Origin of the sequence: Burkholderia sp. AU4i, assembly GCF_000466765.1 — a bacterium.
In the GTDB taxonomy this organism is placed as follows: Bacteria; Pseudomonadota; Gammaproteobacteria; order Burkholderiales; family Burkholderiaceae; genus Burkholderia; species Burkholderia cepacia.
Genome location: NZ_ASSI01000109.1, coordinates 1 through 47,737, shown reverse-complemented (window position 1 = coordinate 47,737; position 47,737 = coordinate 1). Strand labels below are relative to the sequence as shown.

The 47,737-nt window shown below is 68.6% G+C and carries 48 protein-coding genes and 1 pseudogene; 26 read left to right on the top strand and 23 right to left on the bottom strand.

Going from position 1 to position 47,737, the window contains the following annotated elements:
- Positions 1–146 precede the first annotated feature (146 nt).
- The 8 genes from L810_RS25175 (at position 147) to L810_RS25140 (ending at position 7,884) form a co-directional block, all read left to right on the top strand.
- A complete protein-coding gene (locus L810_RS25175) occupies positions 147–653 on the top strand; it encodes an RDD family protein (RefSeq protein ID WP_021161121.1) in 507 nt (168 codons plus the stop codon).
- 246 nt (positions 654–899) lie between these two features.
- A complete protein-coding gene (locus tag L810_RS25170; RefSeq protein ID WP_021161120.1) occupies positions 900–1,838 on the top strand; it encodes a UDP-2,3-diacylglucosamine diphosphatase in 939 nt (312 codons plus the stop codon).
- Positions 1,839–1,867: 29 nt separating this feature from the next.
- Positions 1,868–2,902 (top strand): glycosyltransferase family 4 protein, encoded by a 1,035-nt coding sequence (locus L810_RS25165; protein ID WP_027786855.1) that lies wholly within the window; start codon positions 1,868–1,870, stop codon positions 2,900–2,902.
- Positions 2,899–3,435, top strand: coding sequence for a diacylglycerol kinase (locus tag L810_RS25160; RefSeq protein WP_042976105.1), 537 nt, complete (start codon positions 2,899–2,901; stop codon positions 3,433–3,435). Before L810_RS25165 ends, L810_RS25160 begins: the two co-directional genes overlap by 4 nt.
- A gap of 206 nt (positions 3,436–3,641) precedes the next feature.
- Positions 3,642–4,400, top strand: coding sequence for a TetR/AcrR family transcriptional regulator (locus L810_RS25155; protein ID WP_021161119.1), 759 nt, complete (start codon positions 3,642–3,644; stop codon positions 4,398–4,400).
- Positions 4,397–4,978 (top strand): TIGR00730 family Rossman fold protein, encoded by a 582-nt coding sequence (locus L810_RS25150; RefSeq protein ID WP_021161118.1) that lies wholly within the window; start codon positions 4,397–4,399, stop codon positions 4,976–4,978. The genes L810_RS25155 and L810_RS25150 overlap by 4 nt, the downstream gene beginning before the upstream one ends.
- Positions 4,979–5,000: 22 nt before the next feature.
- Entirely contained in the window at positions 5,001–5,762 is a 762-nt protein-coding gene (locus tag L810_RS25145; protein ID WP_021161117.1) for an SDR family oxidoreductase, read from the top strand.
- 229 nt (positions 5,763–5,991) lie between these two features.
- Positions 5,992–7,884, top strand: a complete 1,893-nt coding sequence (locus L810_RS25140) for an ArnT family glycosyltransferase (protein ID WP_042976104.1) — start codon at positions 5,992–5,994, stop codon at positions 7,882–7,884.
- Positions 7,885–8,069: 185 nt separating this feature from the next.
- Here the strand turns inward: L810_RS25140 and L810_RS25135 are convergent, their stop codons facing one another.
- The 15 genes from L810_RS25135 to L810_RS25065 form a co-directional block, all read right to left on the bottom strand.
- On the bottom strand, positions 8,070–8,687 hold the full coding sequence (locus L810_RS25135; protein ID WP_021161114.1) for a DUF924 family protein: 618 nt from the start codon (positions 8,685–8,687) through the stop codon (positions 8,070–8,072).
- Positions 8,684–9,415 (bottom strand): alanyl-tRNA editing protein, encoded by a 732-nt coding sequence (locus L810_RS25130; RefSeq protein WP_042976103.1) that lies wholly within the window; start codon positions 9,413–9,415, stop codon positions 8,684–8,686. The genes L810_RS25135 and L810_RS25130 overlap by 4 nt, the downstream gene beginning before the upstream one ends.
- A gap of 104 nt (positions 9,416–9,519) precedes the next feature.
- Positions 9,520–9,930 carry a group II truncated hemoglobin gene (locus tag L810_RS25125; protein WP_006398765.1) on the bottom strand — a complete coding sequence of 137 codons (411 nt, stop codon included), beginning with the start codon at positions 9,928–9,930 and terminating at the stop codon, positions 9,520–9,522.
- Positions 9,931–9,973: 43 nt separating this feature from the next.
- Positions 9,974–12,535 carry an ABC transporter permease gene (locus L810_RS25120; RefSeq protein WP_051392317.1) on the bottom strand — a complete coding sequence of 854 codons (2,562 nt, stop codon included), beginning with the start codon at positions 12,533–12,535 and terminating at the stop codon, positions 9,974–9,976.
- A gap of 50 nt (positions 12,536–12,585) precedes the next feature.
- On the bottom strand, positions 12,586–13,203 hold the full coding sequence (locus L810_RS25115) for a DUF4126 domain-containing protein (protein ID WP_021161113.1): 618 nt from the start codon (positions 13,201–13,203) through the stop codon (positions 12,586–12,588).
- Between the two features lie 211 nt (positions 13,204–13,414).
- Positions 13,415–13,735 (bottom strand): quaternary ammonium compound efflux SMR transporter SugE, encoded by a 321-nt coding sequence (gene sugE, locus L810_RS25110; RefSeq protein WP_021161112.1) that lies wholly within the window; start codon positions 13,733–13,735, stop codon positions 13,415–13,417.
- Positions 13,736–13,872: 137 nt separating this feature from the next.
- Positions 13,873–14,157 carry a putative hemolysin gene (locus L810_RS25105; protein WP_021161111.1) on the bottom strand — a complete coding sequence of 95 codons (285 nt, stop codon included), beginning with the start codon at positions 14,155–14,157 and terminating at the stop codon, positions 13,873–13,875.
- Positions 14,158–14,315: 158 nt separating this feature from the next.
- The gene (kdpE, locus tag L810_RS25100) at positions 14,316–15,014 is read right to left on the bottom strand and encodes a two-component system response regulator KdpE (protein ID WP_027786844.1); all 699 of its coding nucleotides are present in this window, start codon (positions 15,012–15,014) and stop codon (positions 14,316–14,318) included.
- Positions 15,007–17,850, bottom strand: coding sequence for a DUF4118 domain-containing protein (locus tag L810_RS25095; protein ID WP_021161109.1), 2,844 nt, complete (start codon positions 17,848–17,850; stop codon positions 15,007–15,009). The genes kdpE and L810_RS25095 overlap by 8 nt, the downstream gene beginning before the upstream one ends.
- Before the next feature lie 149 nt (positions 17,851–17,999).
- A complete protein-coding gene (gene kdpC / locus L810_RS25090; RefSeq protein ID WP_021161108.1) occupies positions 18,000–18,581 on the bottom strand; it encodes a potassium-transporting ATPase subunit KdpC in 582 nt (193 codons plus the stop codon).
- Positions 18,582–18,606: 25 nt separating this feature from the next.
- Positions 18,607–20,691 (bottom strand): potassium-transporting ATPase subunit KdpB, encoded by a 2,085-nt coding sequence (gene kdpB / locus L810_RS25085; RefSeq protein ID WP_042976095.1) that lies wholly within the window; start codon positions 20,689–20,691, stop codon positions 18,607–18,609.
- A gap of 46 nt (positions 20,692–20,737) precedes the next feature.
- The gene (gene kdpA / locus L810_RS25080; protein ID WP_021161106.1) at positions 20,738–22,543 is read right to left on the bottom strand and encodes a potassium-transporting ATPase subunit KdpA; all 1,806 of its coding nucleotides are present in this window, start codon (positions 22,541–22,543) and stop codon (positions 20,738–20,740) included.
- Positions 22,540–22,632, bottom strand: coding sequence for a K(+)-transporting ATPase subunit F (gene kdpF, locus L810_RS25075; RefSeq protein WP_006752209.1), 93 nt, complete (start codon positions 22,630–22,632; stop codon positions 22,540–22,542). The genes kdpA and kdpF overlap by 4 nt, the downstream gene beginning before the upstream one ends.
- The gene (locus L810_RS49225; RefSeq protein ID WP_021161104.1) at positions 22,629–22,751 is read right to left on the bottom strand and encodes a hypothetical protein; all 123 of its coding nucleotides are present in this window, start codon (positions 22,749–22,751) and stop codon (positions 22,629–22,631) included. Before L810_RS49225 ends, kdpF begins: the two co-directional genes overlap by 4 nt.
- Positions 22,752–22,955: 204 nt before the next feature.
- A complete protein-coding gene (locus tag L810_RS25065) occupies positions 22,956–23,930 on the bottom strand; it encodes a quinone oxidoreductase family protein (protein ID WP_021161103.1) in 975 nt (324 codons plus the stop codon).
- Positions 23,931–24,381: 451 nt separating this feature from the next.
- On the opposite strand from L810_RS25065, the gene L810_RS25060 reads away from it, so the two are divergent.
- Entirely contained in the window at positions 24,382–24,735 is a 354-nt protein-coding gene (locus L810_RS25060) for a Rap1a/Tai family immunity protein (protein WP_051392316.1), read from the top strand.
- Positions 24,736–24,995: 260 nt separating this feature from the next.
- Positions 24,996–25,217: a hypothetical protein gene (locus L810_RS45595; RefSeq protein WP_021161101.1), complete on the top strand. Its 222-nt coding sequence runs from the start codon at positions 24,996–24,998 to the stop codon at positions 25,215–25,217.
- 117 nt (positions 25,218–25,334) lie between these two features.
- On the opposite strand, the gene L810_RS25050 is transcribed toward L810_RS45595, so the two are convergent.
- A complete protein-coding gene (locus L810_RS25050) occupies positions 25,335–25,727 on the bottom strand; it encodes a methylglyoxal synthase (RefSeq protein WP_042976092.1) in 393 nt (130 codons plus the stop codon).
- Positions 25,728–25,782: 55 nt separating this feature from the next.
- Positions 25,783–26,562 carry an SDR family oxidoreductase gene (locus tag L810_RS25045; RefSeq protein ID WP_042976090.1) on the bottom strand — a complete coding sequence of 260 codons (780 nt, stop codon included), beginning with the start codon at positions 26,560–26,562 and terminating at the stop codon, positions 25,783–25,785.
- A gap of 232 nt (positions 26,563–26,794) precedes the next feature.
- Here L810_RS25045 and upp point away from each other — a divergent pair, with 232 nt between their 5' ends.
- The 9 genes from upp (at position 26,795) to rng (ending at position 34,665) form a co-directional block, all read left to right on the top strand.
- A complete protein-coding gene (upp, locus tag L810_RS25040; protein ID WP_011352740.1) occupies positions 26,795–27,445 on the top strand; it encodes a uracil phosphoribosyltransferase in 651 nt (216 codons plus the stop codon).
- Positions 27,446–27,663: 218 nt separating this feature from the next.
- Positions 27,664–28,392, top strand: a complete 729-nt coding sequence (locus tag L810_RS25035; RefSeq protein ID WP_006478227.1) for a YebC/PmpR family DNA-binding transcriptional regulator — start codon at positions 27,664–27,666, stop codon at positions 28,390–28,392.
- A 104-nt stretch (positions 28,393–28,496) separates the two neighbouring features.
- Entirely contained in the window at positions 28,497–29,774 is a 1,278-nt protein-coding gene (gene purD, locus L810_RS25030; RefSeq protein WP_021161100.1) for a phosphoribosylamine--glycine ligase, read from the top strand.
- 118 nt (positions 29,775–29,892) lie between these two features.
- Complete coding sequence (gene hemF / locus L810_RS25025) at positions 29,893–30,813, top strand: oxygen-dependent coproporphyrinogen oxidase (protein WP_021161098.1); 921 nt, start codon at positions 29,893–29,895, stop codon at positions 30,811–30,813.
- Between the two features lie 41 nt (positions 30,814–30,854).
- Positions 30,855–31,556, top strand: a complete 702-nt coding sequence (locus L810_RS25020) for a nicotinate-nucleotide adenylyltransferase (protein WP_230945770.1) — start codon at positions 30,855–30,857, stop codon at positions 31,554–31,556.
- A 4-nt stretch (positions 31,557–31,560) separates the two neighbouring features.
- Complete coding sequence (gene rsfS, locus L810_RS25015) at positions 31,561–32,007, top strand: ribosome silencing factor (RefSeq protein WP_021161096.1); 447 nt, start codon at positions 31,561–31,563, stop codon at positions 32,005–32,007.
- Between the two features lie 25 nt (positions 32,008–32,032).
- A complete protein-coding gene (gene rlmH / locus L810_RS25010; protein WP_006484265.1) occupies positions 32,033–32,503 on the top strand; it encodes a 23S rRNA (pseudouridine(1915)-N(3))-methyltransferase RlmH in 471 nt (156 codons plus the stop codon).
- Positions 32,504–32,554: 51 nt separating this feature from the next.
- On the top strand, positions 32,555–33,187 hold the full coding sequence (locus L810_RS25005; RefSeq protein WP_021161095.1) for a Maf family protein: 633 nt from the start codon (positions 32,555–32,557) through the stop codon (positions 33,185–33,187).
- 8 nt (positions 33,188–33,195) lie between these two features.
- Complete coding sequence (rng, locus tag L810_RS25000; protein ID WP_021161094.1) at positions 33,196–34,665, top strand: ribonuclease G; 1,470 nt, start codon at positions 33,196–33,198, stop codon at positions 34,663–34,665.
- A 17-nt stretch (positions 34,666–34,682) separates the two neighbouring features.
- On the opposite strand, the pseudogene L810_RS24995 reads toward rng, so the two are convergent.
- A pseudogene (locus L810_RS24995) lies at positions 34,683–35,065 on the bottom strand (DUF1493 family protein).
- 335 nt (positions 35,066–35,400) lie between these two features.
- Between L810_RS24995 and L810_RS24990 the strand changes: the two are divergent.
- The 4 genes from L810_RS24990 (at position 35,401) to L810_RS24975 (ending at position 38,869) form a co-directional block, all read left to right on the top strand.
- A complete protein-coding gene (locus L810_RS24990; protein ID WP_027786829.1) occupies positions 35,401–35,736 on the top strand; it encodes a YggL family protein in 336 nt (111 codons plus the stop codon).
- Positions 35,737–36,033: 297 nt separating this feature from the next.
- The gene (locus tag L810_RS24985) at positions 36,034–36,996 is read left to right on the top strand and encodes a PRC-barrel domain-containing protein (RefSeq protein ID WP_021161090.1); all 963 of its coding nucleotides are present in this window, start codon (positions 36,034–36,036) and stop codon (positions 36,994–36,996) included.
- Positions 36,993–38,261, top strand: a complete 1,269-nt coding sequence (locus L810_RS24980; RefSeq protein WP_021161089.1) for an MFS transporter — start codon at positions 36,993–36,995, stop codon at positions 38,259–38,261. Before L810_RS24985 ends, L810_RS24980 begins: the two co-directional genes overlap by 4 nt.
- A gap of 41 nt (positions 38,262–38,302) precedes the next feature.
- Positions 38,303–38,869, top strand: a complete 567-nt coding sequence (locus L810_RS24975; RefSeq protein WP_021161088.1) for an FUSC family protein — start codon at positions 38,303–38,305, stop codon at positions 38,867–38,869.
- A gap of 64 nt (positions 38,870–38,933) precedes the next feature.
- Here the strand turns inward: L810_RS24975 and L810_RS24970 are convergent, their stop codons facing one another.
- Together L810_RS24970 and msbA are read right to left on the bottom strand one after the other, a co-directional pair.
- On the bottom strand, positions 38,934–39,314 hold the full coding sequence (locus tag L810_RS24970) for an RcnB family protein (protein ID WP_021161087.1): 381 nt from the start codon (positions 39,312–39,314) through the stop codon (positions 38,934–38,936).
- A 94-nt stretch (positions 39,315–39,408) separates the two neighbouring features.
- Positions 39,409–41,160 carry a lipid A export permease/ATP-binding protein MsbA gene (gene msbA / locus L810_RS24965; RefSeq protein WP_034195746.1) on the bottom strand — a complete coding sequence of 584 codons (1,752 nt, stop codon included), beginning with the start codon at positions 41,158–41,160 and terminating at the stop codon, positions 39,409–39,411.
- A 245-nt stretch (positions 41,161–41,405) separates the two neighbouring features.
- Here msbA and L810_RS24960 point away from each other — a divergent pair, with 245 nt between their 5' ends.
- The 3 genes from L810_RS24960 (at position 41,406) to L810_RS24950 (ending at position 44,541) form a co-directional block, all read left to right on the top strand.
- Positions 41,406–42,158, top strand: a complete 753-nt coding sequence (locus L810_RS24960) for a glycosyltransferase family 2 protein (protein ID WP_042976086.1) — start codon at positions 41,406–41,408, stop codon at positions 42,156–42,158.
- 124 nt (positions 42,159–42,282) lie between these two features.
- A complete protein-coding gene (locus L810_RS24955) occupies positions 42,283–43,125 on the top strand; it encodes a glycosyltransferase family 2 protein (RefSeq protein ID WP_021161084.1) in 843 nt (280 codons plus the stop codon).
- A 135-nt stretch (positions 43,126–43,260) separates the two neighbouring features.
- Positions 43,261–44,541: an O-antigen ligase family protein gene (locus L810_RS24950; RefSeq protein WP_021161082.1), complete on the top strand. Its 1,281-nt coding sequence runs from the start codon at positions 43,261–43,263 to the stop codon at positions 44,539–44,541.
- A 154-nt stretch (positions 44,542–44,695) separates the two neighbouring features.
- Here the strand turns inward: L810_RS24950 and L810_RS24945 are convergent, their stop codons facing one another.
- The 3 genes from L810_RS24945 to L810_RS24935 form a co-directional block, all read right to left on the bottom strand.
- The gene (locus tag L810_RS24945; RefSeq protein WP_042976107.1) at positions 44,696–45,874 is read right to left on the bottom strand and encodes a glycosyltransferase family 9 protein; all 1,179 of its coding nucleotides are present in this window, start codon (positions 45,872–45,874) and stop codon (positions 44,696–44,698) included.
- Between the two features lie 272 nt (positions 45,875–46,146).
- The gene (locus L810_RS24940) at positions 46,147–47,235 is read right to left on the bottom strand and encodes a glycosyltransferase family 9 protein (RefSeq protein ID WP_042976084.1); all 1,089 of its coding nucleotides are present in this window, start codon (positions 47,233–47,235) and stop codon (positions 46,147–46,149) included.
- Between the two features lie 305 nt (positions 47,236–47,540).
- Positions 47,541–47,737 (bottom strand): hypothetical protein (locus L810_RS24935; protein WP_042976082.1); only part of this gene is annotated, 197 nt, incomplete at its 5' end.

Sequence of the window (47,737 nt, the reverse complement as noted above, 5' to 3'; positions counted from 1 at the left end):
CAGCCACCGCGCCGGCGCCCGTCCCGGCCGCGGTCACGCCGCCGGTGCCCGCGTCGTCGACGGCCGGCACCGCATCCGCGCCGGCCGCCGTGGCACCGGTGTCGCCCGCCGACGCCCCCTCGCTGTTCAAGGGCTCCTGAGCGGCCGTGGCGAACGCCCGCGCCTCCGAAACCCCGGCCGCCGCGCCGTCCGTGCGGCGGCGTCTCGCCGCGCTGCTCTACGAAGGCGTGCTGCTGTTCGGCGTGGTGTTCTTCGCCGGGCTCGCGTTCAGCCTCGCGACGCAGCAGCGCAACGGCCTCGTCCATCACAACCTGCTCGCCGCCTGGATCGCGCTCGTGGTCGGCGCGTACTTCGTCTGGTTCTGGACCCACGGCGGCCAGACGCTGCCGATGAAAACGTGGCGGCTGCGGCTCGAATCGTCGAGCGGCCGGCCGCTGAGCGCGGGCCACGCGCTCGTCCGCTATGCGCTCGGCTGGCTGTGGTTCCTGCCGCCGCTCGCACTGCATCCGCTCCTCGGCCTGTCGGTACCCGTCACGCTCGCGCTCACCGCCGCGTGGATCGTCGTGTGGGCCGGCGCGGCCCGGCTGCATGCCGGCCGGCAGTTTCCGCACGACCGGATCGCACGCACGCGCATCGTCGCCATTCCGCGCTGACGCGCAGACGCGTTGAAGCGCTGACGCACCGCATTCACCAGACGAAAGCACGTCGCCGAGGCGCCCCCCCGGCCCGGCAACCTTGCCGGACAAGCGCCGGACGTTCGGTACGGCAGGCCACACAACGTCCCGGCATTCATTGCTAAACACCTTGCAGCGGCCGTAATAAGAACGTCTCGTGACTGTCACGGCACAGTCACGCCCGCATGGCGGAATGCCGGTAATGTCAACCGGCGCGAGTCATGCATGGGCCAGAAAACGTCTGCGACCTCCCTGTTCCGTCAACCTCTCGGCGCCCGCGCCGCCACCGCCTTCCTGTCCGGTTCCGCCGCAACCGACGGGCTGGTGTCGCAAGAACCGCCTGCCGGTCATGCCACGCAGCATGACGACCCCGACTCGTCCGCGCATCGCTACCGCACGATCTGGCTGTCCGACATCCACCTCGGTTCGAGCGGCTGCCAGGCGCCGTACCTGCTCGACTTCCTGCGCCACAACGATTCGGAGTACCTGTACCTCGTCGGCGACATCATCGACGGCTGGCAACTGAAAAAGGGCTGGTACTGGCCGCAGGCGCACAACGACGTCGTGCAGAAGATCCTGCGCAAGGCACGCAAGGGGACGCAGGTCGTCTACATCCCGGGCAACCACGACGAAGGCGCGCGGCAGTTCTGCGACCTCGCGTTCGGCGACATCCAGGTGCGCGGCGAGGCGTTCCACACGACGCTCGCAGGCAAACGTTTGTGGATCGTGCACGGCGACCTGTTCGACGGCGTGATCCAGCACGCGAAATGGCTCGCGTACCTCGGCGACACGCTCTACACGCTGATCCTCGTGCTGAACCGCTGGTTCAACCGGATCCGCAGCCGGCTCGGCTTCCAGTACTGGTCGCTGTCGCAGTACCTGAAGCACCAGGTCAAGAACGCCGTCAACTTCATCTCGCAGTTCGAGACCGTGATGACCGACGAGGCGCGTCGCCGCGGCTGCGACGGCGTCGTGTGCGGGCACATCCACAAGGCGGAGATCCGCGACATCGACGGCGTGCTGTACTGCAACGACGGCGACTGGGTCGAGAGCCTGTCCGCACTCGTCGAAACGATGGAAGGCGAACTGAAGATCGTCTACTGGACGGTGATGCGCACCGCACCGTCGGACACCACGTCGCGCAAGGCCAAGGCCACTGCCTGACGCAACCGCACCTACAGGACATTGCCGCGATGAAGATCATGATCGTCACCGACGCGTGGGAACCGCAGGTCAACGGCGTCGTGCGCACGCTGAAGAGCACGTCGCGCGAGCTCACCGCGCTCGGCCACCGCGTCGAACTGCTGACGCCGCTGGAATTCCGCACGGTGCCCTGCCCGACCTACCCCGAGATCCGCCTGTCGATCCTGCCGTACCGCAAGCTGCGCGCGCGGATCGACGCGTTCGCCCCCGACGCGCTGCACATCGCGACCGAAGGCCCGCTCGGCCTCGCCGCGCGGCGCTATGCACGTTCGCGCAAGCTGCCGTACACGACCGCGTATCACACGCGCTTTCCGGAGTACGTGCAGGCGCGCTTCGGCATCCCGCTCGCGGCGACCTACCGCTTCCTGCACTGGTTCCACGGCCCGTCGCTCGCGGTGATGGCGCCGACGCCGGTCGTCAAGCAGGACCTCGAGAAATTCGGCTTCACGAACGTGGTGCTGTGGACCCGCGGCGTCGACCTCGACGTGTTCCGGCCGATGGAATCGAAGGTGCTCAATACCGCGCGGCCGATCTTCCTCTATGTCGGCCGCGTCGCGATCGAGAAGAACGTCGAGGCGTTCCTGCGCCTCGACCTGCCCGGCTCGAAATGGGTCGCCGGCGAAGGTCCCGCGCTCGCGGAGCTGAAGTCGCGTTATCCGGAGGCAAACTATCTCGGCGTGCTGTCACAGGCCGAGCTCGCGAAGGTGTATGCTGCGGCCGACGTGTTCGTGTTCCCGAGTCGCACCGACACGTTCGGCCTCGTGCTGCTCGAGGCGCTCGCCTGCGGCACGCCGGTTGCCGCGTATCCCGTGACGGGCCCGATCGACGTGCTCGGCGAAGGCGACGCCGGCGCGATGCACGAGGACCTGCAGGAAGCCTGCCTCGAAGCGCTGAAGATCGAACGCGCGACTGCGCGCGCATGGGCCGAACGCTTTTCGTGGCGCGCGGCGTCCGAGCAGTTCGCGTCGCATCTGAAGCCGCTGCCGAAGACCGCGTACTCGCCAGCAGAAGGTGCCGCCGTTTGAAACGAGACCTGAACGACAAGTCCCCGCCCCCCGACGCCAAGCCGCAACGGCACCGTCCGTTCGACGAGGATGAGCCGCATGCCGATGCGGACGTGCACGCGCACGAGCCGCTCGGCCCCGACGATCGGCTGACGCCGTTGCCGCCGAACCCGTACAAGCGCCACCGCGGCATCACGCGCGCCTGGTACGCGCTCAAGCATTCGCTGAACGGCTTTCGCGTCGCGATCCGCGAGGAGAGCGCGTTTCGCCAGGAACTCACGCTCGCCGCGCTGATGCTCCCGATCGGCGCGTTTGCGCCGGTGCCGGCCGCCTCGCGCGCACTGCTGATCGCGTCGGTGCTGCTCGTGCTGATCGTCGAGCTGCTGAACTCGAGCGTCGAGGCCGCGATCGACCGCATCTCGCTCGAACGCCACGAACTCTCCAAGCGTGCGAAGGACCTCGGCAGCGCGGCCGTGACGGTCGCGCTGTTCGCGTGCGTGACGACGTGGGCCTTCGTGCTCGGCCCGGTCGTCGCACACTGGCTGGGCTTCTAGACGCGCATCGGGCGCACGCGCCGCGCACCGCCCGCGTGCGGCGCTGCACCATGCGCCGTACGGGGCCGCGCACACGAAATGCGCCCGATGTGGCGAAACCCCGGTTTATAATCGTCCGCTAGACATAGAACAGCAACCCGCGCCGGACGAATCACGCAGCATCGATTGCAGCGCCCGCCAGTCCGGCACACACAGGGCCGGACGACATGGAAGCGAAACCTCCCCGCCGCACCCGCGAACGGATTCTCGAGTTGTCGTTGAAACTCTTCAACGAGATCGGCGAGCCGAACGTCACGACCACGACGATCGCCGAGGAAATGGAAATCAGTCCAGGCAACCTGTACTACCATTTCCGCAACAAGGACGACATCATCAACAGCATCTTCGCGCAGTTCGAGCAGCAGATCGAACGGCGGCTGCGCTTTCCCGAAGATCACCGTCCGACGATCGACGAAACCTGGTCGTACCTGCAGTACATGGCCGATTTCATGTGGACCTACCGGTTCCTGTATCGCGACCTCAACGACCTGCTCGCGCGCAATCGCACGCTCGAGACGCACTTCAAGCAGATCATCAGCCACAAGGTGCGCTTCGCGCGCGACATGTGCGAGCTGCTCGTGTCCGACGCCGAGATGGTCGCGACACCCGCCGAGATCGAGGTCATCGCCACCAACATGGCCGTCATTTCGACGTACTGGCTGTCGTATCAGTACGTGATGCATCCGCGCAAGTACAACGACCAGGACGCGATCCGCGAGGAACTGCACCAGGTCAGCATGCACGTGATCTCCGTGATGGCACCGTACCTGCGCGGCCGTTCGCGCCAGCTGTTCGACGACCTGGTCTCCGGCAAGCTGCCGAAGCGCCAGTTCACCGACTACCTGCCGCCGCGCGACGGTTCGCCGCGCCCGGCAGACAGCCCCGTCGTCACCGGGCAGGCCCCCGCCAAGGATTCCAAGCAATGAAGGCAGTCTGTGTTTACTGCGGCTCGTCGTCCGGCGTCCGGCCCATCTATGCCGACGCCGCGCGCGCATTCGGCCGCGCGCTCGTCGATGCGGGCCTCACGCTCGTCTACGGCGGCGGCCGCGTCGGCCTGATGGGCGTGATCGCCGACGAAGTGATGGCGGCCGGCGGCCGTGCGGTCGGCGTGATCCCCGAATTGCTCGTCGACAAGGAAGTCGGCCATACGGGGCTGTCGGAACTGCACGTCGTGCCCGACATGCACCACCGCAAGAAAATGATGGCCGACCTCTCCGACGCGTTCGTCGCGATGCCCGGCGGCGCCGGCACGCTCGAAGAGCTCTTCGAGGTCTACACGTGGGCGCAGCTCGGTTATCACCGCAAGCCCGTCGCGGTCTACAACATCGATTCGTTCTACGATCCGTTGATCGCGCTGCTGCGCCATACGGTCGACGAAGGCTTCATGCGTCCGGCCTATTTCGACGCGCTGTGCGTCGAATCCGAACCCGTCGAACTGATCGAGCGACTGCGTCGCTACCAGCCGCCCGCCCGCGACAAGTGGGCGCCCGACGCGGCCAAGTAACCGTCACCGGAACCCGCACGCGATGACCGCACCGTCCGACCGCAAGGCCGTCCTCATCACCGGCGCGAGCCGTGGCATCGGCCGCGCGACCGCCGTGCTCGCGGCCGGGCGCGGCTGGGATGTCGGCATCAACTACGCGCGCGACGCGGCGGCGGCCGAACTCACCGCGCAGGCCGTCCGCGACGCGGGCGGCCGTGCCTGCGTCGTCGCGGGCGACGTCGCGAACGAAGCCGACGTCGTCGCGATGTTCGACACCGTCACGGCCGCATTCGGTCGCTTCGACGCGCTCGTCAACAACGCGGGCATCGTCGCGCCGTCGATGCCGCTCGCCGACATGCCGGCCGACCGGCTGCGGCGGATGTTCGACACCAACGTGCTCGGCGCGTACCTGTGCGCGCGCGAAGCGGCGCGCCGGCTGTCCACCGACCGTGGCGGCCGCGGCGGCGCGATCGTCAACGTGTCGTCGATCGCCTCCCGGCTCGGCTCGCCGAACGAATACGTCGACTACGCGGGCTCGAAGGGCGCGGTCGATTCGCTGACGATCGGTCTTGCGAAGGAACTCGGCCCGCACGGCGTGCGCGTCAACGCGGTACGCCCCGGCCTGATCGAGACCGAAATTCACGCGAGCGGCGGCCAGCCGGGCCGTGCGGCCCGCCTCGGCGCAACGACGCCGCTCGGCCGCGCGGGCGAAGCGAGGGAGATCGCCGAAGCGATCGTCTGGCTGCTTGGCGACGCGGCGTCCTACACGACGGGTGCCCTGCTCGACGTCGGCGGCGGCCGGTAAAACCATACTGCGGCGCAGCAAAAACCGCCGCCCGAGACGATCAGTCGTCACGACACCACAAATCTCCACAATTCCGTGACGCTACGAGTAAACTCTCGTAATAATTCCGTGGTCTACTAGCGGGCATTCAGACAGACCTCATCAACACCTGTCCGTTATCCCCTGATGTGGCCCTAATCGGTCCTGCCCATGTCGCCGGACCGGCTCGACTCGACCCGAGATCTTTTCCATGCCCGGAACCGCAGCGCCCAGCCGGCGACGCACGTCTGTGCCCGCCCCGGCTCAGCACACCCGCTCGATCGCCGACACCGACCTCACCGCAACGCTCGACGTCGCCGGCACGCCCGACGCCGCCTCGACCGTCGCAACCAGCGCCACGCACGAGCGCTCGCTCCTGCTCGGCTGGCGCGCATGGCTGTTCGTCGCCGCGCTGATCTGCGCGTATGTGCTGCCGGGCGTACTCGGTCACGATCCCTGGAAACAGGACGAAACCTACACGTTCGGGATCATCCAGCACATGCTCGAGACGGGCGACTTCGTCGTGCCGACCAATGCCGGCCTGCCGTTCATGGAAAAGCCGCCGCTTTACGCGTGGGTCGCGACCAGCCTCGCATGGCTGCTGCAGCGCGTGATGCCGCTGCACGATGCGGCACGACTCGCGAGCGCGCTGTTCGCCGCGCTCGCGTTCGGCTTCATCGCACGCACGGCGCGCGTCGCCAGCCGCGCGGACACCTGGTTCGACCTGCGCGTGATCGGCCCCGTCGTGTTGAGCGCGGGCACGCTCGTCGTCATCAAGCACGTGCACGACATGATGACCGACGTCGCGCTGTTCGCCGGCACGGCAATCGGCTTCAGCGGGCTGCTCGAACTCGTGATGCAGCACGTCGCGCGCGCGCAGCAGATGCGCCACGGCCTGCCGGTCCGACCGTCGGGCCGCTGGGCCGCACCGATCTTCGGCGCGGGCGTCGGCATTGCGCTGATGGCGAAGGGCCTGTTCGTGCCGCTCGTGTTCGCGGCCTCGCTCGTCGGCGCGCTGGTGCTCTATCCGGCCTGCCGCACCCGCTCGTTCGCGCGCGCGCTCGGCATCGCCGCGCTCGTGTTCGCGCCGTTCGCGCTCATCTGGCCGACCGCGCTGTTCATGCGCTCCGAGACGCTGTTCATGACGTGGTTCTGGGATAACAACGTCGGCCGCTTCTTCGGCTTCTCCGTCCCCGAACTGGGCGCGGAAAACGACAAGCCGTTCTTCATCCTCCGCGCGTTCCTGCTCGTCGGCTTCCCGGTCGCGCCGCTCGCGATCGTCGCGCTCGCGCGCGGCGTGTGGCGCGACTGGCGGACGCCGCGCGTCGCGCTGCCCGTCTTGTTCACCGGCATCGGTCTCGCCGTGCTGCAAGTGTCCGCGACGTCGCGCCAGCTCTACATCCTGCCGTTCTTCGCGCCGCTCGCGCTGGTCGCCGCGCAGGCCATCGAACGCCTGCCGCGCCGGCTGCATCTCGCGTGGGATTACCTGAGCCGCATCCTGTTCGGCACGGCCGCGGCGCTCGCCTGGGCAATCTGGGCAGTGATGGCCGATCCGGCCGCGTCGCGCGCGGATCTGGCGCCGCTCGGCCGCTGGCTGCCGCTCGACTGGACGATGCCGATCGAACCCGCGCTCGTGACCGGCGCGCTCGTGCTGACGGTCGGCTGGCTCACGCTGCTGCCGAAGCTGCGCGCGACGGGCCTCTGGCGCGGCGCACTGTCGTGGGGCGCCGGCGCGCTCGTCGCATGGGGGCTCATCTACACGCTGCTCCTGCCGTGGCTCGACGTCGCGAAGAGCTACCGCTCGGTGTTCGACGACCTGAACGCGCATCTCGCGCTCGAATGGAACGACGGCGACTGCATGGCGAGCCTGCACGGGCTCGGCGAATCGGAAGCGCCGATGCTGTACTACTTCTCCGGCATCCAGCACACGCCGATCGACGACGCGAAAACGACGCGCTGCACCTGGATGATCGTCCAGGGTGTGCGAGCCGTCGATCCGGCGCCGGGCAGCGAATGGAAATTGTTCTGGTCGGGCGCGCGCCCGGGCGACAACGACGAACTGCTGCGCGTGTACGTGCGCACGCCCGAGCAGCACCTGCAGTGATGGAGGGCGGCGCGGCGCACCGTCGTGCGCCCCCTCGTGCCATGCGTGGAACGGCGAACACCGCCGCCTGACACGCGAACAGCCGCCGGGAAACGCGCGCCGCCGACCGGCGCGCCCGGCTGACACGGTGGCCGCGCGACGCCGCGGAGCTGCCTCCTCCCCTTGTCGCGCGACTGCGCGAATCTTCAGAACGACGAACCGGGCTCGCGAAGAAACGCCGTTTCCTCGTCGCTCGACTCGCGTCCGAGAATCGCGTTCCGGTGCGGAAAGCGGCCGAAGCGCTCGACGACCGCCGCATGCAGCAATGCGAAGCGGTGATAGCTTTCGCACCCTGCCTCGTCGCGAATGCCCGCGCACAGGCGCACGGCCTCGCGCTGGCTCTCGACCGACTCGTCGTGCTCGAACGGCAGATACGCAAACGCGCGGTGATGTCCGCTCGGCAACTGCGCGTCCCAGCCGGCCGCGACCACGCGGCGTGCAAGCGCGAGCGCCTTCGGGTCGGCGGCAAACGCGCGCGGCGTACCGCGATGGATGTTGCGGGAGAACTGGTCGAGCACGACGATCAACGCAAGCGCACCCGGCGGCGAGCCGGCCCAGTGATCGCATCCGCCGTCGCACGCAGCGTCGAGCAACGCGCCATAGCGTGTGCGCAGCACGTCGTCGAACGCCGCCCCGCCGTTGAACCAGACCTTGCGCGCCTGCCCGAATTCGGCCGAGCCCGGCTCGCCGAACCAGAAATCCAGGATCTCCCGCGCATGCGGATCGAGCGCCGCCGTGCCTGCGTGGATGGTGTCGATCGTCATGCAAACTCCAGGACGAGGCGCCGGGTGCGCGCGCTCTTCTTTTCCAGTTTCGCGATTCGCAGCTCGCCGATTTCGGCCGTGTTGCGCACATGCGTGCCGCCGCACGGCTGCAGGTCGACATGCCCGATGCGCAGCAGCCGCACCCGGCCGAGGCCCATCGGCGGCTTCACGCTCATCGTGCGCACGAGGTCCGGCCGCCCGGCCATCTCGTCGTCGGTGATCCACTCGGTCGTGACCGGGTGCGCGCCGACCACCAGGCCCGCGAGGCGCCGCTCGACATCGTCGCGGTCGATCGGGTCGGACGTCGCGAAATCGAGGCGGACATAGTCGGCCGTCACGCTGCAGCCGTCGACCGCGTACGGCAGCACCGCGCACATCAGGTGCGCGGCCGTATGCAGGCGCATGTGGCGGTAGCGGCGCAGCCAGTCGATCTCCGCCGCGACGCGCGTGCCGGGCACGAGCGCCGCGACACGCGCCTCCTGCCCCGGTGCGGGCACGTGCACGGCATCGTCGGGTGTCGCGCCGTCGAACTTCGCCTTGCGCGTATCGGCGATCGCGATCGTGCTGCCGTCGGGCAGCGTCAGCGTGCCGGTGTCGCCGGCCTGGCCGCCGCCGAGCGGATAGAACACGGTGCGGTCGAGCCGGATGCCGTCTTCGCCGACGGCCAGAACGACCGCGTCGCATTGCGTCAGGTACGCGTCTTCGCGAAACAGCGCTTGTGTCGTCATCGGGCAAACCTCGTATCGATCGGGAGAAGCGGCCAGTGTCGCGCCACGCGGTGCGCGCGCCCAGACGCAAATCGCCCGCGCGCGTGCAGCGGCGTACCGGTCGGTCAACCGGGCCGGTTGCGCATCCAGTCGGCCGTATCGTAGAACGAATGCATGAGCCGCTCGCGCAGCGGTTCGGGCAATCCGACATCCTCCATCGCCCACGCCATGCAGCGCAGCCACTGATCGCGCTCGACCGACGCGATCGGGAACGGCAGGTGCCGCGCGCGCAGCCGCGGATGGCCGAACCGGCTGATGTAGTGGTCGGGGCCGCCGAGCCACCCGCACAGGAACCAGAACAGCTTGTCGCGCGAACCGTCGAGCGACGCCGGGTGCAGCGCGCGAATCTGCGCGAACTCGGGCTCCAGGTCCATCAGGTCGTAAAAGCGGTCCACCATTTCGCGCACGCGGGCTTCGCCGCCCACGAGTTCGAACGCCGTCGGCTGCGACGGCGCATCGTCATTCACATCGGTCATACGGATAGTCGGAAAACGGGATCTTCGGGGCCGCCGGCGACGCTCATGCGTCGCGCAGCGACTGCAGCGCGGGGCGCCGCAGCACATTATGCAGGCTCAGCCAGCCGGCCGCACCGGCGCACGCGACGCCGGCCGCGATACCGGCCGGCACGAGCCACGGATCGACGGCGAGCTGAAAGTCGAACACACGCGACGCGAGCACCCAGCCGACCGCGATCGCGCCCGCCGAAGCCAGCGCGCCGGCCAGCACACCGACCACGATGAATTCCGCGCGCTGCACCGCATTGACCTGCGCCCGCGATGCGCCCAGCGCGCGCAGCAGCGCAGCCTCGCGCACCCGTTCGTCGCGCGTGCCGGCCAGCGCCGTGTAGAGCACGAGCACGCCGGCCGCGAGCGTGAACGCGAACAGGAACTGCACCGCACCGACCACCTGCAGCATCATCCGCTGCAACTGCGCGAGGATCGGCGCGACGTCAATCGCGGTCAGGTTCGGGTAGCGCGCGATCAGCGGATCGAGCAGCGCGGCGTTAGAGGCCGGCAGATGGAAGCTCGTCAGGTACACGGCCGGGAAATCCTTCAGCACCGGCGGCGGCATCAGCACGAAGAAATTGACGCGGAACGAGCCCCAGTCGAGCTTGCGCACGCTCGTGATCGGCGCGTCGACCGTCAGCCCCGTCACGTCGAAGCGCAGCACGTCGCCCGGCTTCACGTTCAGCGTCTTCGCGAGACCGGCCTCGATCGAGATCTGCGGCGTGGCCGCGGTGCCGAACCAGTCGCCTTCGACGATCCGGTTGTCGGACGGCAGCTCGGTCGTATAAGACAGGTTGAACTCGCGGTCGACGAGCCGGCGGGCCTCGTCGGACGGGTAGGCATCCGGATTCACCGGTTTGCCGTTGATCGCGACAAGGCGGCCGCGCACCATCGGCGCGGGCACCGCGTCGCGCACGCCGTGCGCGGTCAGATACGCGGCGACGTCGACACGCTGGTCGGGCTGGATGTCGATCAGGAACTGGTTCGGCGCATCGGGCGGCGTCGACTGCCGCCAGCCCGCAACGAGGTCGTTGCGCGTGATCGCGATCAACAGCAGGCACATCAGGCCGAGCGCCAGCGCGGTGATCTGCAGCGCGCTGGCCGTGCCGCGCCGGTGCAGCGACGCGAGCGCGTAACGCCAGCCGACGCCCGCGGCCACACGTGCGTTGCGCACCGCCCGCGCGGCGGCGAACAGCACGAGCCGCGCGATCAGCGCGAAACCGACCAGCGCGCCGGCGAAACCGCCCGCGACGATCAGCCCGAGCTTCAGGTTGCCCGCAGCCACGATCAGCAGCCCCGCGAACAGCACGACGCCGATCGCATACGCGGCCCACGCGGTGCGCGACGCGTCGCCCCACTCGCGCCGCAGCACGCGCACCGGCGGCACGCGCGTGAGCGGCACGAGCGGCGGCAGCGCGAAGCCGAGCAGCAGCACGAGCGCGGCGCCCACGCCGATCAGCGCCGGCCACGGCGTGGGCGGCGGCAGCACCACGTCGATCAGTCCGCCGAGCGCGGCCAGCAACGCCCAGTGGCCGCCGTAACCAAGCACCGCGCCTGCGGCGCCGGATACGACGCCGATGCCGGCGAATTCGAGCGCGAACAACGCGCCGAGCGTGCGGCGGCTCACGCCGAGGCAGCGCATCGTCGCGCAGCCGTCGAGGTGGCGCCGCATGTAGCGCTGCGCGGCCATCGCGATCGCGACCGCCGCGAGCAGCGCGGTGAGCAGCGCGACGAGCGTCAGGAAGTGGCGCGCGCGATCCAGCGTCTGCCGCACCTGCGGCTGGCCTTCCTGCAGCGACTCGAGACCGGCACCGCGCAGCTTCCCGCCGTCGACGCGTGCGTGCGCATACGCTTCGAAGCGCGCGACGGCCTGCTGGTCGCCGGCGACCAGCAGCCGGTACGTGACCCGGCTGCCGTAGCCCGTGAGCCCCGTCGCGGCGAGTTCGTCCGCGCGCATCATCAGCCGCGGCGAAAAATTGACGAACGAAAACCCGCGATCGAGTTCACGGGAGATCGATGCGGCGACCTTGAACGTGCGCAACCCGACGCGCACCGTATCGCCCGCCTTCAGGTGCAGCGCATCGAGCAGCGCCGGATCGGCCCATACGGTGCCCGGCGCGGGAATCCCGTCGGCCTTCTGCGAGACAGAGGCACCGGCCGGCAGGATCTCGACCGCGCCGCGCAACGGATAGCCGGGCGACACGGCCTTCACGGCCGCGAGGCGCGACGGCGCGGCATCGCCTGCCTGCCCGCCCGTGGCGGACGCGATCATGCTCGGGAAGATCGCGGTCGTCGCGGTACGCAGGCCGAGCGCGCGAGCCTGCCGGTCGAACGACGGATCGACAGGGCGGTCGGCCCGCACGACGAAATCGGCGCCGAGCATCTGGCGCGCGTCGCGCTCGAGCCCCTGGCGCAGCCGGTCGGCGAGGAAACCGACGCTCGTCAGCGCCGCGACCGCGAGTACCAGTGCAAGGACGAGCAGCGTCAGTTCGCCCGCGCGCCAGTCGCGCGCGGTCATGCGGGCGGCCTGGCGGATCAGGTCGCGCAGGCCGAAGCGGCCGGCATGCGCACGCATCTCATGGCCGGGTTGCCCGGCGGGCGGCTGCGCCGCGTGTTGCCGCCCCTTCAATCGCGCTTCCCCCCGATCGAGTTCAGCCGCGACACCATGTGGTTCGCCATGCCGCGAAAGCCGCCCGACACACCCCGCCACAGGCGCGGGAGCGCCCACGCAGAAGCCGCGATGAAGGCGGCGAGCAGCACCAGGAACGCGAGCGGAACGAAGAACGCGAGCACCAGCCCGCCGACCACGAGGCCGTCCTCGGTCGACGATGCGACCCAGTTCGAAATCGGTTCGGGAGACAGGTTGATCAGCGCGCGTGTGCCGGCTTTCGCCACGTGTGCGGCACCGGCGAGCGAACCGCCGGCGAGCCCCGCGACCGCGAGCACGGTCGGGTCGGCATGGCCGAGCGCGCCGGCCGCGAGCACGGCGCCGGCCGGAATGCGGATGAAGGTGTGCACGGCATCCCACAGCGAGTCGAACGCGGGGATCTTGTCGGCAAGGAATTCGGTGACGGTGAGCACGGCCGCGGCACCGATGACCCACGGCGACATCAGGACGGCCAGCGTGTCGGGCAGGTGCAGCCAGCCGAACCGCGCCAGCAGGCCGGCGATCAGCACCGTCAGGTACAGGCGCAGGCCGCTCGCCCACGCGAGCCCCGCGCCGAGCGAAATCGCTTCGATCATGGCCCTCTCCTTGCACTTTCCGTGCGCTTTGCCGATTGACCGGATCGGGTCGGACAGACCGGCCGCGCGGCGCGTGGCGACCGGCACCGCGTGCCACGAGAAGCACGACGGTATTCAGGCCCGAATGCGTTCCATTATAGACAGGCCGGCCGGCCGGCCGGCGCAATTCCGCCGCGCGGCACCCGGGCGCGGACGCACCCGGATGCAGTCGTCAGGCCGCCGACGACAGCTTGAGGCCGATCAGCCCCGCGACGATCAGCGCGGCACTCGCGACACGCGCGACGGTCAGCGCCTCGCCCATCATCACGATGCCGAACACGAACGCGCCGACCGCGCCGATGCCCGTCCACACCGCGTATGCGGTGCCGAGCGGCAACTGGCGCATCGCGACCGCGAGCAGCCCGAAGCTGGCCAGCGCCGTCACGATCGTAAACACCGACGGACCGAGCTTCGTGAAGCCGTCCGACGATTTCAGGCCGGCCGCCCAGGCCACTTCCAGCAAACCGGCAATCAACAACCATACCCACGCCATCCCGACGTACTCCGTATCGGATGGGGCCGTCCCCGTTGAAGCGAATGTCCCGGGGTCGTCCCCGGGCGGCGCCGAGTATAACAAGATGCTTACGGATTCGCCGGCGGCCGACCGGGGGCGCGACCGGGCGGGCCCGGTCAGTTCGAGACGCGCTTCGGCGTGGCGCCGCCGACGCAGCGGTCGTCGCGGTACAGCGCCCACTCCTCGCACACGCGGCCGTCCTTGAACACGCACATGCCGACCTGCCCGCTCGACAGGTTGCGCACCGTGTGGTGGCCGCCGAGCTTGGTGCAATTGACCGATGCGGGATTGGCCATCGCCTGCTGGGACGACGACGGTTGCTGCCCGGGCGGCAGCGGTTGGGCGAACGCGCCAGACGCGGCAAGCGCCAGCGCACAGATGACGACCAGACGGACGGACATTGCACGCTCCTCGTTTTCGTTCGCGGAGCGGTCAGGATAACGGGGATTGAGCGCCGGGTGTGCAACGCGCGCGTCGGCCGCGGGACTGTCGCGCCGACGCAACCCTGCCGGCGCGCGACGTCACGCGCACGTGCGCCGCCGCGGCCCGGCCGGGCCCGTCATGCGGCGCCGACGAGCCGGTATCCGACGCCCGTCTCGGTGACGATGTACTCGGGCTGCGCCGGGTCGCGCTCGAGCTTCTGGCGCAGGTGCGCCATGTAGATGCGCAGGTAGTGGTGGCTTTCGACGTGCGACGGCCCCCACACGTCGCGCAGCAGCTGCCGGTGCGTGAGCACGCGCCCCGCGTGACGCACGAGCGTGGCGAGCAACCGGTACTCGAGCGGCGTCAGGTGCACGATCTCCCCGTCGCGCCACACCTGGCGCAGCGCAAGATCGACCGTCACGGTGCCGAAGCTCACCTTCGGCGACTCGTTCGCGCCGCCCTGGTTGCGCCGGCGCAGTTGCGCGCGGATCCGCGCGCGCAGTTCGGACACGCCGAACGGCTTGGTCAGGTAATCGTCGGCGCCCGCATCGAGCGCCGCGACCTTCTCTTCCTCCTGTGTGCGCGCGGACAGCACGATCACCGGCACCTCGGACCAGCCGCGCAGTTCGCGGATCACGTCGAGGCCGTCGGTATCGGGCAGGCCCAGGTCGACGATCACGAGATCGGGCTTGCGCGTCGCCGCGTCGATCAGCCCCTGCTTGCCCGTCTCGGCCTCGAACACCGCGATGTCCTCCTCCTCGAGCGCGGCGCGCACGAAACGGCGGATCTGCTTTTCGTCCTCGATCAGGACGACGGTCAGGCTGGGTTCACTCATGGTCTGGCAATGACTCGGATGGGGACGACGCACCCGGCACATCGGGTTCGTCGTCGGATACGGCAGGCGCGGCCGGCGGCGTCTCGACCGGCAGCGTGAACCAGAAGCGCGCGCCCGTCACGTGGCCGTCGGGCGCGGTGCGGTTGAGCGCGCCGATTTTACCGCCGTGCGCCTCGACGATCGCGCGGCAGATCGCGAGGCCGAGCCCGATGCCCGGCGTCGCCGATTCCTTCTCGCCGCGCGTGAACTTGTCGAAGATCCGCGTTTCCATGCCGGCCGGCAGGCCCGGGCCGTGATCGTCGACATGTACGCGCACGAACGGCAGCCCGTCGTCGGTCACGCGCTCGGCGCCGATCTCGAGCGGCGTATCGGGCGGCGTGTACTTCGCCGCGTTCTCGAACAGGTTGGTGAACAGGCGTTCCATCAGCACCGCGTCCATCTGCAGGAGCGGCAGGTCGGCCGGCAGCACGACGCGCGCGGGATGGCGCGACAGCACGCGCTTGCACGCGGCGAGCGCCGCGCCGACGGTTTCCTCGAGCAGCGACCACTGGCGCTTGAGCTGCAGGCTGCCGGCCTGCAGCCGCGCCATGTCGAGCAGGTTCGTGACGATGCCCGTCATCCGCAGCGCCTCGTCGTGAATCGCATCGACGAGTTCGCCCTCGCGCTGCGCGAAGCGCTCGGCCGCCGCGGCGTCGCCGCCCTGTGCGGCCGCGCGTCCGTTCGCGAGCATCGACGAGAACCCGACGATCGTCGTGAGCGGCGTACGCAGGTCGTGCGAGATCGCCGACAGCAGCGAGTTGCGCAGCCGCTCGGATTCCATGTTGACGAGCGCGTCGCGCGCGATCTCGACGTAGTGCACGCGTTCGAGCGCGAGTGCGATCTGCGCGGCGAATGCGTCGAGCATCCGCTGCTGCTCGGGCACCTCGAGTTCGCGCGGTTCGCGTGACGCGACCGCGAGCACGCCGCGCGTGCGCATCGGCGCCTTCAGCGGCAGGTACAGTGCGACCGTCGCGGGCAAGGTATCCGTGCCGCGACCGGCCGGCTTCTGCTGGTCGTACACCCACTGGCCGACGTCGCTGTCGAGGTCGGCGCCCGTCAGCGTGACGGCCGCGTCGGGCTCCTCGATCTTCTGCCGCACCTTGTCCGCGCTGTCGGGCAGCAGGAACGCGACGCGCGCGCGGAACACCTCGCCCACGTGGCGGCTGCCGATCTCGACGATCTGCTCGGTCGTCAGCGCCGCGCCCAGCTCGCGCGCCATCGCGTAGATCGCGCCGGTGCGGCGCTCGCGGCGCTGCGCGACGCTCGCCTGGCGCGTCAGCGTCGACGTCAGGTGGCTGATCACGAGCGACGTCAGCAGCATCCCGAAGAAGGTCAGCAGGTACTGCGTGTCGCTGACCGAGAACGACATGCGCGGCGGCACGAAGAAGAAATCGAACGCGGCCACCGACAGGAACGACTGCAGCACGCCCGGGCCGCGCCCGAGCCGCACGGCCGAGAACACGACGCCGAGCAGGTACAGCATCACGAGGTTCGTGAGGTCGAGCCGCTCGGACACGAGGCTCGCGACGACCGTGATCGCCGCGCAGATCGCGGCCGCATACGCGTAGTGCCGCGGCGGCGAGCGATGCGTGCCGAACTGCGCGAACGCATCGCGCCAGTCGCGCGCACGCGCGTCGAGCGGCGCGGCACGCGCCTCGTCGCTCGCGGACGCACGGATCAGCATCAGGTCGACGTCGCCCGCGCGTTCGGCGAGCTGTTCGCCGAACGGCCGCGCGAAGCGGCGCACGAGCCCGACCTTCGGCGAGCCGCCCGCGACGATCTTCGACACGTTGCGCACCTTCGCATAGCCGATCAGCGCGGCGACCGCGTCGGCCCCCGCGAGCGTGGCCGTCTCCGCGCCGAGTTCGGCGGCGAGCTTCAGCGCGTCTAGCGTGCGCTGCCGCCGCGCGTCGGGCAGCCGCTGCAGCCGCGGCGTCTCCACATAAACGGCGATCCAGTCGGCCTTCAGGCTCGCGGCGAGCCGCGCGGCCGCGCGCACGAGCGTCGGCGCCTCGGGGCCCGGCCCGACGCATACGAGCAGCCGTTCGCGCGCCTGCCAGATGCGCTGGATCGAGCGGTCGGCGCGGTATTCGCGCATCTGCGCGTCGACGCGATCGGCCGTGCGCCGCAACGCCAGTTCGCGCAGCGCGATCAGGTTGCCCTTGCGGAAGAAGTTGCGCACCGCGCGCTCGGCCTGCTGCGCGAGATAGACCTTGCCGTCGCGCATCCGCTCGAGCAGTTCCTCGGCCGGCAGGTCGACGAGCGTGACTTCGTCGGCCGCGTCGAATACGCGGTCGGGCACCGTCTCCCACACGCGGATGCCGGTGATCGCGCCGACCACGTCGTTCAGGCTTTCGAGGTGCTGGACGTTGACGGTCGTATAGACGTCGATGCCCGCGTCGAGCAGTTCGTACACATCCTGCCAGCGCTTCAGGTGCCGTGCGCCCTGTACGTTCGAATGCGCGAGTTCGTCGACGAGGATCAGTTGCGGCTGGCGCGCGAGTGCGCCGTCGAGATCGAATTCGGCGAGCGTGCGGCCGCGGTAGTCGAAACGCGCGAGCGGCAGCACGTCGAGACCGTCGAGCAGTGCGGCGGTCTCGCTGCGCCCGTGGGTCTCGACGATGCCGACGACGACGTCGACGCCTTCCTGCAGGCGCTGGCGCGCGGCCTGCAGCATCGCGTAGGTCTTGCCGACACCGGCCGATGCGCCGAAGAAGATCTTGAGCTGGCCGCGCCGCTGCTTTTCTTCGTCACGTTGCAGCTTGTCGAGGAGTTGGTCTGGATCGGGACGATTCATGCGTCAGAAAGGCGGAGCGCCCGGATGCGCGCGAGTACGAGCATTGTTGTTCCAAATCGCCGCAAAAGGCAAAGACGGCGCACGCGCCGTCGGGAAAAGGCGCGCCCGGCGCGGGGCTGACCGCGCCGGGCGCCAGTTGCCGGACGCGCTCAGTGCGCGGCCTGCGCCGCGTCGAGCGCGAGGTTCAGCTTCAGCACGTTCACGCGCGCCTCGCCGAGCACGCCGAACTGGCGGCCCGTCGTGTTCGCGGCGACCAGTTGCGCGACCGCATCGGGCGCCAGGTTGCGCGCCTTCGCGACGCGCTCGACCTGGTACGCGGCGGCGGCCGGCGTGATCTCCGGATCGAGGCCGCTCGCCGACGCCGTCACGAGGTCGACCGGCACGGGTTTCGACATGTCGGTGCCCGCGTCGCGCAGCGCGGCGATGCGCCCCTTCACCTGGTCGGCGAGCGACGGGTTCAGCGGGCCGAGGTTCGAGCCGCCGGAGCCGGTCGCGTTGTACGGCATCGGCGCGGTGGCCGACAGCCGGCCCCAGAAGTACTTCGGCGCATCGAACGACTGGCCGATCAGCGCGGAGCCGACCGGCTTGCCGTCCTTCTCGATCAGGCTGCCGTTCGCCTGCGACGGGAACACGGCCTGGCCGAAGACGGTCATCACGGCCGGGTAAGCGAGGCCCGTCACGGCGGTCAGGACGACGAAGAGCACGACGAGCGGGCGAATCAACGTTTTCATGATGTTTCCTTCAATGGCGGCCGGTTCAGGCCCAGCCGAGTGCAGCGAGCGTCATGTCGATCAGCTTGATGAACGGGAACGGCAGCAGCACGCCGCCGAGGCCGTACACCAGCAGGTTGCGGCGCAGGAGCGACGCGGCGCCGAGCGGCCGGTACGTGACGCCCTTCAGCGCGAGCGGGATCAGCGCGACGATGATCAGCGCGTTGAAGATCACCGCCGACAGGATCGCGGAGGCCGGCGACGTCAGGTGCATGATGTCGAGCACGCGCAGTTGCGGGTACGTCGTCACGAACGCGGCCGGGATGATCGCGAAGTACTTCGCGATGTCATTCGCGATCGAGAAGGTCGTCAGCGAGCCGCGCGTCATCAGCATCTGCTTGCCGATCTCGACGATCTCGATCAGCTTCGTCGGGTTCGAGTCGAGGTCGACCATGTTGCCCGCTTCCTTCGCGGCCTGCGTACCGGTGTTCATCGCCACGGCAACGTCGGCCTGCGCGAGCGCCGGTGCGTCGTTGGTGCCGTCGCCCGTCATCGCGACGAGGCGGCCGGCCGCCTGGTGCTCGCGGATCGTCGCGAGCTTGGTTTCCGGCGTCGCTTCCGCGAGGAAATCGTCGACGCCCGCTTCCGCCGCGATCGCCGCGGCCGTCAGCCGGTTGTCGCCCGTCACCATCACGGTCTTGATGCCCATCTTGCGCAGCTCCGCGAAGCGCTCCTTGATGCCGCCCTTCACGATGTCCTTCAGCTCGATCACGCCGAGCACGCGCGCCGCCCCTTCATGCAGGTCGGCCACGACGAGCGGCGTGCTGCCGCGGCGCGCGACTTCGTCGACCGCGCGGCGCACTTCTTCCGGAAAGCGGCTGCCGTGCGTCTCGACGTAGCGGCGGATCGCGTCGGCCGCGCCCTTGCGGATTTCGCGACCCGGGAGATCGACGCCGCTCATGCGCGTCTGTGCGGAAAAGCCGATGAACGTCGCGTGCAGCTGCGCCATGTCGCGCTGGCGAATGTTGAAACGTTCCTTGGCCAGGACCACGATGCTGCGGCCTTCCGGCGTTTCGTCGGCGAGCGACGACAGCTGCGCGGCATCGGCCAGCGCTTCCTCGGTCACGCCCGGCGCCGGCACGAACATCGATGCCTGGCGGTTGCCGAGCGTGATCGTGCCGGTCTTGTCGAGCAGCAGCACGTCGACGTCGCCGGCCGCTTCGACCGCGCGGCCCGACGTCGCGATCACGTTCGCCTGCATCATCCGGCTCATCCCGGCCACGCCGATCGCGGAAAGCAGCCCGCCGATCGTCGTTGGGATCAGGCACACGAGCAGTGCGACGAGCGCGGTGATCGTCACGACGTGGCCGGCCTTCATCGCCTCGACCGAGAACATCGAGAACGGCAGCAGCGTGGCCGTTGCCAGCAGCATCACGATCGTCAGCGCGACGAGCAGGATCGTCAGCGCGATCTCGTTCGGCGTCTTCTTGCGCTTCGCGCCTTCGACCATCGCGATCATCCGGTCGAGGAACGCCTCGCCGGGGTTCGCGGTGACCTTGACGACGATCCAGTCGGACAGCACGCGCGTGCCGCCCGTCACGGACGAGAAGTCGCCGCCCGATTCGCGGATCACCGGCGCGGATTCGCCGGTGATCGCCGATTCGTCGACCGACGCGACACCGTCGACCACCTCGCCGTCGGCCGGGATCACGTCGCCGGCCTCGACCAGCACGACGTCGCCACGGCGCAGGTCGCTCGCGGTCGTGATGCGGATCGGCGACTTCGGATGCGGCTCGTTGAGCTTCTTCGCCATCACATCCTTCTTCGCACTGCGCAGCGACGCGGCCTGCGCCTTCGAGCGCCCTTCGGCGAGCGCCTCGGCGAAGTTCGCGAACAGCACGGTGAACCACAGCCACAGCGCGATCGCGAGGATGAAGCCCGCGGGCGCCTCGGCCTGGCCGGCGAGCGCCGCGATCCACAGGATCGTGGTCAGGATGCTGCCGACGTACACGCAGAACATCACCGGGTTGCGGAACTGCGTGCGCGGCGTGAGTTTCTTGAACGAGTCCACGATCGCCGGGCGCAGCAGCGCCGGATCGAACATGGACCGTGTTGCGGAATGTTGAGTCATTGCGATCTCTTCAATCTCTTGAGTCTTTTCAACGTGTCGCCGCGCGTCATGCGCCCAGCCACATCATCAGGTGCTCGACGCCCGGGCCGAGCGCGAGCGCCGGCACGTAGGTCAGCGCGCCCACCAGCAGCACCGTGCCGAGCAGCAGCACGACGAACAGCGGACCGTGCGTCGGCAGCGTGCCGCTCGTCACCGCGATGCGCTTCTTCGCGGCCAGCGAGCCGGCGATCGCCAGCACCGGCACGATCGTGCCGAAGCGGCCGAACCACATCGCGATCGCGGTCATCCAGTTGTAGAACGGCGTGCCGACCGTCAGGCCCGCGAACGCGCTGCCGTTGTTGTTGGCCGCCGAGCTGAACGCGTAGAGGATTTCCGAGAAACCGTGCGGCCCCGGGTTCGCGATGCCGGCCTTGCCTGCGTCGGCGAGCACGGCGATCGACGTGCCGACCAGCACGAGCAGCGGCGTGAGCAGCACGACGATCGACACCATCTTCATCTCGTACGCCTCGATCTTCTTGCCGACGTATTCCGGCGTGCGGCCGATCATCAGGCCGGCGACGAACACCGCGAGCAGCGCGAACACGAGCATCCCGTAGAGACCCGAGCCGACCCCGCCGTAGATCACCTCGCCGAGCTGCATCAGCAGCATCGGCACGAGGCCGCCGAGCGGCGTCAGCGAATCGTGCATCGTGTCGACCGCGCCGCACGACGCGGCCGTCGTCGCGACCGTGAAGATGCCGGTCTGCGCGATCCCGAAGCGCGTTTCCTTGCCTTCCATGTTGCCGCCCGGCTGCAGCGCGCCCGTCGACTGGTCGACGTGCAGCGCGGCGAGCGTCGGGTTGCCGCCCTGCTCGGCGCTCACCTCGACGCCGATCGCGAGCACGAACGCGACCGTCATCGCCGCGAGCACCGCGATGCCCTGCCGGCGGTCGCCGATCATCCGGCCGAACACGAGACACAGCGCGGCCGGGATGATCAGGATCGAGAAGATCTGCAGGAAGTTCGCGAACGGTGTCGGGTTCTCGTACGGATGCGCGGAGTTCGCGTTGAAGAAGCCGCCGCCGTTGGTGCCGAGCATCTTGATCGCTTCCTGCGACGCGACCGGGCCCATCGCGAGCGTCTGCTTCGTGAGCGGGGTCGGCACCGTGACCGCGTTGCCCTTGTCGTCCTTCACCGGATTGCCCTGCGCGTCGAGCTTCGGCGCCGCATAGGTGCTCGCCTGCAGCACCGGCACGTCCTGGTACGCCTTCATGTTCTGGATCACGCCCTGGCTCATCAGCAGCGCGGCGACGATCATCGACATCGGCACGAGCACGTACATCGTCACGCGCGTGAGGTCGACCCAGAAGTTGCCGATGGTCTGCGCGGTATGACGCGCGAAGCCGCGGATCAGCGCGATCACGACGACGATGCCGGTTGCCGCCGACAGGAAGTTCTGCACGGTCAGGCCGAGCATCTGCGTCAGGTAGCTGACGGTCTGCTCGGGCGTGTAGTCCTGCCAGTTCGTGTTGGTGACGAAGCTGACGGCCGTGTTGAACGCGCCGTCGACCGTCATCGCGCCGAATTGCTGCGGGTTGCCGGGCAGGAAGCCCTGCAGGCGCAGCAGGCCGTAGAGGAACAGCGCGCCGAGCGCGTTGAACGCGATCGTCGCGATCGCGTACTGCTTCCAGTTCATTTCGCTGCCGGCATCGACGCCTGCAATGCGGTACAGCGCGCGCTCGAGCGGCCCGAACACGCGCACGACGCGCGAACTGCCGTCCATCACCGCGGACAGGTAGCGCGCGACCGGCACGGCCGCCGCCAGCAGCACGACGACGAAGAGCAGTATCTGAAACAGGTTGTTCGCGTTCATTCGATGTCCTCCGCGCGCAGCAGCGCAAAGACGAGATACGCGAACAGCAGGGCCGTCGAGGCACCCGCCAGCCAGAGCATCCAGGTCATGCTCGCCCCCCGCGACCGTATTGCACGAGCTTGTCGCAACCGGCAACCAAACCGAGGATCAGCGCGGTGAAGAGCACCAGTGCGCCGATGAAAACCCCATCCATTTTTGTGTTCTCCATCGTCGAAATCAGACGACTAGAACCTTATGGGAACGTACGTAAAGGACGGGTCAAAGGTATCGGGGCGGGTATAAAAAACGTGTAAACGCGGGCGGCGGGGAACGGTGGGCGGAACGACGGGCAGGACGGGAGACAGGACGGGCGGCACGCCGGTGCCGCCCGCCGCGAGGGCGTGCCGACATGATGCCGGCACGAAGGGATGTATCAGGGAACGAGGATCGTCGAGCCGGTGGTCTTGCGTGCTTCGAGATCTTCATGCGCGCGCCCGACTTCCGCGAGCGGATAGCGCTGGTTGATGCTGGTTTTCACCTTGCCCGACAGGATCACGTCGAACAGCTCGGCGGCCGCGGATTCGAGATCGGCGCGCTTCGCGATGTACGAGAACAGCGTCGGCCGCGTGAAGAACAGCGAGCCGCGCGACGAGAACTCCTTCGAATCGATTGCCGGCAGCGGGCCCGACGCGTTGCCGAAGCTGACGAAGTAGCCGAGCGGCGCGAGGCAGTCGAGCGAGCCGATGTAGGTGTCCTTGCCGATCGAGTCGTAGACAACGGGCACGCCGGCGCCGTTCGTGATTTCCTTCACGCGCTGCGTGAAGTTCTCGCGTGTATAGACGATCGGATGGTCGCAACCGTGCGCCTTCGCGAGCGCGGCTTTCTCGTCGGAGCCGACCGTGCCGATCACGGTCGCGCCGAGCGCCTTCGCCCATTGGCACACCAGCAGGCCGACGCCGCCGGCCGCCGCGTGGATCAGGATCGTGTCGCCGGCCTTCACCGGGTACGTGCGGCGCAGCAGGTAGTGCGCGGTCAGGCCCTGCAGCATCACCGACGCCGCGTCGTCGTAGCTGATGCCGTCCGGAAGCTTCACGAGCCGCTCGGCCGGCATCACGCGCTCCTGCGCATACGCGCCCGGCGGCTGCCCGACGTACGCGACGCGGTCGCCCGCCTTGAGCGCGGTCACGCCTTCGCCGACGGCCGTCACCTCGCCCGCCGCCTCCATCCCGAGGCCGCCGGGCAGCGGCTGCGGATAAAGACCGGTGCGGAAATACACGTCGATGTAGTTGAGCCCGACCGCGTGCTGCCGAATGCGGACTTCACCCGCCTTCGGCTCGCCGACCTCGACATCGACCCACTTCATCACGTCCGGGCCGCCCGGCTGGTCGTATCGGATTGCTTTAGGCATCGTTTCGCTCCTCTTCTGTCTGGAATCTGGAAATCCGGTTCGGCGAATGCATCGACATTGCGTCTGCAGCGATGCACGTGAACACGGGTCGTAGCGGAGGATTCTCGCGCGTCGTGCCCAGTCACGCAGCGCGTCGTCGCAATCCCTTCACATCGGTAGGGTTTTCGCGGGAAATGGATTGTATGGGCCGTGGTCACACTTGGTCACGTTCATATCAAGACCTTTGGGTCGTACGGATTTCCGCTCCGTTCGCGTTGACCGAGGTTGGCCGCACTGCGAATTTGGCCTTGCGCCCGTGCGAGACGCGTCTCTCGTGCCGCGTTGTCGTACTGCGCTCCCGGAACCGACGACATCGACACGGGTCGGCCGGCAATTCGAATTCATGCCACGCACATTTATGAGATGACGAGCGCGCTATTTTGCCCTTTGCCCAATTCGCCCAACCCACGCCATGAAACGCTTTCTTGTCCAGAACTTGCTTGTTGTCGCGTCGTTGTCAGCGAGTATTGGCAGCGCAACCGGGGCTGCGGTTCCTCGTGTCGACGGCACCCGGCTACTCGACGGCGTGAGTCGATCGGACAACAGTCCATACGCCGACGCCGAACGCCACGCGATGGCCGGGTATCTGGCCGGGGTCGCCGATGCGACCGAGGGCAAGGCGTGGTGCGACAACGGTCGCGTCAAACCGGGAGAAATCGATTCGGAAGTGCTCGCCGCGCTCCGCCAACTGCCGAGGGACGCACTGAAGGCAAGCGCAGCGAGGTTGGTTGCCCACGCCTTACGACAAAAATTCCCTTGCCGCTAACCGAGGAACGCTCGCTTGAAACCACCGTTCTCCATACTGAGCAGCCACTATCCAGGCAACAAGACCGCTTCGAGGGAAGCGCTTTTTCAGGAATTGGGCTGGCAAGACCTGATCCAGAATCCGTCGTATGCGAATACGTGCGCCATCCGGATCAGCGTGGCACTTGTCAAAAGCGGAATAACGTTGCGCGGCGGACTGGTCATTCAGAAAGGGCCGCACCGTGGGCGCCGAATCGAGGCGGGGCAAGCCAGCTGGCCAAGATGCTGGCCGAGCCGGCGTATTTCGGCAAAGCCGAAGTGTTTCGGCGCGACGACGCCGTGACCGGCATCGCCTCCAGAAAGGGCATGGCGGCCTTCTGGAACATTCCGGGATACATGAACGGGCGTGGCGGGCATATCGACCTGATCGACGGTGCCCGAGCCATCTGTGCTTCAGACTGCTACTGGACGGCATCCGAAATGTGGTTTTGGCCGCTACGGTAATCGGTGGTATCCGGATTCTGCGTCACCCACACCGCTCTCCTTGACGCGCGGCGTCACCCTGCCGTAGTGGCCGAACATGGCGACGCCGGACAACGACAATCGCGCCCGCCCCCCCGCCTAGCAAACGTCCTGCATGTTCCGCGCCAGATCGTCGAGCAGCATCCGCGCCGTCGCGACGTTGGTCGCGACCGGCACGTCGTGCACGTCGCACGCGCGCACGAGCGCGGTGATGTCGGGATCGTGCGGCTGCGCGGTCATCGGGTCGCGCAGGAACACGACGATGTCCACGCGGCCGTCCGCCAGTTCCGCGCCGATCTGCAGGTCGCCGCCGAGCGGCCCCGACAGCTTGCGCTCGACCTCCAGCCCGTGCGCGTCCGCGATGCGGCCGCCCGTCGTGCCGGTCGCGACCAGCCGGCATTGCGCGAGCGTCGCGCGGTATTCGCCCGCGAGCGCGACGATCTCGTCCTTCTTCGCGTCGTGCGCAATCAATGCGATGCGGGGTTTGCTCATCTCCGGTTCCTTCGTCGTTCAGTTGTTGTCGTGATCGTGATTCGGGACGCGCGCGTCAGAACGTGCCCGGATACGCGCCGCCGTCGAGCAGCCAGTTCTGCCCGGTGATGTAGCCGGCATGCACGCTGCACAGGAACGCGCACGCCGCGCCGAACTCTTGGCGCGTGCCGAGGCGGCCGGCCGGGATCTCCTTCGTGCGCCGCGCGCGCATCTCGTCGACCGTCACGCCCTGCGCCTTCGCCGACGCGGTGAGCGTGGTCGCGATCCGGTCGGTGTCGAACAGGCCCGGCAGCAGGTTGTTGATCGTCACGCCCTGCCCCGCGACCTTGCGCGACAGCCCCGCGACGAAGCCGGTCAGCCCCGAGCGCGCGCCGTTCGACAGCGCGAGCACGTCGATCGGCGCCTTCACGGCCGAACTGGTGATGTTGACGATCCGGCCGAAGCGGCGCGCGATCATCCCGTCGACGGTCGCGCGGATCAGCTCGATCGGCGTCAGCATGTTCGATTCGAGCGCACGGATCCAGTCGTCGTGCGAGAAGTCGCGGAAGTCGCCGGGCGGCGGGCCGCCCGCATTCGTCACGAGAATGTCCGGCTGCGGGCACGCGGCGAGCGCGGCGGCGCGCCCGTCCGGCGTCGTGATGTCGCAGGCGACCGCGGTCACCGACACGTTCGCGCCGGCGCGGATCTCCTCCGCGGCTTCCTCCAGCGTGTCGCGCGTGCGCGCGACGATCACGAGGTTCACGCCCTCCGCGGCCAGCGCTTCCGCGCAGCCGCGACCGAGCCCCTTGCTTGCCGCGCACACGAGCGCGGTCTTTCCTTCGATGCCGAGATCCATCGTCGATTCCTTGGTGGCGACACGCGCCGGCGCGGCCCGGTCGCTTCGGCGCCCGGACCACGGGCGGGCCAGGCAGGCGAACGGGCGGGCGCAGGCGCGCGGATTGTCGTGAGACGTCGATATTATCCGGATCATGCGGCGCGCCTTGGTAAAATTGCGGACATAAGCGCGCGGCCGGCTTGCGCCCGCCCCCGCCCCCGATCCTCTTTTGCCGCCAAGGCGCCCCCCCGTCATGAAACAGGACAGCCGTTTCCCGAATCTCTTCATCACCGATCACCCGCTGATCCAGCACAAGCTCACGCACATGCGCGACAAGGACACGTCCACGCGCACGTTCCGCGAGCTGCTGCGCGAAATCACGCTGCTGATGGGTTACGAGATCACCCGCAACCTGCCGATTACCACCAAGCGGGTCGAAACCCCGCTCGTCGAGGTCGACGCGCCGGTGATCGCGGGCAAGAAACTGGCGATCGTGCCGGTGCTGCGCGCGGGCATCGGGATGTCGGACGGCCTGCTCGACCTGGTGCCGTCCGCGCGCGTCGGCCATATCGGCGTGTACCGCGCCGACGACCACCGCCCGGTCGAATACCTGGTGCGCCTGCCGGATCTGGAAGACCGCATCTTCATCCTGTGCGACCCGATGGTCGCGACCGGCTACTCGGCGGTGCACGCGGTCGACGTGCTGAAACGCCGCAACGTGCCGGCCGCGAACATCATGTTCGTCGCGCTGGTGGCCGCGCCCGAAGGCGTGCAGGTGTTCCAGGACGCGCACCCCGACGTGAAGCTGTTCGTCGCGTCGCTCGATTCGCACCTGAACGAGCACGCGTACATCGTGCCGGGCCTGGGCGACGCGGGCGACCGCCTGTTCGGCACCAAGAACTGAGCCCCGGCACGGCCGCGTTGCGCGCGGCCCGGTCCGCGGCCGCCCACCCGGCCGTTCGGCCATGCGCGGCGGCCCCGATCCGGCGGTCGCCGCGTGATAAAATCTCGATCCACTCGACACGCGCGGCCCCCGCGGCTTCATGCCCGCCGACACGGCCGCCGACTCAACGACACATTGAAACAATCGCCCGCGCTGCGCGCCCGGGCACGGAGAAAGGTATGGCTGGTCATTCGAAATGGGCCAACATCAAGCATAAGAAGGCAGCGGCCGACGCGAAGCGCGGCAAGATCTGGACCCGCCTGATCAAGGAAATCCAGGTCGCGGCGCGCCTCGGCGGCGGCGACGTCAACTCGAACCCGCGCCTGCGTCTCGCGGTCGACAAGGCGGCCGACGCGAACATGCCGAAGGACAACGTCAAGCGCGCGATCGATCGCGGCGTCGGCGGCGCGGACGGCGCGAACTACGAGGAAATCCGTTACGAAGGCTACGGCATCAGCGGCGCGGCGATCATCGTCGACACGCTGACCGACAACCGCACCCGCACGGTCGCGGAAGTCCGCCACGCGTTCTCGAAGTTCGGCGGCAACATGGGCACCGACGGCTCGGTCGCGTTCATGTTCGATCACGTCGGCCAGTTCCTGTTCGCGCCCGGCACGTCGGAAGACGCGCTGATGGAAGCCGCGCTCGAAGCCGGCGCGAACGACGTGAACACGAACGACGACGGCTCGATCGAAGTGCTGTGCGACTGGCAGGCATTCTCGGCGGTGAAGGACGCGCTCGAAGCCGCGGGCTTCAAGGCCGAACTCGCCGAAGTGACGATGAAGCCGCAGAACGAAGTCGAATTCACCGGCGACGACGCGGCGAAGATGCAGAAGCTCCTGGACGCGCTCGAGAACCTCGACGACGTGCAGGACGTGTATACGAACGCCGTCATCGTCGAGGAATGAGATGCCGGCCGCCGCGCACCTGTTGCGGCGGCGGCCCGATCGAATCCGCGGCCGGCGCGCCTGAGCGTGCCGGCCGCCCTGTTTTCTAGTCTGCGGGGAATCCCATGAAACTACTCGTCGTCGGTTCCGGCGGCCGCGAACATGCGCTGGCGTGGAAGCTCGCGCAGTCGCCGCGCGTCCAGATGGTCTATGTCGCGCCCGGCAATGGCGGCACGGCACAGGACGAGCGTCTGAAGAACGTCGACATCACGGCGCTCGACGAACTCGCCGATTTCGCGGAAAGCGAAGGCGTCGCGTTCACGCTCGTCGGGCCGGAAGCGCCGCTCGCGGCCGGCATCGTCAACCTGTTCCGCGCACGCGGCCTGAAGGTCTTCGGCCCGACCCGCGAAGCCGCGCAGCTCGAGAGCTCGAAGGATTTCGCGAAGGCGTTCATGAAGCGCCACGGCATCCCGACCGCCGAGTACGAAACGTTCTCCGACGTGGCCGCCGCGCACGCGTACATCGACGCGAAGGGTGCGCCGATCGTCGTGAAGGCCGACGGCCTCGCGGCCGGCAAGGGTGTCGTCGTCGCGATGACGCTGGAAGAAGCGCATCAGGCCGTCGACATGATGCTGTCGGGCAACAAGCTCGGCGACGCCGGCGCGCGCGTCGTGATCGAGGAATTCCTCGACGGCGAGGAAGCCAGCTTCATCGTGATGGTCGACGGCAAGCACGCACTGGCGCTGGCTTCGAGCCAGGACCACAAGCGCCTGCTCGACGAGGATCGCGGCCCGAACACCGGCGGCATGGGCGCGTATTCGCCCGCGCCGATCGTCACGCCGCAGATGCACGCACGCGTGATGCGCGAGATCATCATGCCGACCGTGCGCGGGATGGAGAAGGACGGCATCCGCTTCACGGGCTTCCTGTACGCGGGCCTGATGATCGACAAGGAAGGCAATCCGCGCACGCTCGAGTTCAACTGCCGGATGGGCGACCCGGAAACGCAGCCGATCATGGCGCGCCTGAAGAGCGATTTCTCGAAGGTCGTCGAGCAGGCGATCGCGGGCACGCTCGACACGGTCGAGCTCGACTGGGACCGCCGCACCGCGCTCGGCGTCGTGTTGGCCGCGCACGGTTATCCGGACGCGCCGCGCAAGGGCGACCGCATCAACGGGATCCCGGCCGAGACCGAACAGGCGGTCACGTTCCATGCGGGCACGACGCTCGACGGCGACAAGCTGACGACGTCCGGCGGCCGCGTGCTGTGCGTGGTCGGCCTCGCCGATTCGGTGCGCGAAGCGCAGCAGCATGCGTACGACACGATCAACCAGATCAATTTCGAAGGCATGCAGTACCGCCGCGACATCGGCTTCCGCGCGCTCAACCGCAAGAGCGCGTAACGTTGCAACCGCCGCCCCGCCCGCGCGCGGCGGCGGCTCCTCTGCCGGGGTTCGATAGAATGCCCGGCAGATGCCTTTTTTACGGCCCCCGCTTCGCACGGGGGCACCCAGTCCAGACATGACCGATTCGACCTACGACGTGACGCGCGTGCGCACGTACCTTCAGGGCCTGCAGACACGCATCGCCGACGCGCTCGGCGCGCTCGACGGCACGCCGCTCGCGACCGATGCGTGGCAGCGCGGGCCGCAAGAGCGCCTGCGCGGCGGCGGCTGCACGCGGATTCTCGAAGGCGGCCGCGTGTTCGAGCGCGCGGGGATCGGTTTTTCCGACGTCGCGGGCGACGCGCTGCCGCCGTCGGCGAGCGCCGCGCGTCCGCAGCTGGCCGGCCGCGGCTTCGAGGCGCTCGGCGTGTCGCTGGTGCTGCACCCGCGCAATCCGTACTGCCCGACCGTGCACATGAACGTGCGGATGCTGATCGCGACGAAGCCCGGCGAGGCGCCGGTCTTCTGGTTCGGCGGCGGGATGGATCTGACACCGGTTTATCCGTTCGAGGACGACGCGCGGCATTTCCACCAGACCTGCAAGGACGCGCTCGAGCCGTTCGGCGCCGAGCTCTATCCGCGTTTCAAGACGTGGTGCGACGAGTATTTCTTCCTGAAGCACCGCAACGAGACGCGCGGCGTCGGCGGGATATTCTTCGACGATTTCTCCGAGCCCGGATTCGAACGCTCGTTTGAGATGATGCAAAGCGTCGGCGACGCGTTCCTGAACGCGTACCTGCCGATCGTCGAGCGTCGTGTCGCGCTGCCGTACGGCGAGCGCGAGCGCGACTTCCAGGCTTACCGGCGCGGCCGCTACGTCGAATTCAACCTCGTGTTCGACCGCGGCACGCTGTTCGGCCTGCAAAGCGGCGGCCGGACCGAATCGATCCTGATGTCGATGCCGCCGGTCGCGAACTGGCGCTACAACTGGCAACCCGAGCCGGGCTCGCCGGAAGCGCGCCTGAGCGAATTCCTCGTGCCGCGCGACTGGGTCTGAGCCCGCCGCGCCCCGCCGCCTCAAGAACAGGACACGTTTTTCTGGACACCATCGCCCGCCCCGCCCCGCTGCCGCGTCGTATCGGCCTGCTGGGCGGCACTTTCGACCCGATACACGACGGCCATCTCGCGCTCGCGCGCCGGTTCGCCGGGCTGCTCGGCCTGACCGAACTCGTGCTGCTGCCCGCCGGGCAACCGTACCAGAAGCGCGACGTGTCGGCCGCCGAGCATCGGCTCGCGATGACCCGCGCGGCCGCCGGCTCGCTGTCCCTGCCGGGCGTGACCGTGACCGTCGCCACCGACGAGATCGAGCACGCCGGCCCGACCTACACGGTCGAGACGCTCGCGCGATGGCGCGCGCGGATCGGCCCGGACGCGTCGCTGTCGCTGCTGATCGGCGCCGACCAGCTCGTGCGCCTCGACACGTGGCGCGACTGGCGCACGCTGTTCGACTACGCGCACATCTGCGTGTCGACGCGCCCGGGCTTCGAGCTCGGCGCGGCGCCGCCGGACGTCGCGCGGGAAATCGCCGCGCGGCAGGCCGGCGCCGACGTGCTGAAGGCCACGCCGGCAGGCAGCCTGCTGATCGATACGACCCTTTCGTTCGACATCGCCGCGACCGACATCCGCGCACACCTGCGCGAATGCATCGCTCGCCATGCGCAAATGCCCGACGCATCGGCCGAACATGTGCCGGCCGCCGTATGGGCCTATATTCTTCAACATCGCCTCTACCATTCCTGAATCCATGGATATTCGCAAACTGCAGCGCGTGATCGTCGACGCCCTCGAAGACGTCAAGGCGCAAGACATCAAGGTGTTCAACACCAGCCACCTGACCGAACTGTTCGACCGCGTGGTCGTCGCTTCGGGCACCTCCAACCGCCAGACCAAGGCGCTCGCGTCGAACGTGCGCGACAAGGTCAAGGAAGCCGGCGGCGACGTCGTCAGCTCCGAAGGCGAGGACACCGGCGAATGGGTGCTGGTCGACTGCGGCGACGCGGTCGTGCACATCCTGCAACCGGCGCTGCGCCAGTACTACAACCTCGAGGAAATCTGGGGCGACAAGCCCGTGCGGATGAAGCTCGGCGGTGGCAAGGGGAACGGCTTCGCCACGGCCAGCGAAGGCGACGAGGACGAGGAAGAAGTCGCGCCCGCACGCCCGGCGCGCAAGACGGCCGCCCGCCGCCGTTGAGCCCCGAGTCGTTACGCGTCTCCCGATGAAGCTTTTCATTCTTGCGGTCGGCCACAAGATGCCGGGCTGGATCGCGTCCGGCTTCGACGAATACACAAAGCGGATGCCGCCGGAACTGCGCATCGAGTTGCGCGAGATCAAGCCCGAACTGCGTTCGGGCGGCCGCAGCGCCGAGAGCGTGATGGCGGCCGAGCGGCAGAAGATCGAGGCCGCGTTGCCGAAGGGCGCGCGCCTCGTCGCGCTCGACGAGCGCGGCCGCGACTGGACCACGATGCAGCTCGCGCAGGCGCTGCCCGGCTGGCAGCAGGACGGCCGCGACGTCGCGTTCGTGATCGGCGGTGCCGACGGGCTCGATCCGGAACTGAAAGCGCGTGCCGACGTGCTGCTGCGCATCTCGAGCATGACGCTGCCGCACGGGATGGTGCGCGTGCTGCTCGCCGAACAGCTTTACCGGGCGTGGAGCATCACGCAGAATCACCCCTACCACCGCGCATGACGTGTCGTCCTCGAGACGCGCGCCTCGCGCGCTCACCGAGATAACGACACCATGCCGTCCAGCACGTCCCCCGCACTTTTCCCGACTCTTTACCTCGCTTCACAAAGCCCGCGCCGCCAGGAGCTGCTGCAGCAGATCGGCGTGCGCTTCGAGCTGCTGCTGCCGCGCCCCGACGAGGACGCCGAAGCGCTCGAGGCCGAACTGCCCGGCGAAGCCGCCGATGCCTACGTGCGGCGCGTGACCGTCGCCAAGGCCGAGGCCGCGCGTGCGCGCCTCGTCGCGAGCGGCAAGCCGGCCGCGCCGGTGCTGGTCGCCGATACGACCGTCACGATCGACGGCGCGATCCTCGGCAAGCCGGCCGACGCCGACGACGCGCTCGCGATGCTCACGCGCCTCGCGGGCCGCGAACACGTGGTGCTGACGGCCGTCGCCGTGATCGATGCCGACGGCCAACTGCTGCCGCCCGCGCTGTCGCGCTCGTCGGTACGCTTTTCAAATGCATCGCGCGACGCGTTCGCCCGCTACGTCGACACCGGCGAGCCGTTCGGCAAGGCCGGCGCGTACGCGATCCAGGGGCGCGCGGCCGAGTTCATCGAGCGAATCGACGGTTCCCATTCAGGTATCATGGGTCTGCCCCTTTTTGAGACCGCGGCGCTGTTGCGCGCCGCGCGTGTCGCCTTCTGAATCCCACCATGAACGAAGAAATCCTGATCAACCTCACGCCGCAGGAAACGCGGGTCGCACTCGTCCAGCAAGGCGCGGTGCAGGAGCTTCACGTCGAGCGCACGCTGTCGCGCGGGCGGGTCGGCAACATCTATCTCGGCAAGGTCGTGCGCGTGCTGCCCGGCATGCAGTCGGCATTCATCGACATCGGCCTCGAACGCGCGGCGTTCCTGCACGTCGCCGACATCTGGCATCCGCGCCTCGCGGGCGAGCCGCAGTCGGGCACGCCGCACCAGCCGATCGAAAAGACCGTGTTCGAGGGCCAGACGCTGATGGTCCAGGTGATCAAGGATCCGATCGGCACGAAAGGCGCCCGGCTGTCGACGCAGGTCAGCATCGCGGGCCGCACGCTCGTCTACCTGCCGCAGGAGCCGCATATCGGCATCTCGCAGAAGATCGAGAGCGAGGCCGAGCGCGAAGCCGTGCGCGCACGGCTGACCGCCGTGATCCCGCCGGACGAGAAAGGCGGCTATATCGTGCGCACGATCGCCGAGGATGCAACTTCCGACGAACTCGCCGGCGACGTCACGTACCTGCGCAAGACGTGGGCGACGATCGTCGGGCAGGCGCAGCGGCTGCCGGCGACGAGCCTGCTGTACCAGGATCTCGATCTCGCGCAGCGCGTGCTGCGCGATTTCGCGAACGACGACACGACGCGCATCCAGGTCGATTCACGCGAGACCTACCAGCGCCTCTCCGAATTTGCGGCCGAGTTTACGCCGGCCGTGAGCCCGAAGCTGCATCACTACACGGGCGAACGGCCGCTGTTCGACCTGTACAACATCGAGACGGAGATCCAGCGCGCGCTGTCGCGCCGTGTCGACCTGAAGTCGGGCGGCTACCTGATGATCGACCAGACCGAGGCGATGACGACGATCGACGTGAACACGGGCGGTTACGTCGGTGCGCGCAACTTCGACGACACGATCTTCAAGACCAACCTCGAGGCCGCGCACACGATCGCGCGGCAGCTGCGGCTGCGCAACCTCGGCGGGATCATCATCATCGACTTCATCGACATGGAGAACGCCGAACATCGCGACGCGGTGTTGTCCGAGCTGAAGAAGGCGCTGTCGCGCGACCGCACGCGCGTGACGGTCAACGGCTTCTCCCAGCTCGGGCTCGTCGAGATGACACGCAAGCGCACGCGCGAATCGCTCGCGCACGTGCTGTGCGAACCGTGCCCGACCTGCCAGGGCAAGGGCCAGGTGAAAACGTCGCGTACCGTGTGCTACGACATCCTGCGCGAGATCCTGCGTGAGTCGAGGCAATTCAACCCGCGCGAATTCCGCGTGATCGCCGCGCAGCAGGTGATCGACCTGTTCCTCGACGAGGAATCGCAACATCTCGCGATGCTGATCGACTTCATCGGCAAGCCGGTGTCGCTGCAGGTCGAGTCGAATTTGAGCCAGGAGCAATACGACATCGTGCTGATGTAACGGCCGTTCGAGTCCGGTTATTTCGGGTGAGCGGTTGGCGTTGCGGCCCGCTCGATCGCATTGCTGTCCCAACGGCCGAGCCGCATCGCTTCCTCCAGCATGCCGAGCGTCAACGGCACGCGCGGTGGTTGGCGATAACGCTCGGAAAACATCGCGAGAAACGTCGTCACCGTATCCTGTTCCTCCGGGCCGAAATAGCGGCCGCAGGGAAAATCGCCGGCCTGCACGCCAAACGTTTGGGCCCACTTGTCGATGAATTCGATTGCGTCGATTCCGGTCACATACAGATCCTCTTCGAGGCGCGTGACGACGGAGCGATCTTCAGTTCGCCGCCGAACAACGGGCGACCCGGTTCTTCGCGCGTGAACGCGGCCAGCTTTTCCCGCGTATCGGAAGGCATTTCAGAACACCGGAAAAACAGGACGCCCGCCTCGAGATCGATACGTCCAATGAACGAATTGCGATCGTCCGACATGCGACCCGCGTTGTCGTTCGAGTAGCCGCCGACCATAGCAAAGCCGAGGCAGCCCGCCATCCCTGTATCATTCGGTCATGCGCGCGATGAGCCGCCGGGCCGAGCCGCATCACGAAACGCCCATCGCGTCAATGTTCACGAATGGTTTCACGATCGCTCCCGCGATGACACGCGATCGAGACGGCGCCACGCGTCATCCTTTCGCTGCCGCCGCCTCCGGCCGCACGATCCATTCCCCTCTCATTCACTCACCACACACCATGAGCCAAGGCCACAACCGCCGCCAGCGCAAGAAACTCCACATCGGCGAATTCCAGGAACTCGCGTTCAACGCGACCGCGCACTACCGCAATGAACTGACCGACCTCGAACGCGGCCAGCTGATCGACGCGTTCATCGACTTCGTCGAAGCGAACGGTCTGCTGACCGTCGCGTCGGCGGACGAAGGCATCGGCGCGTACGTGATCTCCGGCGCACCGCGCGGCACGACGACCGACGCCGATCGCGAACTCGTGCGCGGTTGGCTCGCCGCCCGTCCGGAACTGACCGACGTGCAGGTCAGCGAATTCTCCGACGCGTGGTACCCGGAAGCCTGACGCCCGGTTTCCCCCTGCTTTCATGCAGCGCCCGCGCCTGCCCGTCATGACGGCGGCAGGCCGGGCCGGCACCCATGCGCACGGCCCCTCGCCCGGCCACTTCCCCGTCGCCCCACGGCAACGCGACCGCCGCCGATCCCTACCTTTTCCCGACAGTCCGCCTCCAGCAAGCCGTCGAAATCGGCCCTGAAAGGAAGACACGTTAAAATCTCCCGTCGCGTGGTGCGCCGCCCGCACCCGCCATCCATCGCCAGCCGCGTGCCCTCGGGCCGCCCCCGACCCATGGAGTGAGTGTCAATGAGCGGCGGACTTCCGTTTCCCGCATCCCGCAAGTCGTTGCCGTCGTCGACGGTCTTCCTGATTCTCGCCGCCGCCGCGCTGCTGTCCGGCTGCGGGCTGCTGCCGGTCCAGAATCCGCCCGCGCCGATCAGCGAGGCGCTCGTCGAGCCCGTCCAGGAAACCGCCGGCGAACCGCTGACGATGCCGCCCGTGCCGGCGCCGACGCAGCCGGAAGGGCCGGAAGCACCGAAAAAGCCGCACCGCGAAGTCACGCGGCCCAAGCCCGTGCAGCGCCCCGAATCGCCGACACCACCGCCGCCTCCGCCCGCGCCGATCGTCGCGACGCGCCCGCTCGACCGCACGCAGATCCATGCGCTGCTCGACAGCGAAGTCGCGCGCCGCAACGGCAAGGTGATCGGTCGCGCGGTCGACATGGTGACCGACGCGAGCGGCAAGCCGCGCGAGATGGTCGTCAACCTGCAGGGCTTCATGGGCGTCGGCGACCGCAAGGTCATCTTCCCGTGGAACGTGTTCCGCTTCACGCCGGGCGGCAAACAGGAGCCGATCGTGCTCGACGTGCCGTCGGGCGACCTGCCGCCTGCCGCGCGGCCCAAGGCCGTGCCGCTGTCGGGTTCGGCCGCGGCCTCGCCCGCGACGCGCCTGCCATTGCTCGACAGCGACGTCGAGCGCCCGAACGGCACGAAGATCGGCCGCGTCGTCGACGTGTTGATCGACCGCGCGTCGCAGCCGCAGGCTGTCGTGCTCGACCTCGGCGGGCTCGTCAATACCGACCGCCGTTCGATCGCCGCGAGCTGGGGCGCGCTGCGCTTCGTGACGCGCGACAAGGCGCTGCGTCCGCAGCTCGACCTGAACGACGCACAGATCAAGGCGGCGCCGCCCTACGCGGCCGACAAGCCGATCGTCGCGGTCTACCCGCCCGTTGCCCCGGCACCGGCTTCGTCTGCGAGTACGACCCGATGACGATCAAGCATTCCGTCAGCGTACGCAGTCTCCGGTCCCTCGACTGGCTCAACTTCTTCGTTGCAAACGTTCAAACCGGGTTCGGTCCGTTCATCGCGTCCTACCTCGCGTCGCACAAGTGGACGCAGGGCGAGATCGGCATGGTGCTGTCGATCGGCACGATCAGCGCGATGGTCAGCCAGGTGCCGGGCGGCGCCGCCGTCGATGCGCTGAAGAACAAGAAAGGCGCGGCCGCATGGGCGATCGCGGCCATCATCCTGTCCGCAGTGCTGCTCGCGTCGAGCCCGACGATCGTGCCGGTGATCGCCGCCGAGGTGTTCCACGGTTTCGCGAGCTGCATGCTCGTGCCGGCGATGGCCGCGATCTCGTTCTCGCTCGTCGGCCGTGCCGACCTTGGCGACCGGCTCGGCCGCAACGCGCGCTGGGCATCGATCGGCAGCGCGGTCGCGGCGGGCCTGATGGGGCTCACCGGCGAATACTTCTCCGCGCGTGCGGTGTTCTGGCTGACCGCCGTGCTGGCGTTGCCCGCGCTGTTCGCACTCGCGATGATCCAGCCGACACACGAAGTGATCCCGCAATCGTCGAAGCCCGACGATCACGGCGACCACGACGAAGCCGGCGAACGCGAGACACTGCTCGAACTGCTGCGCGACCGCCGGATGCTGATCTTCGCGGCGTGCGTCGTGCTGTTCCACCTGTCGAACGCGGCGATGCTGAACCTCGCGGCCGGTGAAGTCACGGCCGGGATGGGCGAGAACGTGCAGCTCGTGATCGCCGCGTGCATCATCGTGCCGCAGGCGATCGTCGCGATGCTGTCGCCGTGGGTGGGCCGCTCCGCGCAGCGCTGGGGGCGCCGGCCGATCCTGCTGCTCGGCTTCTCCGCGCTGCCGGTGCGCGCGCTGTTGTTCGCGGGCGTGAGCAGCCCGTACCTGCTGGTGCCGGTGCAGATGCTCGACGGCATCAGCGCCGCCGTGTTCGGCGTGATGCTGCCGCTGATCGCGGCCGACGTCGCGGGCGGCAAGGGCCGCTACAACCTGTGCATCGGGCTGTTCGGGCTCGCGGCCGGGATCGGCGCGACGCTCAGCACCGCGGCTGCCGGCTACGTCGCCGATCATTTCGGGAATGCCGTCAGCTTCTTCGGGCTCGCGGGCGCCGGCGCGCTGGCCGTGCTTCTGGTCTGGCTCGTGATGCCCGAAACGCGCGTCGAGAACGGCGACGCGGCGGCCGACGAACCGGCCGCCGCATCGCCCGAACAGGCGCACTGACGCCCGCGCGCCGCCGCTACCCGCTTCTTGGCCAACGCATGATGGATACGATCAGGACACTCAACGAAGCCCGCCAGCAGATCCAGCAGTCGATCTTCGATCTGTTCAAGGGGCTGTCGTTCAGCGAACGGCTCGCGCAAGGCGGGCTGATGGCGCTGCAGGCCGTGTGCAGCGCGTGCCTCGCCTACGTGATCGGCCGCGCGATGCACACCGAGCAGGCCGTGTGGGCGGCGATCACCGCGATCGCCGTCACGCAGCACAACTACTCGGACACGATGTCGCTGTCGCGCGACCAGTTCGTCGGCGCGATGGTCGGCGGCGTGCTCGGCTTCGCCGGCGCGGCACTCGGCGGCGACCGCCTCGTCGCATATGCGATTACCGTCGCGGTCGTGATCGTCTGCTGCTGGTGCCTGAACGTCGGCAGCGCGGCACGGCTCGGCGGCGTAACCGCAACGATCGTGCTGCTGTTTCCGGGCAACGGCCCGCTGTGGGATGTTCCGCTGATGCGGCTCGGTGAAGTGACGCTCGGCACCGTGTGTGCGCTGGGCGTGTGCTGGGTGATGTCGAGAATCGAGCGCCGCTGGTTCCGCCACGCAGCGGCAAAGTGACGCGGCGGGCCGGCTGCCCGGCGCGCATCGCGGCGTCGCGATACGGGCCGGACGATCGGCCGGGTCAGTCGCCGATCCGCAGCACGATGCCGGAACCGATCTGCACCAGCAGGTGATCCCCGCCGACGCCGACCCATTGATAGCCGCGCGGCGGCGGGCTCAGGTGATAGCCGCGCCAGTCGTCGATCACGTACTGGCGATCGCGGAACTCGGGGGGAAGCCGGTCGCCCTTGTGCCATTCGCGGCGCGGCTGGTCGGCCCAGCGCGGCGGCACGTCGTCATCATGACGCATCTGGCCGGGCGGCATGTGTTTCGGGCCGTGGCCGTGCTGCATGCCGTGGCCGCCCTGGTCGTGGTGGTTGTCGTGGTCCTGCGCCATCGCGGCCGGTGCGGCGAAACCCGCCGCGATCACCGCGGCCAGCATCATTCCGTGCATCTTCTTCATTGTGCGTTCCCTCCGTGTCGTCACGTCGAACGAAACCACTCGAACTGCCCGATGAAGACTAGCACACGGTATCGCGCGGCTACGTAACCGCGCGTTACGCCGCCTGCTGCTGGTACTGGATCCGGTGCAGGTGCGCGTAGAGGCCGCCGTGGCGCAGCAATTCGTCGTGGCTGCCCTCTTCGACGATCTTGCCGGCCTCGAGCACGAGGATGCGGTCCGCGCGCTCGATCGTCGACAGCCGGTGCGCGATCACGAGCGTCGTGCGGCCTTCCATCAGCCGCTCGAGCGCGGCCTGCACGTGGCGCTCCGATTCCGAGTCGAGCGCCGAGGTCGCTTCGTCGAGAATCAGGATCGGCGCGTCCTTGTAGATCGCACGCGCGATCGCGAGCCGCTGGCGCTGGCCGCCGGACAGCCGCATCCCGTTGCCGCCGACGAGCGTGTCTAGCCCGTCGGGCATCGCGGCGACCGCATCGGCGAGGTTCGCGGCCTCGAGCGCGGCCTGCACGCGCGCGCGGTCGGGCGTCTGCCCGTACGCGACGTTCGCGGCGATCGTGTCGTTGAACAGCACGACGTCCTGGCTGACCATCGCCATCTGGCCGCGCAGCGCGTGGAGGTCGTAGTCGGCCACCGGCACGCCGTCGACCAGGATCGCGCCGTCGGTCGGGTCGAAGAAGCGCGGCAGCAGGTTCACGAGCGTCGTCTTGCCGCTGCCGGACGGGCCCGCGAGCGCAATCATTTCACCCGGCGCGACCTTGAACGAGATGCGGTCGAGCGTCGGCCGCTCGGTCGCGCCGTAGTCGAACGACACGTTGCGGAACTCGATCTCGCCGCGCGCATGCGGCAACAGCCGGCCGCCGCCCTGCGGCTCGGCCGGCTCGTCGATCAGCCCGAAGATCAGCTCGGCGGCCGTCATCCCGCGCTGCAGCGGCTGGTTGACGTCGATCAGGTGCTTGAGCGGCGAGATCACCAGCAGCATCGACGTGACGAACGCGACGAAGCCGCCGACCGTCGTCTGGTCGTTCGACGACTGCACGACCGCGATCGTGATCACGACCGCGAGCGCGATCGACGCGAGGAACTGCGTGAGCGGCTGAGCGAGGCCGCCGGAAACCGTCATGCGCATCGCGTAGCCGCGCAGGCGCTTGCTCATCTGCGTGAAGCGGTCGATCTCGTACGCTTCGCCGTTGTGCACCTTGACGACCTTGTAGCCGCCGACCGTCTCCTCGACGATGTACGACAGCTCGTTGGTCAGCGTCTGGTGCTCGCGGTTCAGGCGGCGCAGGCGGCGGTTGATCTTGCTGACGAGCCAGCCGATGCCCGGCAGGATCACCGCGACGATCAGCGTGAGCCGCCAGTTCAGGTAGAACAGGTAGCCGAGCAGGAAGATCACCGTCAGCGAATCGCGCACCAGCGTGACCATCACGCCCGTCAGCACCGACAAGATCTGGTTGACCTCGAACACGATCGCGTTGATCACCGTGCTCGCGGTTTCGCGCTGGAAGAACGACGCGCCGGTATGGATCATCCGCTGGAACATCTCGAGCCGCAGTTGCAGCAGGATGCGGTTCGATACGTAGTTGAGCAGGTAATTCGACGTGTACTGGGACACCCCGCGCACGAGCGCGAGGCCGATCACCGCGATCGGTACGTACCATTTCGCACGGTCGCTGCCGTGCGCGCCGAAGCCGTGGTCGAGGAGCGGCTTGAGCAGCGCCGGAATACCGGCCTCGGTGGCCGCGACGACGCCCATCGTCATCACGGCGAGCACCACGATGCCGATCAGCGGCCGGATGTACGGCCACAGGCGCTTGAGGACCGTCACGGGCGAGGTGCCCGTGCCGTCCATCGGTTTGCGAAGAGTGTTCTGGGTTTCCAAGGCAATCCTTCTTGAGCCGCGAAGCGGCGCCCGGGCATGGCCGCCCGGGATGTCGCCCTGTCGGGCGGGTGCCGAAAAGGGCTCAACATTATAGCCGCACCGCCCCGGCGGGCACGGTCATGGCCGACGCGGGGCCGAAGCGGGGCCGACGCGGCCAGCGGCCGGCCCGCGGGTATACTGCCGCTCACCGTTTTCTCCGCCTTTCCGACGATTTCATGGCTGAACCCTCCCTCGGCGTCGCCCTCATCGCCCTCAATGCGTCCGCGCGGCTTGCGCAGTGCCTTGCTGCGCTGTCGTTCGCCGACGACGTCGTCGTCATCGACGGCGGCAGCACCGACGATACCGTCGCGATCGCGCAGGCGCACGGCGCGCGCGTGATCGTCGAGCGCGACTGGCCGGGCTTCGGCCCGCAGAAGAACCGCGCGCTCGACGCGCTCGACACCGACTGGATCCTGTCCCTCGATACCGACGAAGTCGTCACTCCCGAACTCGCGCAGTCGATCCGCGACACGATCCGCGCACCGGACGCGCAAGTCTATGCGGTCGACCGGCTGTCGAGCTTCTGCGGCCAGTGGATCCATCACAGCGGCTGGTATCCGGACTGGGTGCCGCGCCTGTTCCGGCGCGGCTGCGCGCGCTTCTCGGACGATCTCGTGCACGAGCGCCTCGTGTTCGATGGCGCGGCGCAGCGCCTGTCCGGCAAGCTGATGCACTACTCGTACGAGGATTTCGAAACCGTCGTGCGCAAGCTCGACGCATATTCGACGGCCGGCGCGCGCCAGCGCCGCGCGGCCGGCCAGCGCGGCGGCTTCGGCAAGGCGCTCGCGCGCGGCGCCTGGGCGTTCGTGCGCACCTACGTGCTGCGGCGCGGCTTCCTCGACGGCCGCGCCGGCTTCATGATCGCCGTGTTCAACGCGGAAACCGTGTATTACCGGTTCCTGAAGCTCGGCCACGAACGGGCGCGCTGAGCGCCCGCCCGGCACGCGACCGGCGCGGCGTTACAATGCCGGGCTGCCCGCGCCGCGCGTGCCCGCTCGCCCGACAGGCGGCGCCGCGCGCCGCCCGCCACGACGACCACCGAATCCGACCGCCATGTTCTCCATCATCATTCCGACCTGGAACAACCTGCCGTACCTCAAGCTCGTCGTCGACAGCCTGCGCCGCCACTCCGCGTACGACCACCAGATCATCGTCCACGTGAACGACGGCTCCGACGGCACGCTCGACTGGGTGCGCAGCGAAGGCATCGAACATACCGCGTCGCCGACCAACATCGGCATCTGCCACGCGGTGAACTGGGCCGCCGCACGCGCGACCCGCGACTACGTCGTCTACATGAACGACGACATGTTCTGCTGCCCCGGCTGGGACACGGCGCTCGTGCGCCGCATCGAACGGATGCCGACCGACCTGTTCATGCTGTCGGGCACGATGATCGAGCCGGTCGACACGCGCAACCCGTGCGTCGTGGTCAACAATTTCGGCCGCGACGCCGAGCATTTCGATGCGGCGGGCCTCGTCGCGGCGGCGCCGAAGCTCGCGCGCGCGGACTGGCTCGGCTCGACCTGGCCGCCGACGCTCGTGCACCGCGACTGGTGGAACCGGATCGGCGGCTACAGCAGCGAACTGTCGCCCGGCATGAGCAGCGACAACGATTTCTCGATGAAATTCTGGGATGCAGGCTGCCGGATCTTCATCGGTGCCGGCGACAGCCTCGTCTACCACTTCCAGCAGAAAAGCACGGGCAAGATCGTCAAGAACGACGGCCGCCGCCAGTTCCTCAACAAATGGGGCATGACCCAGGCGACGTTCGACCGCTACTACCTGCATCGCGGCGAACCGGCCGGCACGCGCGTCGCGCTCGACACGCCGGCCATCGAAGGCCGCCTGAAGCGCGCGCTGCTGCGTTCGCGGATCAAGCGCGCGTTCAGCTGATCAGGCCCCGAAAACAGCGCGGAAACGCCCCCTGCTTCGCGTATACTCTGCGCCGTTCGTCCCGGCTCTCCCGCCGGGGCGCGCGGCGCGCAGCACGATGCCCGCAAGCCGCATTCGTCCATTCGACAGGTTCCGATGCTTTCGTTTTCCGCTCCCGCCACGCGGCGCCTGACCGCCGCCCGCGCCTTCGCCGTTGCCGCGCTCTGCATGGTGCCGGTCTCGACCGCGCTGACCAACGTCTTCTGCGGGCTGTTCGCCGCCGCGCTCGTCATCTCCCCCGAATTCTGGCGTGACCTGCGCTCGTTCGTCACCGACCAGGCTTCGCTCGCGGCACTGCTGATCCTCGCCGCGCTGGCCGTCAGCGTCACTTATACGGTTGCGCCGCACGCCAAGGCGTGGAACTGGGTCGCCAAATACGACAAGCTGCTGCTGCTGCCTTTTGCCGTGCTCGCGTTCCGCCATTCGAACTGGGCGCCGATCGTGCAGCGCTGCTGGTTCGCCACGCTGTGCGTCATCCTGCTGCTGTCGACGACCAACTATCTCGGGCTGACCGCAATCGGGCCCGCGCATGCGACCCAGCTGCCGCTGTCGCGCGCATGGGTGTTCAAGAACCACATCGCAGCCGGCATGTTCGGCGCGCTGCTGTTCTACCAGGCCGCCGATCTCGCGCTGTCGGCGCGCACGACGCTGTCGCGTGTCGCTTGCGCCGCCATCGCCGCGTGGTCGCTGGTGAACGTCTTCGTGATGCTGCAGGGCCGCACCGGGCAAGTGATCGCGCTGCTGCTGATCCTCGTCGTCGCGGTGCGTTTCGTGCTGTTGCTGCGCCGCCGGTCGGCGCTGCGCGCAGGGCTCGTCGCCGGGGTGTTCGTCCTGGCCGGCATCGCGCTGGTGGTCGCGGCTTGCACGGTTCACAACGGCCGGCTCATCAAGGTCGTGTCGGAAGTGCAGCAGTATCGGCAGAGCGATGCGGCGACGTCGACCGGGCTGCGCCTCGAGTGGTACAAGAAGGGCTTCGAACTGTATCGTCAGCGCCCGGTGATCGGCTATGGTGCGGGCGGCCTCGAATCCGAATTCGAGAAACTCACGGCCGGCAAGACGGCCGCCGAGGGCCAGCTGACGTCGAACCCGCACAACGAATACCTGCTGATGTCCGTGCAGCTCGGGACGCTCGGCCTGCTGCTGTTCATCAACCTGATCGTGCAGATCGCACGCGGCAGCCGCGCGCTCGACCCGCGCTCGCGGCATCTGCTGCTCGCCTGGCTCGCGATCTTCGCGATCGGCAGTCTCGCGAATTCGTTGCTGCTCGATTTCGCCGAAGGGCACCTGATCGTGCTGCTGGCCGGCATCCTGCTCGGCTGCGGCGAGCGCGGCGAGGCGCTGCCGCGCGAGACGTCGGCGATCCGGCGCAGCGCGTAACGCTTGACGCGCGGCGGACTGCGCCGTGCTGCCGACCGACTTCGGCGGCGGCGGCACCCGCCGTCGAAGCGACCGGGCTGCGCGCGTTCAGCGCGGCCCGTCGCGAAGCAGGCTATCCAGAACGACAAAAAGAACGGCGCGCGCCGCCCGCGCGTCAGTTGGAGCCGGTGCGATGCAGCCGTGACGTATCGACGGTGACCGCGGCCGGGCCCGGCGGATTCAGCCCCAGCATCTCGGCCGCTGCGGCCTTCACGCGCTGCGCACCGAGATTGACGAGGCAGTCGCTGCGGCTGTCGACCTTGCGCTCGCAGCCCTCGTGCCGGCACGGCACGCAATCGCCCTCCCCCTGCAGCAGCCACACGTTCCCGTGCCGCCCCGAGCCACGCAGCGGCCACGGATTCTCGGTCGCCGGCCAGTGCTGCGGCCACGGGCCCCAGCGCACCGGGTCGGACGGACCGAACAGCGCGATCGTGTCGGTGCCGGTCGCGGCCGCGACGTGCGTCGCGCCGGTATCGGGCCCGATGAAAAGCCGCGCGCGCCGGACGAGTTCGGCACTTTCGCCGAACGTCAGGCGTCCGACCAGGTTCAGCACGTCGCCGCCCGCTTCGGCCGCGACCTGCTCCGCATACTCGCGCTCGCTGTCGGCCGGGCCGCCCGACAGCGCGACCGCATAGCCGTGCTCGCGCAGCCAGCCGATCATCTCGACCCAGCCGTCGAGCCGCCACTGCTTGTAACGGAACATCGGATACGGATGCAGGACAACCAGCGGCTTGCCGGCGCGGATCGCGGGTGACTCGGCGAGCCACGCGTCGAAACGCGCACGCCGTGCCGGATCGTCGCCGATGCCGGGTGCGACGACCTCGGACACCGGCTCGATGCCGATCACCGGCGCGAGTGCCAGCGTGCTGACGACCGTATGCGCGGATTCGTGATGATTGATCGCGATCCCGTTCAGCATCATCCGCGTGAGCCACGTCACGCGGTTCGGATCGACGAGGCCCACCCGCTTGCAGCCCGCGAACCAGCTGTAGAAGCGCGGCCGGTCGGAGCTCAGCGCCGCGCACGCAAGATCGTAGCGGCGCCACATCGACAGCGCGTCGCGCAACCGCTCGCGGAAGCCCGCACGCTGCGCGACGACGATCACGTGCCGCACGTCCGGATTGTGCTCGAGCACGCCTTCGGTGCCGCGAAACACCAGCATGTCGATCTGCGCATCCGGCCAGCGGGCCTTCAGCGAACGGACGAGCGGCGTCGTCAGCAGCACGTCGCCGATACGGCGCGGCGCGGCCACGAGGATGGTTCTGGGCGGGCGGGCGGAAGAAAACAGGGCCACGGCGATTCGGGTATCCGGCTGGCTGAACAAGGCTGGCAATGTACAGGATTTTGCAGCAGCCGGCGCGGCCTGGCGAATCGGCCGTGCGGCTGCCTTGATACGGCCCTGCTCAGGGAGGGATGCCCGGCTGGCGCACCGCGCGCCGGTGCCGGTGCCGGTGCCGGTGCCGGTGCCAGTGTCGATGTCGATGCCAATGCCAATGCCAATGCCAATGCCGATGCCGGGCCGGTGCCGCACGCGCGGGGCTTGTGACGCCCGTGGCGCCCGTGGGGTTATGAGGCTGCCAAGATCACCGGCGTCGCGACATCGGCAGCCGGCCGCGGGCAGGCTGCGTCGGCCAGCGGTTCATCGCGATGGGTGGCCTGCGGCAGCAGATGACGCACCGCGCGCTCGACCGCGTCGACACCGATCGCGTCGACGGTCGCGCCGGCGCGCAGGATCACGTGCGGCACACCGAGCGGGTGCCAGCGCAGGTATTTCTCGGGACGATCCTCGAACAGCGCGGCGACGGGCACGCCGAGCGCCGACGCGAGGTGCACGGGGGCGCTGTCGGCCGAGACGATCGCATCGAGCAGGCTCGCGGCCGCCACGAGATCGGCGACCGACGAAGGCGCGACATGGCGGGCGTTCACGTCGCGCCACGAGTCGTCCTCGGGCGCGTGACCCACGGCCGGGTCGCGAAACACGATCACATCGACGCTCGGCGCAAGCCGCTCGGCGAGGTCGTGCCAACGGTCCGCGGGCCAGCGGCGCTCGGCCGCCTTGTTCGTCACGAACAGCCCGACCCGCGGCTTCGTGCGCGCGCCGAGCAGCCGATGCCACGCGTCCTGCAGCGCGCGGTCGGGATGGACCGACAACTCGATACGGTCGAGATCGGCGCGGCCGAGCTCGGGCACGAGCCGGAAACCCGACAGTGCTTCGTGGCACATCGGCCGCTGCGCAACATGCTCGGGCTTGCGATCGTCGAATTCGGTCTCGGCATCGTGCCAGCGGCAATCCTTCGCGCCGATCTGGCGCGCGAACTGCATGCTGCTGCGATGCATGCCGCCGTTCGGCACGACCACGAGGTCGAACCGCAAGCGGCGCAGGCGACGCACGAGCCGCAACCGGTCGAAGAATGCACGCATCCGCCCGGGACGGTCGTTGCGTTCGCATTGGCGGCTGTACACGTAGGTGTGGATCATGTCCACGTCCGGGTTTCCGGCCAGCGCGGCCGCGTTGTAGCGGTTCGCGACCACATGCAGTTCCGCGCCGGGCCAGCGCTCCTTCAGCGCACCGAGAAACGCCGTCGTGCACAGCATGTCGCCCAAAAAATCGATCCGGATCACGAGGATCCGCTGCGGCGGGTTCCCATTGGCCATGGTCATGTGGTGACTGTCAGTTCATTGTTGTCGCGACGGGCCATTTCCGGGCATCCGGTTCCGGACGGCCTTGTCGCATGTCGCCGCTCGCCGCACGGATCCGCCCCCGTTCATGCGCGCGATACCGGCGCCACCTGCCGGACGAGCGGCGATCGGCGCCGCGTTCGTGCGGCCAGCGCCGGATTGTATAGCGTCCGGATGGCCAGCCCAAGACCCGCTTGCGTGAACATGCAAAACGGCCCGCCGCACCGCACGACGGCGATGCGGCGGGCCGCGTGGCGCGACAGCCGTCGGCTGAAGCGCGGTCAGTACGTGATTTCGACGACGCTGCCGTCGAACGCCGCACGCAGCTCCGCGAGCAGCACGTCGCTCGGCTTCACGCGCCATGCGTCGCCGAGGCGCATTTCGCCTTGCGCCCGCGCGTTGCTGTAGTGAACCTGCACCGCGAGCCCGTTCGGCAGCGGCGCCTGCGGGCGACGGCCGCCGTCGCGCCCGCCGCCGC

What these genes read in the sequence shown, in the direction of transcription:
- L810_RS25170 (WP_021161120.1), top strand. Translation starts at nt 900, where the DNA reads ATGGGCCAGAAAACGTCTGCGACCTCCCTGTTCCGTCAACCTCTCGGC.
- L810_RS25165 (WP_027786855.1), top strand. Translation starts at nt 1,868, where the DNA reads ATGAAGATCATGATCGTCACCGACGCGTGGGAACCGCAGGTCAACGGC.
- L810_RS25155 (WP_021161119.1), top strand. Translation starts at nt 3,642, where the DNA reads ATGGAAGCGAAACCTCCCCGCCGCACCCGCGAACGGATTCTCGAGTTG.
- L810_RS25150 (WP_021161118.1), top strand. Translation starts at nt 4,397, where the DNA reads ATGAAGGCAGTCTGTGTTTACTGCGGCTCGTCGTCCGGCGTCCGGCCC.
- L810_RS25145 (WP_021161117.1), top strand. Translation starts at nt 5,001, where the DNA reads ATGACCGCACCGTCCGACCGCAAGGCCGTCCTCATCACCGGCGCGAGC.
- L810_RS25140 (WP_042976104.1), top strand. Translation starts at nt 5,992, where the DNA reads ATGCCCGGAACCGCAGCGCCCAGCCGGCGACGCACGTCTGTGCCCGCC.
- L810_RS25135 (WP_021161114.1), bottom strand. Translation starts at nt 8,687, where the DNA reads ATGACGATCGACACCATCCACGCAGGCACGGCGGCGCTCGATCCGCAT.
- L810_RS25130 (WP_042976103.1), bottom strand. Translation starts at nt 9,415, where the DNA reads ATGACGACACAAGCGCTGTTTCGCGAAGACGCGTACCTGACGCAATGC.
- L810_RS25125 (WP_006398765.1), bottom strand. Translation starts at nt 9,930, where the DNA reads ATGACCGATGTGAATGACGATGCGCCGTCGCAGCCGACGGCGTTCGAA.
- L810_RS25120 (WP_051392317.1), bottom strand. Translation starts at nt 12,535, where the DNA reads ATGCGTGCGCATGCCGGCCGCTTCGGCCTGCGCGACCTGATCCGCCAG.
- L810_RS25115 (WP_021161113.1), bottom strand. Translation starts at nt 13,203, where the DNA reads ATGATCGAAGCGATTTCGCTCGGCGCGGGGCTCGCGTGGGCGAGCGGC.
- sugE (WP_021161112.1), bottom strand. Translation starts at nt 13,735, where the DNA reads ATGGCGTGGGTATGGTTGTTGATTGCCGGTTTGCTGGAAGTGGCCTGG.
- L810_RS25105 (WP_021161111.1), bottom strand. Translation starts at nt 14,157, where the DNA reads ATGTCCGTCCGTCTGGTCGTCATCTGTGCGCTGGCGCTTGCCGCGTCT.
- kdpE (WP_027786844.1), bottom strand. Translation starts at nt 15,014, where the DNA reads ATGAGTGAACCCAGCCTGACCGTCGTCCTGATCGAGGACGAAAAGCAG.
- L810_RS25095 (WP_021161109.1), bottom strand. Translation starts at nt 17,850, where the DNA reads ATGAATCGTCCCGATCCAGACCAACTCCTCGACAAGCTGCAACGTGAC.
- kdpC (WP_021161108.1), bottom strand. Translation starts at nt 18,581, where the DNA reads ATGAAAACGTTGATTCGCCCGCTCGTCGTGCTCTTCGTCGTCCTGACC.
- kdpB (WP_042976095.1), bottom strand. Translation starts at nt 20,691, where the DNA reads ATGACTCAACATTCCGCAACACGGTCCATGTTCGATCCGGCGCTGCTG.
- kdpA (WP_021161106.1), bottom strand. Translation starts at nt 22,543, where the DNA reads ATGAACGCGAACAACCTGTTTCAGATACTGCTCTTCGTCGTCGTGCTG.
- kdpF (WP_006752209.1), bottom strand. Translation starts at nt 22,632, where the DNA reads ATGACCTGGATGCTCTGGCTGGCGGGTGCCTCGACGGCCCTGCTGTTC.
- L810_RS49225 (WP_021161104.1), bottom strand. Translation starts at nt 22,751, where the DNA reads ATGGAGAACACAAAAATGGATGGGGTTTTCATCGGCGCACTGGTGCTC.
- L810_RS25065 (WP_021161103.1), bottom strand. Translation starts at nt 23,930, where the DNA reads ATGCCTAAAGCAATCCGATACGACCAGCCGGGCGGCCCGGACGTGATG.
- L810_RS25060 (WP_051392316.1), top strand. Translation starts at nt 24,382, where the DNA reads ATGAAACGCTTTCTTGTCCAGAACTTGCTTGTTGTCGCGTCGTTGTCA.
- L810_RS45595 (WP_021161101.1), top strand. Translation starts at nt 24,996, where the DNA reads ATGCTGGCCGAGCCGGCGTATTTCGGCAAAGCCGAAGTGTTTCGGCGC.
- L810_RS25050 (WP_042976092.1), bottom strand. Translation starts at nt 25,727, where the DNA reads ATGAGCAAACCCCGCATCGCATTGATTGCGCACGACGCGAAGAAGGAC.
- L810_RS25045 (WP_042976090.1), bottom strand. Translation starts at nt 26,562, where the DNA reads ATGGATCTCGGCATCGAAGGAAAGACCGCGCTCGTGTGCGCGGCAAGC.
- upp (WP_011352740.1), top strand. Translation starts at nt 26,795, where the DNA reads ATGAAACAGGACAGCCGTTTCCCGAATCTCTTCATCACCGATCACCCG.
- L810_RS25035 (WP_006478227.1), top strand. Translation starts at nt 27,664, where the DNA reads ATGGCTGGTCATTCGAAATGGGCCAACATCAAGCATAAGAAGGCAGCG.
- purD (WP_021161100.1), top strand. Translation starts at nt 28,497, where the DNA reads ATGAAACTACTCGTCGTCGGTTCCGGCGGCCGCGAACATGCGCTGGCG.
- hemF (WP_021161098.1), top strand. Translation starts at nt 29,893, where the DNA reads ATGACCGATTCGACCTACGACGTGACGCGCGTGCGCACGTACCTTCAG.
- rsfS (WP_021161096.1), top strand. Translation starts at nt 31,561, where the DNA reads ATGGATATTCGCAAACTGCAGCGCGTGATCGTCGACGCCCTCGAAGAC.
- rlmH (WP_006484265.1), top strand. Translation starts at nt 32,033, where the DNA reads ATGAAGCTTTTCATTCTTGCGGTCGGCCACAAGATGCCGGGCTGGATC.
- L810_RS25005 (WP_021161095.1), top strand. Translation starts at nt 32,555, where the DNA reads ATGCCGTCCAGCACGTCCCCCGCACTTTTCCCGACTCTTTACCTCGCT.
- rng (WP_021161094.1), top strand. Translation starts at nt 33,196, where the DNA reads ATGAACGAAGAAATCCTGATCAACCTCACGCCGCAGGAAACGCGGGTC.
- L810_RS24990 (WP_027786829.1), top strand. Translation starts at nt 35,401, where the DNA reads ATGAGCCAAGGCCACAACCGCCGCCAGCGCAAGAAACTCCACATCGGC.
- L810_RS24985 (WP_021161090.1), top strand. Translation starts at nt 36,034, where the DNA reads ATGAGCGGCGGACTTCCGTTTCCCGCATCCCGCAAGTCGTTGCCGTCG.
- L810_RS24980 (WP_021161089.1), top strand. Translation starts at nt 36,993, where the DNA reads ATGACGATCAAGCATTCCGTCAGCGTACGCAGTCTCCGGTCCCTCGAC.
- L810_RS24975 (WP_021161088.1), top strand. Translation starts at nt 38,303, where the DNA reads ATGGATACGATCAGGACACTCAACGAAGCCCGCCAGCAGATCCAGCAG.
- L810_RS24970 (WP_021161087.1), bottom strand. Translation starts at nt 39,314, where the DNA reads ATGAAGAAGATGCACGGAATGATGCTGGCCGCGGTGATCGCGGCGGGT.
- msbA (WP_034195746.1), bottom strand. Translation starts at nt 41,160, where the DNA reads ATGGACGGCACGGGCACCTCGCCCGTGACGGTCCTCAAGCGCCTGTGG.
- L810_RS24960 (WP_042976086.1), top strand. Translation starts at nt 41,406, where the DNA reads ATGGCTGAACCCTCCCTCGGCGTCGCCCTCATCGCCCTCAATGCGTCC.
- L810_RS24955 (WP_021161084.1), top strand. Translation starts at nt 42,283, where the DNA reads ATGTTCTCCATCATCATTCCGACCTGGAACAACCTGCCGTACCTCAAG.
- L810_RS24950 (WP_021161082.1), top strand. Translation starts at nt 43,261, where the DNA reads ATGCTTTCGTTTTCCGCTCCCGCCACGCGGCGCCTGACCGCCGCCCGC.
- L810_RS24940 (WP_042976084.1), bottom strand. Translation starts at nt 47,235, where the DNA reads ATGGCCAATGGGAACCCGCCGCAGCGGATCCTCGTGATCCGGATCGAT.